We start from the raw sequence: 55,796 nt of genomic DNA, 5'->3' as shown, positions 1-55,796 counted from the left end.
ACTTCGAGACGGTCACCGCACTGTACGATTTTGACCGGGTTCTTCGGCGTCTTGTCATGCGCGGCACTGAGCACGTCGAAGTCGCTCTGCGCGGTAGCTGGGCTTACCAGCTTGCGACGCTCGATCATGGACATAGCTATCTCGATGCGGGTCTCTACCACGAGCGCAAGCAATTCCACGACAATCTAGCGAAGCTTGCAAAGGACGTCGGGGAGTCCAACGAAACGTACATCGATCACTACCGGAAGACTTACCGGGATCCTGCGCTGCCGCCGGTTTGGATGGTGGCTGAAATGATGTCGTTTGGTCAGCTCTCACGCTGGTACTCGAGCCTTGCTGAGCGCTCGCTACGCAATCGGATTGCTGTTCCTCTCGGGTTCACCGAAACGGTGCTGGTGCCTTTTGTCCGACACCTTGTCGACGTTCGGAACATCTGCGCTCACCATGGCCGGCTCTGGAACCGGGGTTTTTTGATTTGCCCGCGGCTACCCAGCAAACCACGGGATCTGCAGCTTTCGCTGGACCACTCGGCAGGTGAACGCCCGCCGGCGAAGCTCTACAACACCATCACGATGATCAACCAGGTGATGCGTACCGTGGCACCGGATTCGCGTTGGGCATCCGACATGAAGGAGCATATTCTCTCCCATCCGAACGGTGATCTGGCAGCCATGGGCTTCCCAGAGGACTGGCTAGGAAAGCCCTTGTGGTCATGACCGATCTGCTCAACTTGCGGCATACCACGGCCCATCCCATTTTCCGCGTGGAGCTTGATCAGGCGGCCTTCAACCATGGCTTCCGCAAGGCCAATGGCATCGCCGACGGGTGGCTTTGGTTCAAATCCGATGAGGGCGTCCCGGGGGAAGTCGCGCTTGCCAGTGGCATCAATTCGGACGGCTCTCCCTGGTTTCTGGCTGTCGAACACGCGGGCGTCGCGGCCAAACTCGCTGTCGAACTGAGCCAAGCGGCGGTCTCGCCTCCCGCACACTTCAAAGGTGCCTTCGCCTTCGAAACTCAAGCGGAGCTTCGGTCAGCCTTGTCCCGAGCTTTCCATCTGGCGCGTAGTCTACCCACATTCCCACTCGCTCAATATGAAGCCGAGATCGCCGGTCTGGGCAACACCGAGGTCGATCGGATCGTTAAGGAACGGGTAGGGCAGGGCTATTTCCGCCGAGCATTGCTGGATTATTGGGGCGGGTGTTGCCCGCTCACTGGCATTGGTGATGAAGCGCTGCTGCGAGCCAGTCATATCGTTGCTTGGGCGGACTGCCGCAGCGACGACGAGCGATTGGATGTCTACAATGGCCTGCTGCTGGCTGCGCACTGGGATGCAGCGTTCGACCGCGGTCTCGTGAGTTTCGAGGACAATGGGCGCGTGCTGGTTAAGCCGACGCTGAGCGAAGCAGCCTTGGCCCTCCTTGCACCCGAACGCGCCCGGCCGCTTCCGCTCGATGACGGACATCGACGTCAGCTTGCGTGGCACCGTGAGCGGTTCGGTTTCATTTCCTAGCGGTATCTCTCGCTTCCGCCGCCTCACCATGCCGGATCGTCCGATACACAGTCGGCCGGGAGACCTTGAAGAGTTTGCCGAGGTCGCTGATCGAGTATTCGCCGGTGGCGTGCATCTTGAGGAGTTCGCGCTGCTGGAGGTCGGAGAGCTTCGGCGGCTTGCCACGAAGCTTGCCCTTGTCCCGGGCGATCCTCATGCCCTCGCGGGTGCGCAGGCGGATGAGGTCGCTCTCGAACTCCGCGAAGGTGGCGAGGATGTTGAAGAACATCCGGCCCATCGGGTCGTTGGGATCGTAGACCTGCTTGCCCAGCGCCAGGCTCACGCCGCGCTTCTCCAGCTCATCGGCGATGGCCCGCGCGTCCGGCACCGACCGGGCAAGGCGATCCAGCTTCGGCACAACCAGCGTTTCCCCGGTGCGTACCGCGGCCAGTGCCTGGGCTAGGCCGGGGCGATCGCGGTTGCGGCCGGTCAAACCGTGGTCGGTGTAGATGCGGTCTTCAGATACCCCGAGCTCGATCAGCGCGCGGCGTTGGGCGGTGAGGTCCTGCTTGTCGGTCGAGCAGCGGGCATATCCGATGAGAGTGTTGGTCATTTGTAACGGATGAGGCCCCTGTGTGAGAAAATAAAGCGTACCAGCTTAATGAGAGAAGCGGCAAGCCGGATTTGCGGAGGGGAGGGGGGGCTGGTCTCTGGTTCCCCAAAAGTGTCCGGTGAACGATCCCTATCGAACGGCAGGCAAAACTTGAAGGCCCCACCCTGAGACCTGCATGCAGGGGTGCGCTTGCATTCATTCAAAACGCAGAGGGAATGCTTCGGCTGACGTGCGTCCTCTCTGCCACCTGCGTGGAGACTAAGGTTGCCCTCAACTGGTGTCGGCGATATCGCGGCTACAGAGTGTTCAAAATTCGGTTGGTAGCCGGTTCGACCGGGCTGTTCACGATACCAATCGTCTGCATCATCACGACCACGGCCCGCTGCCGGATAGGATCGACTTGGAACAGCGTGCTGCCCGCGCCCGCCCAACCCCAAAGACCGGGGTTTGTCCCATCGGGCGCTGCACTTGTATCGTGAAGCGTCACTATGCCGCCGCTAGCCATGCCATGGAAGGGTGGGAAGAAGATGCCTGCGGGTAGCTGATTAGCCATGGCCTGCCTCGCAATGTGGGCGGGTAGCAATTGCTGCTGACCGAATGCTCCATCATTCAGCATGGCCTGAGCAAACCGGGCGAAATCGTCGGCAGATGCTGCAAGCCCGGACCCACCGGCCAGCATCGCCGGCCTGGTGGCCCACTGAGAATCCTGAGGACTGTCGATCAGCTTGGGTGTGGCAAGCGGCTGACCTGTGCTTGGATCGAAACCAATGTAGAGCGCGGAAAGCCGCCTGAGCTGTTCCGGCGAGAGCCAGAAACCGCTGTCGCGCATTCCCAGAGGCTGAAATATTTCCTCCGCTAGGATCTGATCCAGCGTCTTGCCCAGCAGTCGTTCCAGCAGCGCGCCCGCTACGTCGAGACTGACCGAATATCGGATATCAGTCCCGGGCTCAGTGCGAAGCGGCAGGGTGGCCAGGCGCGCCATGTAATTCGTCAGGTCAGGTGCGGGCGGATCGGATGCATCCTGCAATACCCCGCCCGCCATCGGATGAAGCCCGAGCTTGCGATAGGCTTGTTCAAGCGGCTCGTTGCCGGAAATTGTATAGGTAAATCCGGCGGTATGGGTAAGCAGGTGGCGGACCTTTATGGCTTCCTTTGCTGGTCGGGATTCCAGTCCCTTGGCCGGATCGATCAGGACGCGCATTGTCTTGAATTCAGGCAGGACTTCCGAAATCGGCGTGTCGAGCGTCAGCCGTCCGGCTGCGATCTGCTTCATCACGGCGATGCCGACGACCGGTTTGGTCATGGAATAGACCCGCCAGATTGTCTCCGGAGTGACCGCTTCTCCGCCGTCGAATGCCGTGCGGCCGAGCGCTATCCATTCGGGCTCATAGGGACCTGGCCGCACAATGCCGACGATGGCACCGGGGATGCGTCCCGCCGTTATCAGGCCGCCAAGAAGCCCTCTTACGGCTGACGTATCATAGGACGACCGCGCCAACGCCGGTGCAGCGATCATGGCGGTCGAGGCGCCAATGGCGGCGAGTATCTTGCGTCGATCGAGCTGCGGGACATTTACTTCGCGCATCGCAATTGTCCTTCGTGAGGCCGCTCGAGACATCGTCAGCAAGCCGGGATATCTGACGAGAGCGATCTCCGCGCGATCGCTTCACCCATGCGAAGCGTCACGCCCGGGGCAAGGTCGGCGCGCCACGTGACGCGGCCCGGCTCGAACAGCAGGACAACCGTCGAGCCAAGGTAGAACCTGCCCATCTCGTCCCCGACAGCAAAGCGACGCTCTTGACCGGCGAAATCCTCATGCACCGGGGCCTTGGCGTGGGTGCGGAAGGTGCCCGGCCAGACCGTGTCGATCCCAGCCACGATCATGGCCCCCACCATCACGCTGGCGAAGTGCCCGTCCGGCCCGTCGAAGCGGCACGACAGGCGTTCATTGCGGGCAAACAAGCGGTCTACGCCCTCGGCGGTGGCAGTGTTGACCGAGAACAGGTCTCCCGGAATGTAGCGCGTATGAGCCAGCGTGCCGGCGGCGGGCATGTGGACGCGGTGGTAGTCCTTGGGGCTGAGGTAGATGGTGATGAACGCTCCGCCCTCGAACCGCGCCGCCTCTGCCGCCCCGCAGCCGAGCAGTTCGGCCACCGTGTAATCGCGCCCCTTGGCTTGAATGATCCGCCCGGCGGTGATGGGGCCGAGCTGGCTGACTGCACCATCGGCGGGGGAGAGGATGAATTGCGACGCGTCGGCGAGCGGGCGAGCGCCGGGCTTGAGTTCGCGGGTGAAGAAGTCGTTGAAGCTCCTGAAATCCCCGATCCCGCGGGCGGCCTCTGACAGATCGACGCGGTAAGCGGCGGCGAAGCGGCGGATCAGGCGATCCCGCAACCACGGCGTCTCGCTCGCGGCGAGGCGGCCGACAAGGCGCGAGAGGGCGTGCTGCGGGACAAGGTGCTGAAGCGCGATGAATACTGCGGACATGGCGTTGTCAGGCCCGGAACCGGGCGGGGGTGTAGGTCGAAGGTTCAATTCTCGGCGGCAGATCATGCACTTCGGGATCGATCAGATGCGCGGCCAGTGCGGCCGCTCCCGGCGCGGATTGCACGCCGAAGCCGCCTTGCCCAACGAGCCAGAAAAACCCGGGGCAGCCCGGATCATGGCCGATCACCGGCACGCGGTCAGGGCTGAAGGTGCGCAGGCCCGCCCAGGCGCTGGGCTTTCGGCGGATTTCCCAATCGATGAAGCGGCTCATGCGTTCGGCCCCTTCGGCAAGGGCATAGTCGTCAGCAGCGGCATCATGGGGCGCGACATCGGTTTCGTCGGCGGGCGAGAGAATGAAGCGGCCCGCATCGGGCTTGACGTAGAAGGTTTCGAGGGAATCGATCATCATCGGCCAGCGCGTGCTGCCCTCCGGCGCGTCGATCAGGGCAGCGGTGCGCAGTTTGGGAGCAAGGCCGATTGCAGGGACGCCTGCCAGAGTGGCCAGCGCATCGCCCCACGCTCCGGCGGCATTGACCAGCAATGGCGCTTCGAATGTCTGCGCCCCGCAATCGACCTGCCAATTTTCGCCATTGCGGGTGACGCGCTGCACCTCCGCCCGGCACACCAATGTCCCGCCCCGCGCAGCGAACTGGCGCAGGTAGCCCTGATGGAGCGCGTCGACGTCGATATCCTGCCCGCTGGTGTCGATTGCCGTCGCAACCACCGCTTCAGCGCGCAGGAGCGGAAACAACGCCTGCGCCTCGGAGACGGAAAGCGGCTCCAGCGCGCCGCTGCTGCTGGCCATGTTGTCGGCGAGAGCCTTCGCGCCATCCTGTCCCGCGATCATGATCATGCTGCGCGGGGAAAGCACTGGGGTGGGCCAGAACGCCGGATCGAGCGTGCCGAATAGCCGCAGCGCGGCGGCGCTCAGCGGTTGCACCTTCGGTCCGCCATAGGTGAGGTGGAACATCGCCGCCGACCGCCCGGTGGAGTGCATCCCCGGGCGCTCCTCGCGTTCGAGCAGGATCACCTTGCGCGTTCCGGCCAGCGCAGCGGCAAGCGAGGCTCCGGCGATCCCTGCGCCGATCACGATTACATCATAGGTTTCCGTCATGAGAGGATGGTTCCGTGGGGTTGGGGGCGGTGCAGGGCCGGGCGATCGAGCGCGAAGTCCGGCATGGCAGGAGCGTGGTCGCGGATCATGCCAGCGACCATCTCGCCGATGGCGGGTGCGTGCTTGAACCCGTGGCCCGAACAGGCCGAGACGGCGATCACCCGCTCGGCATCGGACAGGCGGTCGACGATGAAATGGCCATCGGGCGTGACGGCATAGCGGCACCCGGCGGCGCGCACAGGCCGCAGGGTGGCGGTAAGGCGGCCTGACAGATGCCGCGCGATCAGTGCTTCGCTTGCGGTAAGTTCGCCCGGGGCCGAGGGATCGGCGGAGGCGTCTTCCTGCGAGGATTGCTCGGTCGCGACCTTGATCTGGCCCGAGGCGCCTACCTGCGGGAAGCCGTAGAACAGATCCTCGGGCCCGCTGCCATGGAGCCAGAGATAGACCGGGCAGAACGCCGGATCGAAGGCTTCGCGCCGAGCGGGGGTGAGCCAGTGGAGCGCTTGCGGGAACAGCCGCACATGCTGGCGCAAGGCGGGAACCAGCGCGGGCAGCCACGGCCCGGCGGTCAGCACCAGAGTGTGCGCCGCGTAGGTGGCGCGGTCGGTGCGAACCGTGACCGCGTCAGTGGTCGCCTCGAAGGAGAGCATGGCCTCTCCGGTGCGGATCGCTGCCCCGGCGTGCCGCGCATCGGCCAGCAAGGCGCTGACTGCGCGTTCGACGAAGACGAAGCCGCCCTCGGGCTCATAATAGCCACGCGCCGTGTCAGGTGGTGCAAAGGCGGGGAAGCGGTCGCGGATCGCGCCTCCGCCGAGTGCCTCGTGGCAGATGCCAGCCCGGCGCGCGACGGCGATTGTGCGGTCGAGGAACCCGCCCATGCCGTGGAGCTCGCCTGCCCCGCCGCTGGTGTCGATGGTGAGGAAGCCGCATTGCACCAGCAGCGGATCGCCATAGGCCGCTTCAAGCTCGCGCCACACGGCATGGCTGCGCTGCACCAGCGGGACATAGACATCGCCTTCGCCCACCCCAAGGCGGGTGGCGCGGGTTTCGCCATGGGTTGAACCATGTGCGTGAGGCGGGGCGTGGCGATCAATGCCCACGACGCTAAGGCCTGCCTGCGCCAAAGCGCGCAGGCAGGCGCTGCCCATCGCGCCGAGGCCGATCACGATCACGTCATGGACTGCGTCCGCCATGTCAGAAATTGGCGATGACGCCGACCGCTTGCGCCTCCGCCGCGCGCAGGATGTGGTCGCAGGCGACCAGGTCTTCGGCGACCATGCCGAGCGATTTGAACAGGGTAATCTCCTGCGGGTCGGTGCGTCCGGCACAGGCCCCGCTCAGCACCCCGCCGATGCTGCCGAGGATATGATCGGGCGTGATCGCGCCAGCCTCCAGCGCGCGGCGCAGATCGCCGCCCAAGGCCAGTGCGCTGTCGCGGAAGTCGACGAACACCCGCGCGCGGACAAGCGTTTCGTGATCGATCTCGGAAGTGGTGGGGATGCTCGACCCGACGACATTGACGTGCTGGCCCGGGCGTAGCCACGCGCCTTCGAAATAGGGTTCCTTGGCGGCGGTGGTAAGGCACAGGATGTCGGCCTTCGCCGCATCCTCAGGCGTGGCGACCGCGCGGACACCTTCGCCCAGATCGTCTGCGAAGGCCTGAGCACGCGCCGGATCGCGGCCCCATACCAGCACTTCACGGACGGGCCGGACGGCGCGGATCGCGGCAACGTGGGTGCGCGCCTGTTCGCCATAGCCGAACACCCCAAGGCTCGCCGCATCGGGATTGGCGAGGGCATCACTCGCCGCTGCCGAGGCCGCCGCGGTGCGGATCGCGGTAACCTCGCGCCCGTCGATCATCGCCATCAGGCAGCCATTGTCGGGATCGAACAGCAGGATCGGGCCCTGATGCGAGCCAAGCTCTGTGCCGAAATTGCCGGGGAACACCGTCATCACCTTGATCCCCAGCCAATCGGGATCGGCAATCACGCCCGGCATCATCGAAAGCAGGCCCTTGCCACTGGGCATCAGCATCGCCTGCCGGATCGGCTGTAATGCCCGGCCCTCCGCTTCGGCGAGGAAGGCACGTCGCATCAGCGGGATGCATTCATCATAGGGTAGCAGGTGGTGCACCAGATCGGCGCTGATGATGCGAAATTCAGGCATTGTAGTCTCTCCGCTCTGCGCCTGCGGGCACATCTCCCATGGCGGCAGGCAGAACCTTGGTCACCAGCGTGACGATCATCCGGCCGGGCTCTTCCATCGCGACCACGTGGGCGGAGTAGGGGAACTCTTCGTAAAGCTTCCACGGCGCGTCGATCTCGGCGAAATAGGCGCGGGTCAGGGTCACCGGGGTCTGCCAGTCGTGCGCGCCGGAAATCATCACCACGGGGCATTCAAACCGCGTGCCGACCGCCTTGCGTGCGCTCCAGTTATCGACCGAGCGGCCGATTTCGAGATGCGGCGTGGCAGGCCCGCCGGTGAAGGGCGGATCGGGCTGGGGCGGGGCTTCGACCAGCGAGGGCGAGGCCATGTGCATCGGCATGATCCGGTCATTCCAGTCGGTGCCCGGCCCCCGGAAATTGTACCAGCTGAAGCCGCGGCGAACCATTTCGGTCTGGACGAAGCCGACCCAGCCGATCCAGCCTGCCTCATCGCTCGCCCGGTCAGGGATCGGACCGAGGGCTTCGAGCTGCACGGCCAGCTCCGTCTCACCCGATGCGCGCGCGTGTTCGAGCAGCAGGCGATGGGTTTCCTCGAAATTGCCGTTCCAGTCGGTGTTCTGGCCGACCGTGATCACGGCATGAAGCAGATTGGGCCGACGATGCGCGATTTCGAGCGCGAGGATGGTTCCCCAGCTCTGCCCCATCACGAACACCTTCCGGTGCCCGAGATAGCCCGCAAGATATTCCGCCAGCTCGATCCCGTCCGCGATGGTCTGGGCAAGGGTGATGGTGCCCTCCAGCCGGGCCCCGTCCACCGCCGAACGCCCGAAGCCGCGCTGGTCCCACTGGACGACGGTGAAATACTCCTCCCATGGGCGCTGGAAGTAGTAGCTGATGTCGGACAGCGCGCCGCCCGGCCCGCCGTGGAGGAACAGCAGCACCGGATTGGCGCGGTCGAGCCCGCGGATGGTGATCCACTGCCGCGCCCCGCCGATCGTGACGTGGCGGGCCTCGTCGATCCCGTTTGGCGAGACGATGCGGCCGATCTCTGCGAACATGTGGCGCATCGCATCGCGGGTGGGATCGGGCGGGGAGGTGGTCTCGGTCATGTCAGGCGGCCTTTGCGGGAAGGTTGGAGGGGGCTTTCCACACCTGCCCGGCGACGCGCTGCCAGTTGCCGCCGAACGCCTTGGCGATGTCCTCGCGGGCATAGCCAAGCGCTGTCAGTTCGGCGGCGATGGCGGGCAGGTCTTCCGGGCCGGCCATGGTCAGCACCCCGGCATAGGCTTCAGGATCAGGGAAGGTGTGGCGCTTGCTTTCGAGCTCGTGGGCGAGCTCAACCTGATCGAACACGTAGTCGAGGCCGATCCCTGCATGATCGATCCCGACCAGCTGGACGACATGATCGATGGCGTGGGCGACGCCCTGCGCTGGGCTGGCATTCTTGCCGAGGAAGAAGCTGATCCCGTTGATCCCGATCACCCCGCCGGTCGCAGCGCAGGCGCGGATCAGATCATCGGGGATGTTGCGCGCGTGCCGGGCGAGCGCGAGCGGGTTCGAGTGCGAGAAGATCACCGGGTTCTCGGCCGCCTCGAACACATCGCGCACCGTGCGATGGCCGGTGTGCGAGCAGCACACCAGCATGCCGACCCGCTTCATCTCGGCCAGCAGTTCGCGGCCATAGGCGGTGAGGCCGGGATCATCGTCATGGCACCCGCCGCCTGCCGCGTTGTTGCGATTATAGGCGACCAGCATCCAGCGCACGCCGATGTCGTAGAGCAGGCCGACCATGCCGTGATCGCCTTCGTCGAGCGGGGCCATGCCTTCGACATCGAAGAAGATGCCGAGCTTGCCCGCCGCGCGTGCCGCAGCGATCTCCTCAAGACTGCCGACCAGCTGGTAGCGATCGCCATGGAGCGCGATCCAGCGCCGGAAACTCGCCGCCATGCGTATGTGGTGGAGCAGCGGGTATGGACCGAAGCCGATATTGACCGAGACCACATCCGCCCCGGCGGCGCGGAAGCGTTCGAGTTCGGGCATGAAGCTCTCGTCCTCCGGGCGCATCGGCAGGCAGGCGTGGTTATCCCACACTAGCATCGTATCGAGCATCGCGCGGGCGGCGGTGATGGCGGCGGGATCGGTCATGCGGGCTCCTTTGCGCCGAGGGGCACGCGCAGCCGCGAGGGGTGCTGCGCATCATGGTGGAGGGTAACGGTGACAGTGCGGGCATCGGCGATGGTCTCGTCGCTGACGGTGCCGCCGCCATTGAAGTTGCGCTGGGTGTGGATCGAATGGTTCGGCCCGATGGTGAGCCGCAGCCGGTGCCCGGCAGCAACTTCGCGCGCGATCCAGAAGAACTGCGCGAAGGTGTAAAGCCGGGGTGCGTTGTCGGTGACGAGGCATGGCGTAGCGATGCCGTTGCCATGTCGTGCGCGCAGCATGTCGCTGGTGAGCAGGATCGCGCGGCCCTCATTGTCGACCTCGTAGATGCGGACGACGAAGTCGGTATCGGGCGTATCTATGGCGAGCCAGGCTTCCAGCACGAACTGCCCGGCAATCTCGACCGGCTCGTCGAAGGGCGCGGTGTGATAGACCAGCTGCGTGCCATTGCGGGCAAAGACCATGCGCGCCTCAGCCGGGTCCTCCTGATCGACCTCCATTTCGATGGCGGCGATGGCGGTGTCGCAAGGGTCGTAGCGATAGCTGTCGGGCGGCCCGTCCGGCGCGGTGTCGGGGGTGAGCCAGCCCGCGGTGAAAAGGTCATGCGCATTGCCTGCCGAGCTGAGCCGGTAATCGGCAATTGCGGCGGTCGCATCCTCGAGCCGGGCGCAATGCCGCCAGCGATCCGCGCCCATCACGTAGTAGGTGACGCGGTCCTTGAGCAGCGCCGGGCGCTCTCCGCCCTCCATCACCCAGGCGAACCATTCGCGGTGCAGCGCATCCATATCGATCACGCTGGCCGCGCCGAAGCTCACCCCGCCGACATTGGCTTGCGGGGTACGGGTGCCGCCATGATCCCACGGGCCGATCAGCAGATAGTGCTGCGCGGTGATGTCAGCCGGGGCGAGCGCCATGTGGCGGCGGTAATAGGCAAGCGCGCCGGGCTGGTCATCGTCATAGCTGCCGGTGATGGTAAGGATCGGCATGGCGATCCCGGCTATCTGCGCATCGCTCGGCATGTAGTCGGCAAAGTCGTGGGCTTCGATCCGGTCGATCCATTCGCCGATCTGCGGCCACTTCCCGCCCACTTCATCCGCGAGGCTGCGGAACGAGACGTCCGCCTCGAACCGCCGCCGCCACAGGTTGCGCCAGAAGCCAAGGTCGGCAAACCAGGTGGATTGCAGCGCCTGCCCGTTCACGAAGGCGAGCCATTGCAGCAGGTATTGGTAGCCGATCCCGTTGCGGGCCGGAAAGTCGATCCCTGCATGGGCGGAAGCCGTGGGCACGATGGTGGCGAGCGCGGGCGGGTGGCCGCTCGCAGTCGCCCATTGGGTGGTGCCGCAATAGGATCCGCCCGCCATCGCGACCTTGCCGTTGCAGAAGGGCTGCGCAGCAATCCATTGGACGATCGTCGGGCCATCGGCCAGCTCCTGCCGGAAGGGATCGAACGCCCCGCCCGAATTGCCGCGTCCGCGCGTGTCCACCGCGATGAAGGTGAGGCCATGCTCGGCAAAGTTCACTCCTCGGGCGAAATAGGTGTCGGCGGTGTAGGGCGAGAGGGTGAAGGCCACCGGCCCCGGCGGCGCATCGGCAGCGGGGCGATACAGGACCGCGCCCAGCTCGACGCCGTCCGGCAGCGGGATGCGCAGGTTGGGCTCGATGTGGATGGTCACGCCGCACGCCGCTCCGCTCCGGCCGGCACTTCGCCGCGGGTCGCCGGGAGCACGTCGTTCACCAGCGACACCACCGAAAGGCCCGGCTGTTCGAGATTGAGCACGTGCGCTGCGTGCGGGAAGGCGATCCACTTCTTCCATGGCGCATCGATGGTGCCAAAGTATTCGAGCGCGAGATCATAGGAGGTCTGCCAGTCGTGCATCCCCTGCATCACGACGATCGGCACCTCGAACCGGGTACCGACATCGCGGCGCGCATCCCACGGCGCGACCGAGGTCATCGCCTCCTTGTGGCGCGCGAACAGCGTCTCGCCGTCCTCGGCCAGGCGGCGGGCATCGGCGGCATAGTTCTCCGGCGCGAGATCGGGCGAGAGGAAGCGCAGCATATCCATGCGCGGGCCCCAGCCATCGCCGTCTCCGCGCAGGTTGTACCAGCTGTTGCGATCGGGGATGGGCAGGCCGAACTTCATCGGCCATTCGGTCAGCGCGGGATCATCCGCTGCAGGGATCGGGCCGACGGCCTTGAGCCGGGCGACTTCAGCGGCATCGCCGCGCTTTTCGGCTTCGGCGAGATACCAGTGATAGACGCGGTCGGCGCTCGCCAGCCAGTTGGCCGAGAGGCCCTGCAGCACCGCCACGTCGAGCAGATCGGGCCGCGCCTTGGCAACCTCAAGCGCCAGCACCGTGCCCCAGCTCTGCCCCACCAGCACCAGCCGCTCGCGCCCGAATTCGGCCAGCAGATGTTCGATCAGAGCAATGGCATCGGCGCGATACTGTGCACGGTTGAGCGTGCCTGCGATCCGCGCCTGATCATCGGGCGAGCCGAAAGACCGGCCGCAGCCGCGCTGGTCCCAGTTGACGACGACGAAGAAATCCTCCCACCCGCGTTGATAGGCCCAGGCGACATCGGAGATGTGCCCGTTCGGCCCGCCGTGAAGGAACAGCAGCAGCGGCGCATCGCGGTCCTGCCCGCGAAGGTGGATGTGCTGGGTAAGGCCGCCGAGTTCGATCATCCGCTGCTCGTCGATCGCGTTCGGCCCGGCAAGGCGGCCCAGATTGGCGAAGACCGTCCGCGCCCGGGCGCGCAGTTCGGCAGCGTCGCTGACAGTGCCAAGCGGTGTGTCGGTCATCTCAGGCATTCTCCTGCTGGTGCGCGGCGGCGTGCATCGCAGCGGCGCGGGCGCGCAGGGCGGGCTTGTCGATCTTGCCGATCGGCAGCAGCGGCAGCGCGGGTTCGATGTGGAAGTGCTTGGGGATCTTGTAGTTGGCGAGCCGTTCGCGGCACCATGCGGCGAGCTCTTCCGGGGTGGCCGCGCCCTCGATGAAACCGACGCCGACTTCGTCCCAGACGGGATCGGCAATGCCGACGACCGCTGCGGCGGTCACATCGGGGTGGGCTTCCAGCACGGTTTCAACCTCGCGCGGGTAGACGTTGTAACCGCCCGACTTGAACATCTCCTTGATCCGCCCGACGAGCCGGTAGGCGCCATCGGGGCGCTGCTCGGCAAGATCGCCGGTGCGGAACCATCCATCAGCGGTGAAGGCGGCGGCGGTTGCCTCCGCGTTGCGCCAATAGCCGAGGCAGTTGAGCGCCGAGCGCGCCTGCACCTCGCCCGCCTCGCCTGCCGGAACGAGGTTGCCCTCGCCATCGGCAAGCCGCACTTCGACCCCGGGGAAGGGATGGCCGACGCTCGCCCCCAGCAATTCGGCATCGCTGCTCGGCGGCAGGACGGTGATCCCCGAGGTGGTCTCGGTCATGCCGTAATTGGTCGCGCGCAGGGGGCAGATCGTGCCAAGCCGTTCGATCACCTCGGGCGCCATCGCTGCGCCCTCCCACACGATCAGCTGCACCGCGGACAGATCGAAGCTCGCGAAGTCAGGCAGGGCGAGCTGCATCTGGAACACGCTCGGCACCGAGGCCCAGAAGGTGATCCCTTCGTCCTGCATGAGCTGCAGCGAATGGCGGGTGTCGAACTGCTCCATGAACACGCAGGTTCCCCCGCCGACCAGTGCCGGGGCGAGAATGTCATTGAGGCAGCCGACGTGATTGATCGGGAAATAGTTGAGCACCCGCAAGGGCGACATCGGCCACACTTCGTTCTGGCCGCGGGCGAAACGCACGATCCCGCCGTGCGAGAGGATCGCTCCCTTTGGTTTGCCGGTCGAGCCCGAGGTGTAGACGAGCACGGCTGGATCGTCTGCGGTGACCCTGGCAATGGCGGCTTCGAGCGCGCCAGCGGAAAGATCATCTCCCCCGGCGATGAACGCGCCGAAGTCACCGGGATGATCGAGCAAGACGGTTTTCGGGGATAGCGAGCCGATCGCTGCGAGATCGGGATGGTCGCGGGCAAGCAGCAAGCGCGGTTCCGCATCGCGCAGGACGTGGGCGAGTTCATCGAAGCGGTAGCGCGGGTTGAGCCCGACCCAGATCGCACCGATCCGGGTGGCGGCAAGATAGGCTGCGAGAAAATCGAGCCCCGGCGGTGCCAGCGTCGCCACCCGCTCGCCCTTTGTCACCCCTGCAGCCAGCATGGCGCGGGCGAGGCTCGCCACCTCGCTGTCGAGCGTGGCGTAGCTCCATCGCGCCGCATCCAGCACCGCAGCCTCCCGCGCGCCATGATGGGCAGCCCACCAGCGCACATGCGCATCAAGCGTCGGAAGCGCCTCGGGGGGCGAGGCGTCAGTCATGGATACCGAGCTCGCGGTCGAAGAATTCGCGGTAGCTGCGCAGCTTGTGCGTGCGGGCCTCGGTTCCGACGATCACGTGGCGCTGGCCGGGATAGAGCACCAGATCGAAGGTTTTGCCCAGCCGTTGCAGTTCGTCGATCAGCTTGATCGCATGTTCGACCATCACGTTATCGTCGGACATTCCGTGCACCAGCATCAACCGGCCCGACAGTCGGGCAAGGCGCGGGATCACGGATGCGGCAGCATAGGCCTCGGCCTCCTCCGCAGGGTGACCCATGAAGCGTTCGGTGTAGTGCGTGTCGTAGTCGCCCCACCAGGCGATCGAGCCGCCGGCAATCCCCGCCCGGATGCGCGAGCGCGGATCGGTCATCAGGCGCAGGGTCATGAACCCGCCATAGGACCAGCCCATCGCCCCGATCCGATCGCCATCGACAAACGGAAGGGAACGCAGGAAGGCGAGCCCTTCCAGCTGATCGGCGAGCTCAGGCTGGCCGAGCCTGCGCGAAATCGGTGCCTCGAAGGCAAGGCCGCGCCCGCAGGCCCCGCGATTGTCGAGCTGGAACAGGACATAGCCGGCATCGAGAAAGGCCCGCTCTTCGGCAGCGCGCCAGGCCTTGCGCACCAGCTGCCGTCCCGGACCGCCATAGACCTGCAGGATCGCCGGGTAGGTCTTGCGCGGATCAAAGCCGGCGGGCTTCAGCAGCACGTAGTCGAGCGCCTGTCCATCCTCGGCGGGGATCTGGCCGAATTCGGGACTGGGCAGGCCGCCGGCAAAGGGCGCGTAGGCGTGGTGTTCGTCCAGCCGATTGGGTTCTAGCGGGCAGACCACCGCGCCATTCCGGTCGTAGATCGCGGCATGGGGAGGCCGCGACGGGCTCGAATGCACAGCCGCATAATGCCGCGTGTCGGGGGCCATGGCGACCGACCACCAACCCTCGGCTGCAGTGATCTTCTCGGATGGGCCATTGCCATCAAGAGACACGCGGTAGAGGTGCCTTTCGGTGACGCCCCTGTGTCCGCTCATGACATAGGCGTGGCCACCCGCCTCATCGACGCCCACCAGTCCGCTCTCGCGATCGCGCGAAGCGACGGGGAAGGGCAGGTTGGTCAATTGCGCAAGGACCGTTCCCTGCCATGCGTGGCGATAGAGCTGGTTGATGCCGGTGCGCTCGGACACCCACAGAAAGCCGCCATCCTGAAGCGGATGGAAGTCGAGGTTGGGATTGACCCACGGCTTGCCCACCTCGCGGAAAATCACCGTCGCGCTGCCAGTCACCGGATTGGCGGCGATGAGGTCGATGCGTCGCTGGTGACGCGACTGGCGCTGGACGAACAGCGTTTGGCCGTCGCGCGACCATGCCACGCGGACGAGATAGAAATCAGGATCATCACCCAGATCGATCCTGACCGGATCCTCTCCATCAAGCGCGGCGACGAACAGGTCGACTCTGGCGTTGGGCGTTCCGGCCTTGGGAAAGGGTTGAGTGACGAAGCGAATGCCGTCGGCCCCAATCTCCATGCGATCACAATCCATGACGCATGTTTCATCGACCCGCGTATAGGCAATCGCCTCGCCGTCAGGGCGCCACCAGAACCCTGTGTCCCGCGCGAATTCCTCCTGTGCCACGAATTCGGCGACCCCGTAGCTTATGCCGGGTTCGGCTGGCGGGGAGATTCGATGAACGAGCGCACCGAAGGCATCAGCCAGCCAGAGCTCTCCTTCCGCGATACAGGCGATGTTGGTTCCTGCCGGAGCAGGTTGAACATCGGTCACGTCGGGCGGGGCGATCTGCGCAAAGTGTCCGTTTCCGATGTCGAGCCGGATCGTGCCGCTGCCCGTGGAGACGAGCAGAAAGCCACCGCAAGCCGTCCATGCGAGCGCGCCGATGCCGCCGGTGAACTGCCGCTGGCGTTCCCTGCGCGCAGCTTCATCGGCCGAAAGCCCGCCGCCGATGCGGGCATCATCGCCCCGCAGCACCATATGCGGTGTTGCGCCTGCCCTTGCCTCGCAAAGCCACAAGTCAAAGCGTCCCGGCGTCTCGGCAGCGGCGCGCTGATAGGCGATCCGGCTGCTGTCCGGCGACCAGGCCAGCTGGCCGACAAGGGCGCCATCCAGGCTCGGGGCTGCAAAGATCCGCTCGAGCGGCAGCGGCGATAGAGAATGCCAAGTGGTCTGTACGGCCGTTGTCATTCGGACCTTCCGCAAGGTTCCGGGCTGGCGAAATGATGCACACCGTCATCAACCCACATGACCAGCCATTCGCCGACAAGCGCCGGCTTGTCCTCGCCGTCGATTTCGACCGTTACACCATAACGCCGCAATTCCCGGTCGGCCCCGCGCGGCTCGTTCCCGATGAGCGTGAAGATGCCGCGCAAGCGTGATCCGACAACAACCGTATTGGTCAGACGCATCCGGTCGAAGCCGTAGTTGAGCGCATAGCCGGTGCGGTCTGTGGTGACGGCATCGTGGAAGAAGTGCGTCAGCAGCGACATGGTAAGGAAGCCGAAGGAGATCGTCTTGCCATGCGGCCCGTGCGCGGCGGCATATTCGGGATCGATGTGCAGGCGGTCGGGATCATTGGTGTTGAGACCGAAGGTGGTGATGCGGTCCTGGTCGATGGTCATCCAGTCCGAAACCGCCTGCTGGCCGCCCTGATGCCAGATGGTGTCGGCAATGCTCCTCGGTTTCACCATATTCCCTCTCCTCCGCCCGTTCCCTTGCCGGGCAATCATAGGAACGAGACGGGGGCTGTCAAACAAAATTGGGACTAGTCCCACTTTTAGGTAATAACGGGTTCAGGTTGCACGAGCGGGCGACACAGCTTAGCGATGGTCGGCATGAATGCGGCCGAAGTACAAATGTCACAGCAGCGGGTGGGCGATGACGCGGCACATCCGCCGCTCAGCTATGCCGAGTATCTGTCGGCGCAGATCTCTCTCGCCAAGCGCAAGGGTGAACGCACCCGCCTGCGCCTCAAGGCCGCCGCCGCGCGGCTGCTGGGTCAGGTTGGCTACCGCGATCTGCGCGTATCCGACATTCACGAGGAAGCCGACGTCTCCAACGCCCTGTTCTACGTCTATTTCAAGAACAAGGAGGAGATTTCGCAGGAAGTGCTCGATGGCTTCCTCGCCTTCCTCGAAGGCTTCCCCGATGGCGAGCGCCCGCCTGCAACCCGCTTCGGATCGATCCGTCATGGCAACTTGCGCTATGCCCAGATGTTCGCGGCCAATGCCGGGCTGATGCGCTGCGTGTTCCAGTTTGCCGACGAATTCCCTGCCTTCGCTGCCAAGTGGCACGCCTGGAACGCGCGCTGGCGCGATCGCACCATCCGCGCGATGCAGCGCAAGCCCGATATCGCGCTGGCCGGGCCGGGCGAGCTTGATGCTGCGGTCATTGCGCTCGGCGCGATGATCGATGCATTCCTGCGCATGGCCTTCATCGAGCGCGAGCCGAGCCTTGCCGGAACCCGCTATGAAAGCGACCCTGCGGCCCTTGCCGAGCTGCTCAGCAAGCTGTGGATCAGAGCCCTCTTTGCCGCCGATCCTGACGATTTATAGAAACTGGGCCTAATATCAGTTTTTGATTGACTCGCACCCCGCCCGCCCGCACCATCGCGGCATCGGGACGGGAGGGATTGCCTTTGTCGATTGGAGGCGCGGAGGGAGCGGCGGAACCTACGCTGGCAGCGCGTCTTGCCGCCCTGTTCGCGCGCTGGGACCGGGCCGATGCACCCGGCCTTGCAGTCGGCATCCGCCATCGCGGCGCGGTGATCTACCGGGCGGCCTTCGGCATGGCGAGCCTTGAAAGCCCGCGCGCGCTGACGCCGGCCTCGCGCATCCGCATCGGATCGACGTCCAAGCACATGACCGCGCTGCTGGCACTGCTGCTGGCAGAGGAGGGCGCATTTTCGCTCGATGTGCCGATCCGCCGCTACCTGCCCGAGCTGGAAGGGGTGGAGGGCGAGGCGACGATCCGCCAGCTGCTCCAGCACCGCGCCGGGGGGCGGTGCTATTTCGACCTCTCGGTGATCGCGCATCTGGATGCCGACAACCCGCCCGGTCGCGCGCTGGCGCTGGCTGCGCGCCAGCAGGGGCGCAATTTCGCCGCCGGCAGCGCGATGATCTACTGCAATTCGGGCTATCACCTTGCCGCCGTGGCGATCGAGCGGGCGGCAGGGGCGAGCTTTGAGGATGAACTCGCCCGCCGCCTCTTCGCCCCGCTGGGGATGCACGACACCGCCAGCGTGCCGAGCGATCATCTGATCCTGCCAGGCGTGGCAACGCTGCATGTGCCTGATCCGGCAGGCGGCGGCTGGCGGCGGGGGATCTTCCCCAACTCCGATGTGCGGGGTGAGGGCGCGGTCATCTCGACCATCGATGATATGCTGGTCTGGACGGCGCACCTCCTTTCGCGTGACCGTTTCGGCAGCCCGGACACCTGGGCGCAGCTGTTCGAGCGCGCGCGCTATGCCGATGGCCATGAGGGGCGCTATGCGCTCGGCCTCACCCACGGCGAGCATCGCGGGCGGGCGCTGTTCCATCATGCGGGCGGGGTGATCGGCGGACTCAGCCAGATGCTGGTGTTCCCCGAAGAGGCGCTTGAAATCGTGATCCTCGCCAATGGCGCGCCCGAGGCTGATCCGGTGGCGCTGGCATTGGCGGCGGCCGATGTGGTGCTGGGTGAGGGTGAGGTTGGGGGCGAAGCGCCTGCACCCCAGCCGGAGTTTCCCGCCGCGCTGGAAGGGCTATGGCAGTCCGAGACAACCGGCATGATCTACAGCATCGCCATGACCGAGGCCGGGCCGCGGCTGGGCGTTGCGGGCGGGCCGCCGGTGGTGCCGTTGCTGCCTGAGGGCACATGCTGGCGCAGCGAAGCGCCGACGCTCTCGCCCCTGATGATCGATCCGGCGGGCCTCGCCGCGCATGGCACCATCGCAATCCGGTTTGGCGGCAAGACCGCGCTTTACCGTCAGCGCCTGCCCGATGCGCGCCCCTCGGCGCTGCCCGCGCGGGTGCTGGCCGCGTGTGATGCCGAGGCCGAAGCGCGCTTCGAGCGGAGGGACGAGGGCGATCTGCTCCACATTTCCGACGCCATCGGCCGCAACACCATGGCGCTAGACTGGCTGGGGGAACGCACCGCGCTTGCCACCTCCACCCGCCCGGGCCTGCCCTTTACTGCCGCGATCCTGATCGATGCCGAAGGCGATGGCTTCCACCTCAACACCGCGAGGACACGATGGCTGAGATTCATCTGAGCACCCCCGGGCCGATGCCTACCGATGCACCCGCACCGGCGCGGCCTTCGCTCGCCTATGCCTGGTACACGCTGGGCGTGCTGGTGGTGGTGACACTGTTCGCCTTCATCGACCGGCAGGTGATCATTCTGCTGGCCGAGCAGATCAAGATCGCCTTCCGGCTATCGGACATGCAACTGGGCTTTCTGCAGGGGACGGCGGTGGCGATGTTCTCGGCAGTGGCGGCCTATCCGCTCGCCTGGGCGGCGGACCGGATCGATCGGCGGCTGGTGCTGGCGGTGTGCATCACTGTCTGGAGCCTCGCGGTGGTCTGCTGCGGCCTCGCGCAAAGCTACACCCAGATCCTGATCGCGACTGCGATGGTCGCCGCGGCCGAGGCGGGGCTGGCGCCAATGACTTTTGCGATCATCCCCGAGCTCTTCCCGCCCGAAAAGCGCCAGCTGGCCAATTCGATCTTCGCGCTGGTTTCAGTGGCGACGGGCTCGATTGCGCTGGCGCTGGGGGGTGCGATGATTGCCGGGGTGGGCGCGGTGCAGCCCTCGCTGCCGCCGGAACTGGCGGGGCTGGAGGTTTGGCGATTGTCCTTCTTCGCGGTCGCCTTGCCTGCGCCCTTCATGATCGCGCTGCTCTACACCGCAAGGCTGGGCGGGCGCGGCAAGACGGCCGAGGAGGAGGCGCAGACGCAGGAGACGGTAGTGCAGGCCGGCTCGCTCAAGGACTTCCTGCTGGGGCGCGGCGCTGCGATGCTGCGGCTTTACGGGGCGCTGGGCATCGCCAATTTCGGCTATCAGGCACTGCTTGCGTGGGTGGTGGTGATCGGCCTGCGCGCCTTTTCCCAGACAGAAGCCGAAGTCGGCGCGGCGATCGGGTTGGCGGCGCTGGTGGCAACCCCGGTCGGCTTTGCCATGAGTCTGTTGCTCACCCGCCTGTTCGCGGAGCGGGTCGGGCCGGCCTTTCCGGTGCGGCTGCTGATGTTCGGTTATCTGGTCTCCGGCCCGGTGCTCGGTCTGCTGTGGCTCGCGCCCTCGGCCGAGGTGTTCTATGCGATCATCTTCGTGGGCTATGCCATCAACATCACGATGGGCATGATCCTGCCGACCGCGATCCAGTCGCTTGCGCCCCCGGCGCTGCGTGCGCGGGCGATTTCGGTGAATTTCGTGGTCAATGTGCTGCTTGCGTCGCTCGCCGCGCCGCTGGTCGGGTTCCTGTCGGACAGCTTCGGTAGCGAGCCACGCGTGATCCTGACGAGCGCGCTGATGATCACTGTGCCCAGCCTGATTGTCGCCGGGCTGGTGCTGCTGACCGCGCAGAAGGCCTTTGCCGAGGCGCTGGCCGAGGCCAGGGCACGGGGCGAGGCGGCCTAGACCGCGATCGCTCCAACCAGCGCGGGCGGGACGAGCCACAGGTGCGTGATCGCCCCCGCCTCGACCCGGTAGATCGCCACCGCATGGCTGCCGTCGGCGTGAATGCGCTCGATATCGACCACGATCGTCCCTGCGCTGAGGCGCTGCGTTATCGTCACGCCGGCGCGGGGCACGCGGGTAAAGGTCGTCGCATAGGCCGCCCTGATCGCGTTGCGCCCCTCGGCAAAGACCCGGCCCGAGGCCAGCTCGGTCAGCACTGCCCCTTCGGCAAAGCAGGCGACAAAGCCGTCCAGATCATGGGCGTTATAGGTTTCGACCTGCCGCTGGATCAGGCGTTCCACTTCATTCATGGTGGGCATCATCCCTCCAGTGCGGCGAACAGATCGGCGACCAGCCGTAACAGCCGGTCGGGCGTCTCAGGGCGGGCCTGGTTGATGGTCGCGGCGATGGTGATGTCGCGGTCGGGCAGGCAGACGCCGACGCAGCCCCAGAAGCCCGCATGGCCCCACCCGAAGCGTGCTCCCACCGGGAACAGCATGAAGGCGTTGGAATGGACGAAGAACGCCTCGGGCGCGCGGGTTGCGGGGCTGATGAGATAGGCCGCCGCCAGCGTGGCGGGCCGGTCGAACACCTCGCCCAGCACCAGCGCGCGGGTGAGCTTTACCAGATCGCCGACCGTGCTGATGAGCCCCCCGCCGCCGAACAGATCGAAGCTAGGATCATGCCCGCTCGCCTCGTCATCGGCCATGTATTGCGCCGCGCGCAGAAGGACCGCGGGTGGGGCGGGCTCGTCCTCCTCCCACCAGGTCGCCGCAAGCCCGAGCGTCTCGTAACCGATCAGCTCTCGCACCGCAGGCCCAAGCCGCTGACCGGCGGCGCGCTCGATAATGTCGCCGAGGATAACGTAGCCCGTGTCGGAATAGCGGAACCACGTCCCCGGCGCTCCCAAGGGCGGCCCGGCGGCAAGCGCCAGCGCGATCTGCTCCTGCCTGCTCCAGCGGCGCTGCGGTTCGGCCATGACGGCGGCGGCATAGCTGGGCTCGGCAACATGATCGCGCAGCCCGCTGGTATGGCCGAGCAGGTGGGCAAGGACGATCCGTTCGGGATCAAACTCCCCGCCGCGCAACTGTCCGGCAATCGCGGGATCGATCATGCCGATGATCGGATCATGCAGGCCAAGCCGCCCCTGCTCGATCAGGCGAAACACCGCGCAGGCGACCACCATCTTGGTGGTGCTGGCGAGGCGGAACGGGGTGTCAGGCGAATGGCCGGTGCTGCCGTCCATCAGCTCGTGCGCGGTTGCGCCCTGCCATGTCAGCCCCAGCCCCGGCGCATGCACCGCCGCCAGCACCCCAGGCACGGCGGGATCGGCGGCGGCTGTGTGGATCGCCTGATCCAGCCGTCCGGCGATCATCCCTGCCGCTCGAACCGGAGGCCCCGGCTGCGCGGCGCGCTGACGCGGAAGCCGGTGATGCGCGCGCCGTCACGCTCGAAATGGATCGCGGCGCTGGGGAGATCGGCACCCGGTTCGGTCACCACGGCAAATTCCTCCGACAGGATGCGGACAGCGCCTTCAACCTGCCCGAACTCGCCGCGCACGGCAATCGGGGCCGGGTGGCCGGGGTTGATGGTCGCCTCGGCGGCCAGATCGATGCTGTGATAACGCCCACCCAGTGCGCTTCCGATCCGGGCGGCGTCGGCATCGGTGATGGTCAGGCGGTGCAGGGTCTGGCGCCGGCCTGATTCGCTGAAGGCGATGGTTTCGGGCGGCTGACCCGGGGCCGGGGCTGCAAGGCTCGCCTTGTCGATCACCAGCGGGCCCAGCGCGGATTCCTCGAAGCCCACCACCAGCCTGTCGCCATGATCGCGCAGGATCGGGAAGGGCGGGGTGCCGATGAAGGAGATCCCCAGCACCTCGCCAACTGCGCCAAAGCCCACCAGCGTGCCATCCGCTCCGCCATAGAAGGCGCCTTCCAGATGGGCGAAATCGCCAGCGCTCGCCAGCGGCGGGAGGGGCGGGCTAAGCTCGCTCTCCAGCAGCGTATCGAGAATGCGCCACACGGTCGGGATCGGCTGAAGCGGCCCGCCATTGCTCAGCATCACGATGTCGAGATCGTGCGCTGGCACATGCATCACCTGCGCTGCCCCGCCGATCACCCCGCCGGCGTGGTGGATCACTTCGACCCCGCGATAGATGTGGCGATGCAGACCCAGCGCATAGATTGCGCGGGTGCCATCGGGCAGCAGCGGCGCATCGGTCATCATCCGCCAGCTTTCCGCGCTCGCCAGCCGGTGCGGGCCCTTCAGCTCCGCCAGCCAGCGCATCAGATCATCGACCGTGGAGACCATCGCCCCTTCGCCGCGAATCTCCTCGGTCGGGAACAGACCGCGCCGCCAGCCGCCACCGGGCAGCGGGACATGGAGCGTGGCAAGGCCCGGAGTGATGACATAATCGCTCGGCTGCGATGCGGTTGCGGTCATGCCCAGCGGCTGGAAGATGCGCCGTTCGAGGAAATCCTCGAACCGCTCGCCCGCCGCCGCGTCGATCACGGCCGAGAGAAGGTGATATCCCGCGTTGCAATAGGTCTGGCCGTTGCCCGGAGCAAAGTTCGCACCTGTCTGGCGGGCGATCATCTGCATCGCCCAGCCATCCCGGATTTTCGCGCCCCCATTGGCAAGGCCTGCCGCATCGAGATGATCGCGGTAGCCGCTGGTGTGGTTCATCAGCTGCCTTGCGCTCGGCATGGCGGGAAAACCCGGGAGACCCGGCACCCAGCGGTCAAGCGGGGCATCGAGATCGAGCTTGCCGTCCTCGGCCAGCAGCAGCGCGGCCATGCAAGCGAACTGCTTGCTCGACGATCCGATCCGCATGCGCGTAGCAGGGGTGTTGGCGACCCCGTGCTCGATGCTCGCCATGCCATAGCCGCGCCGGTAGAGCATCGCGCCCGCCTGCCGGACGGCAATAACGCCGCCCGGCGCGCGGGTGCTGTTTGCGGGCGCGAAAATCGCGTCGAGCTGTTCGGCCGCCGTGCTCAAAAGTCGGCCGTGAGCCTGATGCCGATGGTGCGCGGGCGGATGATCCCCATCGTGCCGACCCCGCCGGTCGCCCCGACCGGGACGAAGTTGGTGATCCCGCGCTCATCCGACAGATTCTTGCCGAACAGTTCGACAGCATACTTGCCCGAGCGCACGCCGATCTGAGCATCGAAGGTCGAGAAGCTCGGCAATTCGATCTTGAACGGGAAGTCGGACACGCGTTCGCCGGTATAGGTCCAGCTGCCCGCGACAAATCCGTCCCAATTGTCCGACAAGGCGGTTTCGTAGTTGAAGCCGATGGTGCTCGTCAGGTCTGCGACATAGGGCAGGTTGTCACCGTCCAGCGCGCCGATGGCGGGTTCGGCGCGGGTGAAGGTCGCATCGGTGTAGGCACCGATCGCGCTCAGCGTCAGGCCGTCGGTGGGACGCAGTTCGAAGCCCCATTCGAAGCCCTTGCTCACCGCTTCGCCGACATTGCCGGTGATGGTGAACTGGTTGCCGCCGACGATGACGCCAGTCAGCACCTGCACATCCGTCCAGTCGATATAGAAAGCCGCGACATTGACTGTCAGCATCTTGTCGAACAGCGAGCCCTTGAAGCCGATTTCGTAGTTCAGCGTGCTGTCGCTGCCGAAGCTATCGGGCAGGGTGGCAGGGGCTCCAGGCACCGGGATCTGCGGCCCGCCGGGACGATAGCCGCGTGCGACGCGGGCGTAGATCATGGCATCGTCATTGATCCGGAAACGCGGTGCGATCTGGAAGGTCGTGGCGGTTTCCGCCGAGGTGCGGGCCGGGCTGACGATAGTCGTGCCGCCCACGGCAAGGCCAGACTGGGTCAGCTGCGAGCGCTGATTGTTGCGCGCGACGCGCAGGCCGAACTCGATATCGAACCGCTCGCCGAAATGCAGTGTCGCATTGGCATAGCCCGCCACGTCCTCGAACTGCGAGGGCAGCGTGTTCGACACGAAGCTGGCGATCGGGGTCAGCAAGGGCTGGGCAAGGACGGTGAAATCCTGAAGGAAATCGACATCTTCCTTGGTGTAGAAGAAGCCCAGCTGCCAATCGAGCCGGGTGCCCGAGGTCTCGCCGCCGACATCCGAAGCGAGCCGCAATTCCTGTGTGAACTTGCCCAGCCCGACCGTGTTGTTGCTGCGCACCGAGGAATTGGGCGCCAATGCATTGGCAAAGGGCTGCACGTCGTTGAGGCTCACCACATCGACCTCGCCGTAGCTGGTGATCGATTGCAGCGTGCCGAAGCCGACATCAAGGTTCATGTTGAGGCTGTAGAGCTGGTACTTGTTGGTCGCGAAGTTGCGGGTGTTGCTGCGGTAGGTGTAGCCGTTAACCAGCCCGAAGGGATTGGCGGGGTTGGTCAGCCCGTTCGCTTCAACCGCGCCGTTCCCGAAGAACTTGCCGTCCTGATAGAGCGCCAGTGCGGTAATCGTCAGACTGTCGGTCGGCTGCAGGAACAGGCTCGCCCGTCCGCCATAGCGCCGCCCGCCATTGATCTCGTCCTCGCCCAGTTGCGGGTTTTCGCCCCAGCCGGGGATGCCGTCGTAAAAGCCGGTGAAGCGGATCGCGGCGTTCTCGCCCAGCGGCAGGTTCATGTAGGCGCGGGCAAAACCGTCGCTGCCACCCTGATCGACCGATGCGCCGCCGACTTCGCCGCCGGCGGCAAAGCCCGACGGGTCGGCCCGGTTGGTGACGTAGCGGATCAGGCCGCCTTCCGAAGTCGCGCCGTAGAGCGTGCCCTGCGGCCCGCGCAGCACTTCGATGCGTTGGAGGTCATAGGCCTGGAAGTCGCTGGCGACGAAGGCCCCGTTGGTGTTCGCGCCCGAAAAGCTGAGCGGTGCATCATCGACCACCGAGGCGACCGTCGCCCCGTCACCCCCGGCATTGAGGCCGCGCAGGATGATGCGGTTGACCCCCGGCGTCGCGCCTTGCTGGAGATTGAGCCCTGCCACCGAGCGGGCAATGTCCTGCAGATCGAGCGCCTGGCGCTGCTCCAGATCTTCCCCGCCGACCACCGAGATACTGCCCGCCACATCGAGTAGGCGTTCCTCACGCTTGTTGGCGGTGACGATGATTTCGTTGCGGTTGGCGGGGTTGGCTTGGTCCCCGTTGTCCGCACTGTCCTGCGCTAGCGCGGCCTGCGGAGCCAAGGCGGTCATTATCGCTGCGGTGCTGCCCAGCAAGGCCACCCGGCGGATCATCTTCCCCTGCATACGTCTTGCACCTCCCCATGCCGGCGCGCACCCCGCGCTTGATTTCGGGCCTTGCGAATCCTGCCCGGAACCCCCAAAAGTAAAACTGAGCCTAATCCCAGTTATGACGCTGTCAAGCCTTTCGATTTGCGGCCGGGTCGCGATCGGGTCTGACGGGGGGCGATACTGACGCTAGAAACGCCGGGCTTCATGGGCCTGAGCAGGGAGACGAGATGAACGAGCCACATGCCAGCCTCATCGCCGATGAGGTCGCGCTGCCTGCGGCGGTGATCCGCAAGCCTGCGCTCGATCACAATCTGGCGTGGATGCAGGCCTTCGCCGATGCCCACGGCCTCAGCCTTGCGCCCCATGGCAAGACCACCATGAGCCCTGAACTGATGTCGCTCCAGATCGCCGCCGGGGCGTGGGGGATGACCGCCGCCCATCCTTTGCATGCGCGGCTCTATGCCGAATGGGAGATCGGGCGGATCATCATCGCCAATCAGGTCGTCGGCCGCCGCAGCCTCGAGACGCTGGCGGGGGTGCTGGCGGATTTTCCGGCAGCAGAGGTCCATTGCCTCGTCGACAGCATCGCCGGGGTCGATGCGCTGGCACAGGCGCTGGAGGGGGCGCCGGGGGCGGGGCGATTGAAGGTGCTGATCGAAATCGGCGATTCCGGCCAGCGCGCAGGCGTGCGCTCGGCGGGAGAGGCGCTCGCCGTCGCCGCCGCTGCCGCCGCCGCACCGGCGCTGCGGCTTGCCGGGGTCGAGATCTTCGAGGGCGTCCATGCCCACAGCGATGCCAGCGGCGCGCACTTGGCCCGCTTTGCCGAGGCGGTGCGCGCGATCGATGCGGCAGGCCTTTTCGAAAGTGACGAGGTGATCGTGTCAGCCGGGGGCTCGCTGTTCTTCGATCAGGCCGCGCGCACCATGCTAGCCGCCGCAAGCACCACCCGGCCGCTCCGTCCGGTGCTCCGCAGCGGCTGCTACCTCACCCACGATCACGGCATGTATGCCGCAGGCTTTGCCGGGATCGCCGCGCGCGGGCTCGTGAACCTCCCCAAAGGCGGGCTCCAGCCTGCGCTGGAAGTCTGGGCGCACATCCAGTCGCGTCCCGAATCCGGGCAGGCCATCGCCGCGCTGGGCAAGCGCCATATCTCCAGCGATGCGGGCCTGCCGGTGCCGCTGTGGCATGTTCGTCCGGGCCGCGACGCTGCGCCGCGGGCGCTGGAAGGCGTCACGACCGAGCGCCTGTTCGATCAGCACGCCTGTCTGATCGTCCCGCCCGCTTGCGACCTTGCCTTTGGCGACTTGATAGGGTTCGGAATCTCGCACCCTTGCACTACCTTCGACAAGTGGCGGCGCCTGCACCTCGTCGATGCGGCATACCGCGTGGTCGGCGGCGTCTCGACCCACTTCGGGATCGCCTGATGGCCCGGCTGTTCATCGCTGCGCTGGTGACCGAAACCAACAGTTTTGCCCCGTTCCCGACCGGCCGCAGCGCCTTCGAGGAGAACGGGATCACGCGCGATGGATCGGCCGCTGATCCTGCCGGTCCGCTCGCGCTGTTCCGCCGCATGGCCGAGGCCGAGGGGCTGGAGGTGATCGAAAGCATCTCGACTTTCGCGCAGCCGGGCGGGCGCGTGGTGGGCGAGGCTTACCGCGGGTTGCGTGACGCCATCCTTGCCGATTGCATCGCCGCCGGGCCGCTCGACATGGTGCTGCTCCAGCTCCACGGGGCGATGATGGCCGAGGACGAGGACGATTGCGAAGGCGATCTGCTTGCCCGGATGCGCAATCTGCTGTCTGACGCCGTGATTGGCGCGGTGCTCGATTGCCATTGTCACCTGACGCCAGCGATGGTGCGTGCGGCGGACTGCCTGATCGCGGTCAAGGAATACCCCCATATCGACTTTGCCGAGCGCGCGGCGGAACTGTTCACGATCTGCAATGCCGCGCGGCAAAGCAAAATGCGGCCTGTGCCGGCGCTGGTCGATACCGGGATGATCGGCATCTACCCGACCTTCGCCGGGCCAATGCGCGCTCTGGTTGATGGCCTGCACGAAATCGAGCAACGCACGGGCATCCTCTCTGCCACCATTGCTCACGGCTTTCCCTGGGGCGACACCGCCGATACCGGCACGCGGGTGCTGTGCTATGCCGATGGCGATGCCGAGGCTGCCGCTGCGACCGCGCAGGAAATCGCTGCCAGCCTGATCGCCGCGCGCGAAAGCCTACGGCCCGATTACCCGGACATCGCCACCTCGCTGGACAGAGCTGCCGCGCTTGAGGGCCCGGTGGTTCTTGCCGATCATGCCGACAATCCGGGCGGCGGCGCGCCGGGGGACAGCACGTTCTTCCTTGCTGCCGTGCTGGAACGGGGGCTGCGCAATGTCGCCATTGCCAGCTTCCACGATCCCGCCGTGGTCCGCATCGCCGACGATGCAGGGGTGGGCGCGCGCATTGCTGTGCGGCTTGGCGGCAAGACCGGGCCGACTTCGGGCGATCCGCTCGACCTCGAGGTCGAAGTGATGGCCATCACCCGCGATCTCGCCCAGATGGCGATCGACGTGCCCTATTCGATGGGCTCGGCCGTCTGGCTGCGCCATGCCGGGGTTGATATCGTGGTTTGTGCCAAGCGCGCCGGTGTGTTCGCCACATCGATCTTCGAGGATCTCGGCATCCGCCTTGCCGAGCGGCACATCGTCATCGTCAAGTCGAGCAGCCATCACGAGGCCGCCTACAATCCGATCGCGCGCCATACCTGGAAAGTCGCTACGCCCGGCGCGCTGGATCTCGACTTCACCCGCCTCGCGTATCAACGGCGCGCGCGCGATTTTCATCCGCTTGTCGATCCGCCGCCGCCTGCGCAGCTGATCGACCTTGCATGACGCGCCGATATCCGACAGCGCGGGTTTGCCACGGAGCTTTTTCTCATGTCTGACGCTGCCCTCACGCCGCCGGATACTTCCACCGAGACCGGGCATATCGCCTTGCTGGAAGTAATCGAGCAGCGGCTGCGCTGGCTGTCCTCGTGGACGGTGCACAACGCTAACAATATCCGCGAGAAGCGTGACGGGCTGAAGGTCGGCGGGCATCAGGCGTCGTGCGCCTCGATGACGGCGATCATGACCGCGCTCTATTTCTATGCGCTCCGGCCGAAGGACAAGGTGGCGGTCAAGCCCCATGCGGGGCCGGTGCTGCACGCGATCCACTACCTGCTCGGCGAACAGACCCGCGAGAAGCTCGAAGCGTTCCGCGGGCTTGGCGGCGTGCAGTCCTATCCGAGCCGCACAAAGGACACTGTCCGCGTCGACTTCTCGACCGGCTCTGTCGGTCTCGGGGTGGCGGTGACCGCGTTCAGCAGCCTGGTGCAGGATTACCTCGTCGCCCACGGCCAGCTTGCCGAAAGCGACACCGGCCGGATGATCGCGCTGATGGGCGATGCCGAGCTCGACGAGGGCAACATCTACGAATGCCTGATCGAGGGCTACAAGCACGATCTCAGGAACTGCTGGTGGATCGTCGATTACAACCGCCAGTCCCTCGACGCGACCACCGCCGACCGGATGTTCCGCCGCTTCGACGACATCTTCGAGACCTGCGGCTGGCGGGTGGTGACGCTGAAGCACGGCAGGCTCCAGCGAGAGGCCTTCAAGCGTCCGGGAGGCAAGGCGCTCGAAGACTGGATCGAGAGCTGCCCCAACGCCGACTTCGCGGTGCTGACCTATCTCGGCGGCGCCGCGTGGCGTGAACGGCTGGAGCGAGATTTGGCGGGCGTTCGGGGCATTGCGGAGCTGCTTGCCGATCATGACGATGCAAGCCTCGCCCGGCTGATGACCAACCTTGGCGGGCATTGCCTTGAAACCCTGACGCAGGCCTTCGACAGCGTGACCGACGACCGTCCCACGCTTTTCATCGCCTACACCGTCAAGGGTTATGGTCTGCCGCTGGCGGGGCACAAGGACAACCATTCCGGCATGATGAACACCGCCCAGATCGAAGGTCTGCGCGATGAACTCGGCATCGAACCGGGGCAGGAGTGGGACAATTGGGCGGGCCTCGGCGACAACCTTGCCGCACGGCTGGAGGCGCTGGTCAAGGACAGTCTGATCGCCCGAAAAGCGGCAGAGCACCGCGCGTCAGCCGTGCCCGTCCCCGCCTTGCCTGTGCCGGAAGGGGCGGTGCAATCGACGCAGGCCGCCTTCGGCAAGGTACTCTATGATCTCGCCAAGTCGGACGAACCTCTTGCCGACCGCATTGTCACCACTGCGCCGGACGTGACCCAGACAACCAATCTCGGCGCCTTCGTCAACCAGCGCGGGCTGTTCCGGCGGCAGGAACTGGCGGACGTGTTCCAGAAGGCGAAGATCCCCTCGGCACAGAAGTGGATCGCGCACACCGCGGGCCAGCACATCGAACTGGGGATTGCCGAGAACAACTTCTTCCTCGCGATGACCTCGCTGGGCCTTGCTGCGCCGCATTTCGGCACGCGGCTGCTGCCGGTGGGGACGGTCTATGATCCCTTCATCTCGCGCGGGCTCGATGCGCTCAATTACGGCTGCTATCAGGACGCGCGCTTCCTGCTGGTGGGCACGCCTTCGGGCATTACGCTGGCAGGCGAGGGCGGGGCGCATCAATCGATCAACACCCCGCTGATCGGCATGGGCCAGCCGGGCCTCGAAAGCTTCGAGCCTGCCTTTGCCGACGAGGTCGCGTTGCTGATGCAATGGGCCTTCGCGCATATGCAGGCGGACGGCGGCAGCAGCGTCTATCTGCGCCTCACCACTCGCCAGATCGAACAGCAGGCGCGCGGTGACGACGCATGGCAGGCGGGCGCGCTGGCAGGAGCCTATTGGCTGCGCGAGCCCGCGCCGGGGGCCAAGGCCGCCATCGCCTATAGCGGTGCAGTCGCGCCCGAGGCGCTGGCGGCGTGGGAGCAATTGCAGGACGACCTGCCCGGCCTTGGCCTGCTTGCGGTGACCTCGCCCGACCGCTTGCACCGCGACTGGTCGGCGGCCCGCGCCGCGCGCTGGAACGGCGGGGAGCGTCAGCCCAGCCATATTGAGAGCCTGCTCGGCCAGCTTGCCCCCGACGCCGGCCTCGTCACCGTGCTCGACGGCTCGCCCGCCGCGCTGTCATGGCTCGGCGGGGTGCGCGGGCAGCGGGTCAGCCCGCTCGGCACCGACCGTTTCGGCCAGGCCGGCGATCTCCCCGATCTCTACCGCACCTATCGCCTCGATGCGGAAGCCATATTTGATGCGATGGCCGAACTGTTCCTAGTCTAGGTCGTTTTGCACGATCGAACTGCTGTCAGTCGCGCTTTTCATATAATGTATTTGGCCTGCCAAACGGCATGAAGTCGCTAGGTGCAAACGGCACTCTCCGGCTTCTCCTAGCGCATCGGTGCTGGTTTGGAGCTTTTTGGCTTCTAAAGTGGCGGTGCGTGGGTTGTCAGAATGACGGGAGCGGAGGGATGGCTTCTTCGCTCTTTTCAGCGGTTGAAGGAACTGAGTAGAAGGCGTCAGGGAGCTTCGATATTGGTGGACAAACCTAGATGGCAAGCGATCAAAATCAGGGGGTAGATTTGAGGGTAAGATAAAAGTCAGATAATTTTTAGAATATAAAAATCAATGGTTTGCTATGTCAAATTGAATCCCACCCTCTCCGCCAATTGCCTCTGAAAAAATTGAGCTTTTCCGCTTTTGTGGGACGTGTTCCCCAATCTGCTCCCCGATGGCGCAGCCGCTTGCCGGATCAACCGACGCGCAATATGCCGGGGTGAGATTTGGAGGAGCGCAAGCATGGCCCCGCCATCATGGCCCGACCAGCATACAGCGATCGACTACGCACTCTACCTTGTGGGCCTGACGGACGATCGCGCCGACGTGCGCGCCTTCTATCGCGAGACGTTTGACGGGCACCCAGACCGGTTCGTGACCTATGACGATTTGCGTAAGCGGGGGACGCCGCTCGACAAAGCATCCTTGGCAGCGCTTGGTCTGAGCCCGAGAGTGAAGCTTGCGGCCGAGTTCTTCGCCACCCTGAATGAACGTGGCCGCGCAGACCCCATAGACGCAGCTTGTAAGATCGGGCTCGCCATCAGCGCCGCGCTATGCAGCATCCGCGACCTGCGAAGGATGGCTGGGGCAGGTATCAAGGCCGCAGTGTTGCGACCCTCTGCGCTGGCTGTTGGCCCTTGCGAACGTGCAGGCCGGGTCGGTGGGCGCGTGATAGCTCTGGATGCAACGCAGGTCTTGCCACTGCCCGAATGCGACCGGCCTGGGGAATGCGCGTGCATCTATCAGGCGAGGTTCGAGAATTGATCTCGCCAGTGTCACCCTGCCCTGCTGCTCACCTCGGCAAACCGAAATAGTGTGAGCCCAAACCCGGCAATAGCCGCAGCCCAAACCGCCTCGCCCAATTGGCGCAGCGCCTCTTTCACGCATTCCGCCCTTTGATCGGCTTGGAGCCCATTCTTCTCGATCGCTGTCGCCAGCGCTTCCGCCTGCTCTCTTCGCGCTCTTTCAGTTACGGCCCTTTCAGTTCCTGACACGTCCCACGCGCTCGGCAGCCAATGCGCGGGGGAGTTGCCAGAGAGACGGAAGATATCGGGTTTCATGGCCCCGGATGCAGTGGCAGCCGCACGGGCCAACATGGCACCGAACCCGAAGCCCGCACCGAGGCGATGCGGGCAGTCACCCGGCTGCGGATCGATGCGCATGATCTTTGGCTGGCCGACTGATCCTGAGGCAGCGTAGACCGTGACAAAGCTGCGCTGAGCGGCTAACGCGCTTGTCGTCATGAGCTCCCTTCGCGCCCTGATCCGTGACCACGCCCGGCTGACGCTGGTGCTGCTGGCGCTTGCGCTGGCGGTGAAGGCTGTGGTGCCGGCGGGGTTCATGCTCTCGGCGGACGGTGACCGGTTCCTGACGGTGACGATCTGCTCGGATGCGAGCGGGACGCCCAAGCAGATGCAGATCGCCATTCCGGGCAAGCAGGACACGGGCGGCGATCATGCCGATGCGGCCGCCAAGGCGACGCATTGCGCGTTCTCGGGCCTCGGCCATTCAGCGCTCGGCGGGGCCGATCCGCTGCTGCTGGCGGCCGCGATCGCCTTTATCCTGCTGATCGGGCTTGCCCCGCTCCCCGCGCTTCCCCGGCGCGAACTTCCCTTCCTCCGGCCGCAATTGCGCGGGCCGCCGCTCTCCGCCTGACACGCTGAACCCCTTGTGTCGGTAAGCCCGGCTGTGCGCCCTTGCGGCGCGGCGGGCTGTCGGAGCTTTTTCCCATGTATGCCATTGAGAGCTGCCCCTCAGGGCAGCCGGACGCGGGGCATCCCGCGCAGTGCGCCGAGCAAGGCGGGCTGATCCTGCACTTGCAGGAGAACCGTTCGCACCTGTCGCAGGATGCGCGCGTCACCTTCACCGTGCTGATCGCCGTGTTCATGGCGATGGCGATCCTGCCTGCGCTACGCGGGCAGTGGCTGGTGCCCGCCTATGCGATCGGCACCATGGCGCTGCTGGTCGGCGTGCTCGATTGGCACCGCCACACACAGCCCGCTGCCGAGTGGCTGGCGCTCGATAAGGGCCGGCTGCTGTGGCGTAGCCTTGCGCACGAGACCATCGAATGGCCGCTCGCCGCCACGCGCTTCGTGATCGATGATTCGGTGCCTGCGCACCTGCGGCTGTTCCTCGAACACCGCACCCGCCGCATCGAGATTGCCACCTGCCTCGGTCTCGATGAGCGCCGCACGGTTGCCGATCTCATCACCCGTGAAATTGCTGCCGCCCGTCGGGGCGCATCTTCCCTTTCTCTTTAATCCTTGGAGACTTTGCCATGATCCGTAATTGCCTTGCCGCCGCTCTGCTCGGCTCTGCGGTCCTCCTTGCGGGCTGCAACGCCGCGCCCGAGGCCGAAGCTCCCGCCGCCACCGAAACCGCCGCCAGCAGCATTGCCGTCACCGACCCCTGGTCGCGCGCGACGGCCGAGGGCCAGAACGCGGGCGGGGCCTTCATGACCATCGCCAATACCGGCACCGCCGCCGACCGGCTGACCGGCGGCAGCACGCCGGTGGCCGGGCGGGTCGAGATCCACACGATGACGATGGAGGGCGATGTGATGAAGATGCGCCAGCTCGAAGACGGGCTGGAAGTGCCCGCAGGCGGCACTGTGACGCTCAAGCCCGGAAGCTTCCACGTCATGCTGATGGATCTGAAACAGCCGCTGAAGGCGGGCGACAGGGTGCCGCTCACCCTGACCTTCGCGGGCGCGGGCGCACTGGAGACCCAGCTCGAGGTTCGCCCTGCTGGCGCGATGCCCGCGATGGATCACGGCACGCACGGGAAGGACAAGCCCCATGGCTGATCCCTTCCCCGAACTGGAGGAGGACGTCTCGCCGCAGCGGCAGGCCGAGGGGCTGAAGACCCTGCGCCTTGCCCTGTGGGGCGTGGTGTTGCTGGTAGTGAGCATCGGCCTTGTCGCCATGTTCGCCCCCGACCGCACCCCGCCCGCGAGCGATCAGGCGGCCTATGCCGACCTGATCGGCGGCCCTTTCGCCCTGACCGCCCCCGATGGCTCGCGGGTGACCGACCAGACCCTGAAGGGCACCCCCTTCGCGATCTTCTTTGGCTTCACCCGCTGCCCCGATGTCTGCCCGACCACGCTCTCGCGCATGGCAAGCTTGCGCAAACAGCTGGGCAAGGACGGCGACAAGTTCCGGATCGTCTTCGTCTCGGTCGATCCCGGCTATGACAGCCCGGAAGACATCGGCCGCTATGTCGCGCTGTTCGGCACCCCGATCCTCGGCCTCACCGGCACCGACCAGGAGGTCGACGCGGCGGTGAAGGCCTACCGCGCCTTCTACCAGAAGGTGCCCACGACCGGCGGCGACTACACCATCGACCATACCGCCAGCGTCTACCTGATGGACGCATCGGGCAAGCTCCAGTCGATCATCGCCTACGACGAAACCAATCCCAGCGCCCTCGCCAAGCTCAAGCGGCTGGTGGGCTGAACCCCTCCAAACCAAGGACACGACGATAATGAACCGCATCTCTCTTGCCGCCCTGTTTGCGGCCACCGCACTCGCCACGCCTGCTTTCGCGCAGGAACAGGCCCCCGAAGCCGAACCCGAAACCGGCGGCTGGACCCCGGGCAATATCACCGTCACCGGTTCCCGTGGCAGCTACACCGCCGACGAAGCCAGCGTCACCCGCACCCCCGTCCCGCTGATCGAGGTGCCGCAATCGATCCAGGTCATCACCGCCGAACTGATCAAGGATCAGGAACTGGTCACGCTCGACGAGGCGCTGCGCAACGTTTCGGGCGTGGTGCCCTCGCTCCCCTCCGAGATCGTGCTGGTGAACCCGATCGTGCGCGGGTTCGAAGCCGAGATCTTCACCGATGGCCTGATCGGCTATGGCGACACCGCGGTGATCGATCCGGGCAGCCTGTGGAATGTCGAACGGATCGAAGTCGCCAAGGGGCCGACCTCCACGCTGTTCGGCGGCGGGATCGGCTCGCCGGTGGGCGGGCTCATCAACCTCGTCTCCAAGACGGCCAACGGGACGAGCTTTCTCGACACCCGTGTGCGCGCAGGCAGCTTCAAGACCTATTCCATCGCCGCCGATGCGGGCGTGGCGCTGACCGACAGCCTTTCGGCCCGCGTGGTGACCGAATACCAGTCGTCCGACGACAATATCGAGGTGGTCGATATCGAGCGTCTGCTTATCGCCCCGTCGGTGCGCTTTGCCCCGTCCGAGAACACCGAGATCGTCGGCCGCTTCACCTATACCCGCATCGCCCAGCTCGAATATGCGGGCCTTCCGGCGATCTTCGTGGACGACCCGCGCGTCGATCCCGAACGCTTCACCGGCGCCACCAATGCGCCCGAGACCGAAGTGGAGAACCTCACCGCGCAGCTCGAATGGACCCAGCGTCTCGGTGAAGGCCTCACCTTCAACCTGCGCGGCCGCCGCTACGAGAACGACTTCCGCGAATTCGCCACCTCGCCCTTCCTCGCCTTCTTCCCCTGCGGTGCGGCCTCGGGGCTGAACGCCACCTCCTGCCCGCAGATCCGCGCGCAATTGCCCGCCTCGATTGACGAATGGACGGTCGACGGCTCGCTCACGGCGGAGTTCACCACCGGCGCCATCGAGCACGTCGTGCTCGGCGGGGTGCAGTGGGACCGGGCAGATTACGACGCGGCGATCGGCTTCGACCTCTTCAACGTCGAGGCCTTCGACTATGCCGATCCGGCGTCCGACTTCGATTTCTTCCCCGTGCCCGCGCTGTCCGGCTTCAACACCAACCGTTACGAGACGCTGGCCGCCTATGTGCAGGACCAGTTGACCATCGCTGACCGCCTGCATGTGCTCGCCTCGCTGCGCTATTCGCGGCTGGGCCTGACCGAGTTCGTCGGCGGAGCGGGCAATGACGAGGTCTATCACGAATGGGACCCGCGCGTCGGCCTTACCTTCGACGTCACCGATGGCGTCAGCCTGTTCGCGGGCTATGCCACCGGATCGCGCCTGTCGATCTTCTTCAACGGTACCACCAGCCCCGTGCCCGAACGCTCGGAAAGCTGGGAGGGCGGGGTCAAGTTCGCGCTTGGCGACACCGGCCTGTCGGGCACCATCGCCGCCTTCCGGCTCGACCGGACGAACGTGCCGACGCCCGATCCCGGCACCTTCTTCACCTCGATCCAGACCGGCGCACAGCGCAGCGAGGGGATCGAGGCGGACTTTATCTACGAGCCTTCGCCCGCCTTCTCGCTGCTGGCGAGCTATGGCTACAGCGATGCCCGCGTCACCGCCGATACGGTGATCCCGGTCGGCAGCCGCCTGCCGCGCGTGGCCGACCATCGCGGGCGGATCGCGGCGCGCTATCGCTTCCTTGACGGGGGCATGAAGGGGCTGGAACTCGGCGCAGGGCTGACCGCGGCCAGCGACAGCGTGATCGCGCTTCCCAACGGGGCCGAGGTCGATGGCTATGTCGTCGCCGATGCGCAGGCGAGCTACACCATCGACGGGATGCGCGTCGGGCTCAGGATCGATAACCTGTTCGGTGCCGATTACTTCGTACCCTACCAGTATTTCGCGCAAGACGTTGTGCGTCCGGGCAACCCGCGCTCGGCCTTCGTTACGCTCGGCTTCGAACTTTGAGAGGAGACAGACCCATGACCCTTGACAGACGCGCCCTGCTGGGCGGCATGACGGGGGCGGCGATGCTGGCCCCCTTCCTCGCTATCGAGCGGGCGATGGCGCAAACGGCGGGGGACCACACCCCCGCCGCCGGATCGCCCAGCCTCGAAGAACAGCAGGCGATGGCCGCGCAGCACGACACGACGATGCAGGATCTGTTCGGCGAGAACCTGTTCAAAAACGAACAGATCGCGATGCTGCTCTACCCCGGCTTCACCGCGCTTGATCTGGTCGGCCCGCATTACTTCTTCGCCTGCCTGTTCGGCGCGAAGGTGCATCTGGTGACGACCGGGCCTGATCTCGCCCCGGTCGCCTCGGACCTCGGCCTCGCCATTTCGCCGACGGTGACGCTGGAGGACACCCCCGCCGATCTCGACGTGCTGTTCTTTCCGGGCGGCACCACCGGCACGATGGACGTGATGAAGTCAGAGCGGGTGATGGCCTGGGTGAAAGACCGCGCCTCGCGCGCCAAGCACATCACCAGCGTGTGCACCGGCTCGATGATCCTCGGCAAGGCGGGGCTGCTCAAGGGCAAGCGCGCAACCTCGCACTGGGCGACCTTCCCGGTGCTGGAAGATTTCGGCGCGATTCCGACAGACGAGCGGGTGGTCAAGGACGGCAACATCCTGACCGGTGCAGGCGTTTCGGCAGGCCTCGATTTCGCCATCGCTCTGACCGAGCAACTGCGCGGCCGCGACTATGCCGAGGCGCTGGTGCTGCAGGCCGAATACGCGCCCGAGCCGCCGATTGTGGCTGGTTCGATGACCACCGTCTCGGCCCCGGTCGGCCACATGATGACCCAGATGTTCGCCCCCGTCGCAGAGCAATTCCGGGCGCTGGCGAAGGGCTAAGTGTTAAGTCGTGAGGGCCGGGCTCTACACTGGCGCCCGGCTCCGCCTACGATGTGGGAGACCGCCATCCCGGTCCTCACGCGCGCCTGACCATGAGCGCGGTCAGGACCTGTTCCCGAAAGTCGCTCGGCGGCTTTTGACGGAAACGTAGGATGGTAATTGCGATATGCAGCGCCCTAGATTTTCTATGGCTTCATACAGCTGAAACAAGATTGTTTTGCTCAATTATGTCGACGACGTTCGGGGGCACATATGGGGGCGGGAATCTGCAGATTTGGGGGCACAGCAGCGAAACACGGTGGAAGCTCGCAACAGCCCCAAACTTGCGATCCAATGGCCCCCTGTGGGTTCGAATCCGAACGGTTCCGACGTCAGGTTTGATGAAATCATCGAACGAGGCCAATCCTAGAAGTTCAGACCGACTTTCAATATCTTACCCTTGGTGGCCCACAACGCGCTGCTTCACGGCAGGCGCGCAAACGATCTGAGATTTGGATCCCAATCGGTTTGTCATGGCCATGTCCGAAAAAGTGATTTGTCTGAATCTTACCAAAATCCCAATCAGGCCCCGGCGCCAAGCGCCTTCCCGGCAGTGGGGTTGGTGATTATACATATTGGATCGGTTTACGACTTTCTGTGCTTTTGGTGCCTGATCGCCAAGCGGCAACTTGCGCTTGGGCTGGAGCTGGTGGCGACGCCGGGGTTTTCGGTCCATCACTATTCCGTCGATCACGATCGCGGTCGATGCCCCGATCCCAACGTTGAAGACCTGATGCCGATCCCTTCGGATATCCCTTTCGGTCAAAAGGCGCTGGTGGCCCAGATCGGGTCGCATGCTGAGGCCAAACTGGTGGCCCTAAAGTAGGTTCTTCGAGGAAGCCTTGCCAAGCGGCATTTGTCCGGACAAATTGCGGCGCTGAGTCACAATAGGAGCAACCATGTTGCATACGTCTAGCCAAGTCCGGCGCTTGCTCATCCTTGCCTGCACCGCGCCAGCGCTGCTGGCAACCGCGCCTGTCCTGTCCGAGAGCGTAGCCGCGCCCGCAGCCACCGCCGCCAGTCCTCACAGCCGCGCGTCTGCTCCTGAAGAGTTCCGGATGTGGGTCGATGCACGCGCGGGGACCGGCGATCCGGTGCACTGGGTCTCCGAAGGAGGGGTCTACGAATACCCCACCGGGAAGAAGCTGTTCGGCATGATCGGGTTCGATTCCAGCCGGGTGTTCTGGCCCGAAAGGCCCGGCGATCCGGTGGTGCATCTGACCCGCAAGACCTATGCCTATACCGACCCCGAAACAGGCGAGATTTTGACGGAGTACAACGGCCAGAAGGTCGAGCCGATCGCCTATCCGTACCAGATGATCACCTATCGCTACGAGAACGGGCGCATCTATGGCGACGTCGAACAGGGTGTCGCGCCGTCGGTGCAGAAGATTACGGCAAAGACGGGGATGACCTGGCGCTGGATGGGCAAGGACACGCTTGCCATCACCGCGCCGGTGTTCCTCGATTTCCCGCTCCCCAATGGCAATCGCTACGAAGCCTGGGAAAACTACGACTTCTTCATTCACCGTGGTGGCACCAATGCCGAGCCGCACCAGATGGCATGGCAGCGTTATGGGGCGCTCCCGCCCTTTGCGGGCAAGGGGCAGGCGATCTATCATCTGCTGTCATGGCGCGTGGAGAGCAATGCCGATCTGCCTGCCAGGTTGCGCGAATGGGCGGCGAAGGAAAAGCCGATGTGGCTCAATCCGCCGCGTGATCTGGAGGAAATTCGCGCACTCCAGCAGGGCCAAGCCGTGCAAGGCTGGGCGCGCTGACTGTGCACGACATCGTGCCCGTCGTATGATCCAGATCAAAGACCCTTGCGGGGAAGCTTGACAAACCCGCGTTCCGCGTGAAATTTGTCCGGACAACTTTCCGGCTTTGCTCAGAGGAGCTGCCCATGGCCAATGATCTACCCCCGCCTTACACCGCGATGAGTCGCCATCCGATGATGCCGCGGGTCTCCCATGATGAGGCGGCTCGGTTCAATTTCCTGACGCACTTCAATCGCTATCTGTCCGGGACTGTCGGTGCAGGCAATCGGCTCGCCTATGAGAAGCGGGTACTGCCTGCCTTCCGGGCCGAACATGGCCGCGATCCGGAGCATCGCTATGAAATCCGCGATGCGATGAATGAGGATTCCTGGCACAGGATGTGGTCGGCGCTGAAGCGCAATTCGATGGAGATGCGGCAGCACAACGGACGGCAGGTCGTGCTGCGCCAGCTTGACGAGCTCGACGCGATGGCGCGCCAGTTCAACGAACATTCCGGGATGCTCGCGCTCGATCCGGCCATCGAACAGCCGGATTATCAGACCTGTGTCGATATCCACTGCCAGCCGGGCGGCTATCACGGCGGCGAGCGCGAGGGCGACGTCACGGTCGGCGCGAATTACGATGTCGGCCTGTTCGCCACCACCGGCGGCGCGCTCGGCGGGCTCAATGATGGCGGCGGGCAGGCGGTGGTCGGCTGGATCAAGGCCGAGCGGCCCGACTGGAAGCCACGCCGCATCCTCGATATCGGCTGCACTATTGGTCACAATGCCGTGCCGATCGCGCAGGCTTTCCCCGATGCCGAGGTCATTGCCATCGATACCGCTGCGGCATCGCTGCGCTACGGCGCAGCCCGCGCGGCGGCACTGGGGGTGACCAACATCCGCTTCGTGCAAGCCTCGGGCGAGGATCTGTCGCGCTGGACGGACGGGCATTTCGACTGGGTGCAGACCACAATGTTCCTGCACGAGCTTTCGGCCAAGGCGATGCCGCGCATCCTCGCAGAGGCCAACCGCGTGCTCGCTCCGGGCGGGCTGATCCTGCATATCGAACAGCCGCAATATTCCGACGAAATGCCGCTGTTCGAGCAGTTCATGCGCGACTGGGATGCGTTCAACAACAACGAACCGTTCTGGTCGGCGATGCACGGGCAGGATCTGAAGGAAGTCATGGCAAAGGCCGGATTCCCGCAGGACAGTCAGTTCGTCGCCGGGGTGCGCGCGGTGGTCGATCCGGCGATCTTCCCGCCATCGCCCGACGCGGGAGAGGAGGATTACGGCCGCGCCGCGATCTGGAACGCCTATGGCGCGTGGAAGCCGCTGGCCAAGGCGCAAGCGGCATGAGTGGGGAACTCGATTGGGTCGCGCTCTCGGGCCGCCGCGCCAAAGGCAAGCGTCCCGCGTTCTTCGACGAACCGGCCCTCGACCGGCTCTATTCCACAGTCTTCGCGCTCGCCGCCGAAGTCTCGGCGCTGCGCGAGCGGCAGGATACGATCGAACGCCTGCTCGATGCCAAAGGCACGCTGAGGCGCGAGGATATCGAGGCCTACGCACCTGACCGGCGGGCCGGCGAGGAGCGGGGGCTGGCAACGCGGGCCTATATCGCGCGGATCATGCGCGGCTTTCAGCAGGAGGTCGAGGCGATGGAGGCGCATGATCCGCCGATCATGGACATCGTCGAAAAGCTGACGCGCGAATAGGGACAAGCGGCGCGGACGGGGCGCCGCCAACAGGGGGTCAAAAGCGACAATGGAATTTCTCGCGAGCAACGAACTCGCCATCCTCAGATGGGTCCACATCCTTTCGATGGTATATTGGCTGGGGGGTGAGTGGGGCGTGTTCCAGACCAGCTACCACGTTACCAACCCGGCCCTGTCGCTCGAAGAGCGGCGGCGGCACATGGAAACCGCCTACCGCATCGACATCCTCGCGCGCACCGGGATCGTGCTGCTGCTCCCGCTGGGGCTGCACATGGGCAAGATCTACGGTTTCGTTCCGCTGCTCGAAGGCGTGGGCGTGTGGTGGATGTGGCTGTTCTTTGCCGTGTGGCTCGGCATGACCTGGACCGCTTTCATCAAGCGCGAGACCGATCTCGGCATTGCCGTCACCCGCACCGAGGAACTCCTGCGCTATCCGCTGATCCTCGCACTGTTTGCGGCGGCAGCGATGGCCTTTGCCGATAGCGGCCCGATCACCTCAGGGTCGACCAATCTGTGGTATCCTTCCAAGATGGGGCTCTATGCCTTCGCGCTGTGCATCGGGCTGTTCCTGCGCCTCGTGATGCGGCGCTGGACCGAGCGGTTCCGGATCCTTGCCATGGGACCGAATGCCGAACAGGAAGCCGCGCTCGCCCGCGAGATCGCGCTCGCGCGGGTGGCGGCCTATATCTACTGGATCACCATCGCCTCGGTCTGTTTCCTCGGCGCGGTGAAGCCGTTCTGAGGGAGCGCCTGCAATGCCCGCCTACATGATCGTCACCGCCGCCATCCGCGACCGCGAGGCCTTTATCGCAGGCTACGGTGCGGCGGCGGCGGCGCTGATTCCGAAGTTCGGTGGCGAATACCTGTTGCGCGGGCCGGGCGCCGAATGCCTCGAAGGCGCCTTCGGGGATGGTGCGAGCATGGTGATCTCCAAATGGCCCGACCGCGCTGCGGCCAGGGCCTTCTGGAACAGCCCCGACTATGCCGAGGCCAAGAAGCTGCGCGAAGGCCTCGCCGATGTTCAGGTATTGCTGATCGACGGGCCTGATCTCATTCTAGGATCTGGTTGAGCTCGATCAGGATCCCGTCGGGGTCGAAGAAATTGCAGCCCATCACCCGGATGTCCGGCCCGCCGTTCCGGCCCGGATAGGTCTGGAGCCGCGCTTCGGCGGTGAAGGTGACACCTGGCACCTGCTTGGCGCGCGCGCAGCGGCCCGGGACATCGTCGGTGTTGAGCACCAGCACGACGTCGCCCGGCCCCATGCGCTTGGGGTAATCGCTTGCCGGGATCGCCGGATCGACCCACTCCATCAGTCCGATCCAGCCGACCCAGGGATCATTGGCATTGAGCAGCACCAGACGCGCGGTTGCCCCCGGTTCGCCCGCCGGGAGCGCGACGCCGGAGGTCTGCACCGTGGTATCGTAATTGACCTGAAGCCCGATCACGTCGCGGTACAGCGCGAGCGACTTCTCCATATCGCGCACGATGATCGTCGCGCGTCGGACGTCGGTCGGCAGGCGTTCCTTGGGGGTTGCGACACCCGGTGACGCTGTTGGGGCCGCAGCGGCGGTGCGCGGGGTACTGGTGCCGATATTGACGGCGCATCCCGCCAGCAACGCGGCCATTCCCGCCAGTGCGATCATCCTCATGCGCTCTCTCCCACCGCGCCGCCTGCAATCAGGGCGGCGATTGTCTGTTCGTCGTAACCCATCCCTTCGAGCACAGCCCGCGCATCACGTCCCGGCTTTGGCAGGTGCTGGGGCGCACCGATCCGCGCGCCACCCATCTCCAGCGGAATGGTCGGCAGGCGCACCCCGGTGCCGTTGTCGAGGGTGACGTCCTCCAGCCCGCCGTGTTGGAGGTGGGGATCGTCGAACAGGTCTTCGGGCTTGCCGATGGGCGCGAAGGGCAGGCCCGAGCCATCGAGCTTGGCGATCACCTCGGCGCGGGTCATGGTGGCGACGAGGGCGCGGATTTCGGGGATGATGCGGTCGCGCGCGGCGACGCGGGCGTTGTTTTCGCGCAAGGTCTCGTCGGCCCACAAGGCATCGAGCGCGAACAGGCGGCAGAACTTCTCCCACAGCGCATCGGTGACGACGCCGATGAACACCGGCTCGTCCTTCGTCTCGAACACGTCGTAGATCGCCCAGGCCGAGACCCGCGCTGGCATCGGCGCGGCAGGGCTGCCGGTGACGGCGAACTGCGCCATGTGCTGGCCGACGAGGTAGGTGGTGGTCTCGAACAGGCTGGCGGTGACCTTCTGTCCGCGGCCCGTGCGGTGGCGTTCCTCGAGCGCGGCGAGCACGCCGATCACCCCGAACATCCCGCCCGTAACATCGATCACGCTCGCGCCCGCGCGCAAGGGGCGTCCCGGCGGGCCGGTCATGTAGGCGAGCCCGCCCATCATCTGCGCGACCTCGTCCAGCGCGGTGCGCTGTTCGTAGGGGCCGGGCAGGAATCCCTTTTCCGAGCAATAGACGAGGCGCGGGTTGGCGGCGGCGCAGCTGTCGTAATCGAGCCCGAGCCGGTCGAGCGCGCCGGGGCGGAAGTTCTCGACCAGCACATCGGCGCGCGCGACCAGATCCTTCGCCACGGCGATGCCGTCCCCGGACTTGAGATCGAGGCAGATCGACTGCTTGCCGCGATTATACATCGGGAAGTAGCCCGCGCCCGAGCCCCTGAGGCGGCGGGTGTTGTCGCCGCCGATGGGTTCGATCCGCACCACCTCGGCACCGAGCCCGGCGAGGATATGGCCGACCACCGGGCCCATCACCATGTGGGTGAACTCGACGACGCGGATTCCGGCGAGCGGGGAGGGGGCGCTCATGCGGCGATCCTCTGCGCGTAGTCTTTCATCGGCCCCGCATCCGGAGTGAAGCCGTAGAGCGGCTCGCCCGGCAGGGCTTCGGCGAGGATGGTGCGCACTTCGAGCAGCTTCTCAAGGTCAATGCCGGTCTTGAGACCCATGCTGTTCAGCATCAGCACGAGGTCTTCGGTGACAAGGTTGCCCGAAGCCCCCGGCGCGAAGGGACAGCCGCCGAGCCCGCCGAGCGAGGCATCGAAGGTGGTGATCCCTTCCTCCAGCCCCGCCACGACATTGGCAAGGCCGAGCCCGCGCGTGTTGTGGAGGTGCAGCGTCGTTATCTTCTCCGCCCCCACCGCCGCGCGCACCTTCCTGACCAGCCGCCGCACCTGCGCCGGGTCGGCATAGCCGGTGGTGTCCGAGAGCGAGAATTCCTGCGCCCCTGCCTCGACCGCCTTCTCGGCGAGGCGCACCACGGCATCTTCGCTCACCGCGCCTTCGATGGTGCAGCCGAACGCGGTCGACAGGCCGACCGCGAAGTGGATGCCGTGTTCACGCGCGATTGCTGCCGCTGCGGCGATCTCGGCCAGCATCGCGGGGTGATCCTTGCGCACGTTCTTGAGCGAGTGCGTCTCGCTCATCGAGAAGGGGATGCTCATCGCGTGCACCCCGGCCTCGGCAGCGCGGGCGGCGCCTTTGGCATTGGGCACCAGCGCGACGACGTTGAGCCCTGCGATCCCCCGCGCGAAGGCGACCAGTTCGGCGGTGTCGGCCATCTGCGGGAGCAGGCTCGGCGGCACGAAGCTGCCCACCTCGATCTCGCGCACGCCCGCCGCTGCCTCGGCCGCGATCCACCGCTTCTTGGCTTCAAGCGGCATGATGCGGCTGATCGACTGCAACCCGTCGCGCGGGCCGACTTCGGAGACGAGGATGTCGGTCATGTGGCGTTCTCCAGATAGGCCCAGGGCCTTGCCTGCCGGTCGCTTGCGAGCCATTGCAGGATGGCGGGCTTCTGCTTGAGGGTGAGGTCGATGGCGTCCAGACCCTCGGCCAGCATCGTCTTGGCTTCAGGATCGATGGCAAAATGCCAGGTCTCGCCGCCCGCGTTGACGGTTTGCGTGGGCAGGTCGATTGTCACCATCTGCCACACGAGGCCGCGCACGACGGCCTCGGGCAGTTCCACGGGAAGCAGGCCGTTGCGGATGCAATTGCCCTTGAAGATCGGGGCGAAGGAGGGGGCGATGATCGCCTCGATCCCGAACTCGGCCAGCGCCCAGACGGCGTGCTCGCGGCTCGATCCGCACCCGAAATTCCTTCCCGCCAGCAGCAGGCGGGTGCCGATGGCGTCGCGTTGGTTGAGCACGAAACCGGGATCGCGAATGCGCGCCGCCGCGTCGGTGTAGCGCCACGGCGCGAACAGGCCCTCGGCCAGCCCCGTGCGTCCGGTGGTCTTCATCTCGCGGCTGGGGATGATGGTATCGGTGTCGATATTGTCGCGCAGCAGCGGCACGCCGGGGCTGGTGATGGAAGAGAACGGCGTCATGCGCGCGCCTCCCCGGCGGCGAGGAGGCGCGGATCGGCGATGGCTCCGGCAATCGCGCTCGCCACAACGGTTTCTGGCGAGGCGATGTGAGTGCGGATGCCCGGGCCTTGCCGGCCTTCGAAATTGCGGTTGGTGCTGGAGATGACGCGCGAGCCCTCGGGGAAGCCCTCGCCGCCCGCGTAGAAGCACAGCGAGCAGCCACTCATGCGCCATTCGAACCCGGCGTCTGTAAAGATGCGGTCGAGCCCCTCGGCCTCGGCCTGGCGCTTGACCGCGAGCGAGCCGGGGACGACCAGCGCCTTCCTGATCGAAGGGGCGATGCGGCGGCCCTTGAGCAATGCGGCAGCGCGGCGCAGATCGGAGATGCGGCTGTTGGTGCAGCTCCCGATGAAGGCTGCATCGATCGGCGTTCCGGCCAGCGGCGCTCCGGGGGCAAGGCCGATATAGTGATGCGCGCGCTCGGGCCCCTGCGGCACGGCGGCGGTGACGGGTATGGTATGTTCTGGACTGGTGCCCCAGCTCACCATCGGTGCGATGGCGGCGGCGTCGATCACGATCTCGCGTTCGAACGCCGCGTCGGGATCGGAGCGCAATGTTGCCCAGTAGCGATCATCGAAGGCTTCCGGCGCGTAAGGCCGACCGGCGAGGTAGGCGAAGGTCTTTGCGTCCGGCGCGATGATGCCGGTCATGGCGCTGAACTCGGTCGCCATGTTGCACAGCGTCATGCGCCCTTCCATGTCGAGCGCGTTCACCGCTTCCCCGGCGAACTCCACCGCATGGCCCGCCCCGCCGCCCGCGCCGTGCGCCGCGATCAGGGCCAGCGCCATGTCTTTTGCTGTTACGCCGGGCGCGAGTTGGCCGGTGAAGGTCACGCGCATCGTCTGGGGGCGCTCCATCCTCAGCGTGCCGGTGACCATCGCGTGCTCAGCCTCGCTGCTGCCGATGCCCCACGCGAGCGCCCCGAAGGCACCCTGGGTGCAGGTATGGCTGTCGGGCGCAACCAGCGTCAGGCCGGGCAGGACGATGCCCTGTTCGGGCGAGATCACATGGATGATCCCCTGATCGCGGTCGTTGACGTCGAACAGCGTGATACCCGCCGCGCGCACCGCCGCGCGGGTCTCGGTGATGAATCCCTCGCCGCCGGGCATGAGTGTGCCGTCGCCGCGGCCCGGGCGGGTGTCGACGATATGGTCCATCACCGCGAAGACCCGCGTCGGATCGAGCACGCCGCGCCCGGTTTCCGCCATCCGCCTGAGCGCCGCCGCGCCGGTGCGCTCGTGCAGGAACACACGGTCTATCGCGATCAGGTGTGCGCCGCCCGCCGTGTCGGCGATACGGTGCGCGTCCCAGATCTTGGCGAACAGGGTGTGTCCCATCGGAGCCGCGTCAGCCTTTTGCCTTCATCTCGGCATCGATCGCGCGCCAATCCCGGGTCACAAACCTCTCCTGGATCGCCGTGCGGGTTTCCAGCATCCCGTTCCTGATCCAGTGCCACGTCCGGCAGCGATGCTGGCCGCAATCGGAAATCTGGATCTGCTCGTAGAGGTAGAGCGACGGGTCGCCGGTGCGCTGCCAGTAGAGCATCATCGTGCGGTTGTATTCGTCGAGCGGCACTTCCGCAGCCCAGCCCTGAATCAGCTCGTTGTCCCACCAGATCCGCCCGTCGCGATAGGTCGCGGGGAAATCGCGCACCTCGGTGCGGCCGTCGGGCCAGCGATAGTGGTTGGTCTGGTGATAGGGCACCTCCGGGTCGCCGGTGATGCGGCACAAGAGGCGGCTGGCGTGCTCGTCGATCTTCTCGTTCGCCGCGTTGAAATAGGAATAGGTGCCGTCCCATACCCCCTCGTGGCGGGCGAGCAGCGGCATGGCCTTGGCGAAGTCGTTCATCGGGTCTCTCCGTTGATGTGGACGAGTGTATCATGCCAGCGGCGCGCGGAAGATCCGGCAACGATCAGTGCGCGTGCGCGGCGCTGGAGCGCGCCCGGATCGAGCACGCCCGGATCAAGCGGGATCGCATGAGCGGCGTTTGCTTCATACCACGGCGCGAAGAAGGCCTGCGCCCGGGCGACCTGCCATGCACGCTGGAGATAGTTGCCGAAGCGATCGGGCGCGAGATCGGGATAGAGCAGCGCGGGATCGCCTTGCGGGGGCGGGGGCCACAGGATCGCCTCGGCCCCGAGCGCCAAGGCGGCTTCCTCGACTGCGGCGCGCGGATGTTCGAAGTCGTCCGACAGTCCGTGCCCCGGCGCGTCGATCACGAGGGTGCCGGCTTCGGGGTCGACCAATTCGCACCCCGGCGCGTGAAGCACGAGGCGGTCGGCGCCGGGCGTGCCTTTCCAATGAATCAGCCCGCCCTCGACGGGCACCCAGCCTTCCCCGGCATCCTCGACCAGCGGCGGGCAGGGCGCTTCGCCGCTGTGCTCCCTCAGGAAGGCGAGGCTGGCGGCCTGATGCTCGGCCGGGGTGGCGAGCTTGTGCGCCTCCCAGCCTGCGGGCATCGGCCCGAGCCGGTCGATATGCGCCTGCAAGGGATCGCCGTCATAGGCGCTGATGAGGCAGGGCGGCACTGGCGCTTCGGGCGGCGGAATATCGCGCGGCGCGCGCAAGACAGCGCCATACCCCGCCTGATATGCATTGCCCGCTTCGAGCATCTCCATCACGGCCTGCGCCACCCGCGCAACATCGGCATGGGCGACCGACAGCCGCGCTTCCTCGCGCGTGTCGAACCACGGGAAGACCCAGCTTTGTTCCAGCATCCGGTTCCACAGCCAGGCCAGATGCTCGCCATAGGGGGTGGGGTGGAATTCGGGGAGGTAGCGCTCCCCGAAGAGACGCATCTCCGCTTCGCTCCAGATCGCATATCCGCCAACGGCGAGGCAGCGGAACCGCTGCGGATGGCGCTTGATCGCCGTGACCAGAATGATCCCGCCCGAATGGAAGCCATAGGCCGGACAGGCCTCAATCCCGAGCGCGTCTATCGTTTCGACCAGCGCATCGGCAAAGTCTGCGATCTCCGGGGTGCCGGGCAGCGGATCGGATTGGCCAAAGCCCGGAGTATCCGGCGCAATGCAGGTGAAATGCGCGCCCCATTGGCGCATCAGCGGCTCGTATTCCACCGAGGAGCGCGGGCTCTGGTGCACCATCAGCAACACCGGCCCGAGCCCGCAGCGGCGATAATGCACCCGCCGCCCGCTTCCGGGAATGGTCAGGATGTGCCGCATGATCATGGCGTCAAAGTTGTCCGGACAAATTTCACTCGACAAGCCTCTACGCGCGTTTATTGTCCCCTGTCAAAGCGGAATCTAACACCCAGGGAGCTGCGCGCGAAATGGTGGAACTTATCGGCACGAAGATGATCGCGGACGGCAAGACCGCGCGCCAGTTGTTCGAGGAGGTGATGGCCAATCCCGCCCGCCGCAAGTTCGGGTTTGGCAGCAAGCTTGCTGTAATCAATGTCGATGTGCAGCAGGCCTACACCCGCCTCGATATGTTCAAGACCGCCTATGAAACCGATCCGCGCCAGATTGAACATATCAACACCATCAGCCGTCTGGCGCGCGAACGCGGGATGCCGGTGATCTGGAGCCGCGTCGCATACAAGGCCGATGCGGGCGATGCGGGCGTGTGGGGCACGCGCACCGATACCGAGGACAGCCTCCAGAACATCAAGTACGACAGCGAACGCCACGCCTATGATCCGCGCTGCGAAATCGGTCCGGACGATCTCGAATTTACCAAGCGCATGCCCAGCGCCTTCTTTGAAACGCCGCTGGTAAGCTACCTCACCTTCCACCGCGTCGATACCGTGGTGGTGACCGGCGGCAGCACGTCGGGCTGCGTGCGGGCGACGGCGGTCGATGCGCTCAGCCATGGCTATCGCACCATCGTCCCGATCGAGACCTGCGCTGACAAGCACGAAAGCTATCACTTCGCCAACCTGACCGATCTCCAGCTGAAATATGCCGATGTCGAGCCCGTCCAGGCGGTGATCGACTGGCTGGAGGCGCGCTGACCATGCGGGAGGGTGCGAGCGATCCGGGGCTCTACGATTACCATCCCTACAACGCGCGGCGGAAGATCGTGTGGCCGGGGGGCAAGTCGGTCGCGGTATGGGTCGCGCCCAATCTTGAATATTACGAGATCGACCCGCCCGCGCACCCCAAGCGCAAGGCTTGGGCCCGCCCGCATCCCGATGTGGTCGGATTTGCGCACCGCGATCATTCCAACCGGGTGAGCCACTGGCGCATGGCCGAGGTGATGAGCCGCCACGGCTTTCCCGGCTCGGTCAGTCTCTCGGTCGCGCTATGCCAGCACCATCCCGAGGTGGTCGCCGATGCCACCGCGCGCGGGTGGGAGTTCTTTAGTCACGGCATCTATAACACGCGCTATTCCTATGAAATGACGGAGGAACAGGAGCGCGCGATCATCGAGGATTCGATTGCCACGGTGCGCGCCGCCACCGGGCAGACGATCCGCGGCTGGCTCGCCCCGGCACTGACCCACACGCCGCGCACGCTCGATCTGATTGCGGAATATGGCCTCGATTACACCTGCGATCTCTATCACGACGATCAGGTGCAGGAGGTGAAGGTGGCAAAGGGCCGGCTCGCCTCGATCCCCTATAGCCTTGAGGTCAACGACCACTACGGCTTCTTCGTCTACAACATGAGCGGGCGCGAATATGCCGAGACGCTGATCCGTCAGTTCGAGCGGCTGGCGGCCGAGGGCGAGCGGTCGGGGACGGTGATGTGCATTCCCTTGCACGCCTATCTGATCGGCCAGCCGCACCGCATCGGGCCGTTTGAGGAAGCGCTGCGCCACATCGCTGCCGATGGCCGCGCCTGGATCGCGCGGGCGGGCGAGATTGTGGATGCGTGGAGGGCGCAGCAATGAGCGTTCTGCCCGACAGCTACCTCGAATATCAGCGCCGCCGCGAGGGTTACGATCACGACCTCTATCAATGGTCGAACATGCACGCCCGTCCGCCTGTGCAATGGCCGCAAGGCTCCGTCGCGGTGTGGCTCTGCGTCAGCCTCGAATGGTTCCCGATTATCCCGGGAGGCCCGTTCACTGCACCCGGCCACATGGTCACCGCCTATCCCGACTACCGCCACTACACCGCCCGCGATTACGGCAACCGGGTCGGCGCTTGGCGCTTTCTCGAGGCCTTCGAGAAGGCCGGGGTGAAGGCCAGCTTTGCCGCCAATGCCGCGATTGCCGAACGCTATCCCGAACTGGTCGCGGCGGTGATCGACGGGGGGCACGAGATCATCGCCCATTCGACCGACATGAACGGCACCATCGATTCCACTCTCGCACCCGAAGCCGAAGCCGCCTTGGTGGCCGAGGCGATGGAGCGGATCAAACGGGCCAGCGGCGTGCGGCCGACCGGATGGCTTTCCATCGCCCGTCAGCAGAGCTTCCACACCCTCGAGATCCTCAAGGATGCGGGGTTAAGTTACTGCTGTGACTGGGTAAATGATGAAATGTCCTATCGCTTCGCCAATGGTCTCATCAACCTGCCGCTCAACCATGAACTGTCCGACCGGCAGATCATCACCGTCCAGCAGAAGAGCGCCGACAGCTGGGCCGAGAGTATGCGCGATGCCTTTGACTGGCTGGCCCGCGAGGCGGCGGAGCAGGGCAGCGGGCGGATGCTGCCGATCCACCTGACACCCTATATCATGGGCCTGCCTTACCGCATCGGCGCGCTCGAATGCCTGCTCGCCGATCTCGCCGCGCGGCCCGAGGCGTGGTTTGCGCGCGGGGACGAGGTGATCGCGGCGTGGGAGACGGGGCGATGAAGGCGCGCAATCCCCGCAGCGGGATCGAGGACTATGCCTACTCGCCCAGCAGCCGCGCCGATATCGCCGCCGAAGCCGCACGGCTGCGCGCAATGCAGTCGGGCTGGGAGGCGCTCGGGCCCGATGGTCGCGCGGGCGTCCTCCTGCGTCTTGCCGATGCGCTCGAGGCTGACGCTGGCGCGATTGCCGCGGCGCTGGCGGTCGATACCGGACGGCAGACAATCGCCGCGATCGAAGTGCAGGGCTTCATCGCCAATATCCGCCGCTGGGCAAAGCGCGGGCCGGAGCTGTTCGCTGGGCTGGAGCGCGGGCCGAAGCCCTCGCTGACGCCGGGGATCGAGCTGCTGACCGGCTACAGCGCGTTCCCGCTCTTCGGGGCGATCGCGCCGTGGAACTTTCCGGTGGTGCTCAGTCATATAGACGCGGTGCCTGCGCTGATGGCGGGATCGGCAGCGCTGGTGAAGCCGTCCGAAGTCACGCCGCGCTTTGTCGCGCCGATGCGCGCGGTGCTGGCGCAGGTGCCCGAATTGCCGTTTGCCTATGTGATGGGCGGGGCGGAGGTTGGCCAAGCGATGATCGAGGAGGTCGACTATGTCTGCTTTACCGGCTCGACTGTGACCGGGCGCAAGGTCGCCGAGGCGGCGGCGCGGCGGCTGATCCCGGCCAATCTCGAACTCGGTGGCAAGGATCCGATGATCGTTACCGCCAGCACCGAGCCTGAATGGGCCGCGCGCGTCGCGCTGCGTGCCTCGATCGTCGCCACCGGGCAGGCGTGCCAATCGATCGAGCGGATCTATGTTGCGCGCGCGATTGCCGAGCCGTTCCTCGCCGCGCTGGTTGCGGGCGCCGAGGCTGTGCGCCTGACCCATCCCGATCCGGCGAGCGGGCACCTTGGTCCCTTCATCTTCCCCGATCAGGCCGACAAGGTGCAGGCCCAGATCGACGCCGCCGTGGCAGACGGCGCACGGGTGCTCGCCGGCGGAACGGTCGAGCGGCTCGAGGGAGGTGCCTATCTCCGGCCGACGATACTGGTCGACGTCACACCCGCCATGGCGGTGATGCGCGAGGAGACCTTCGGCCCGGTGCTGCCGGTGACGGTGTTCGACAGCATCGACGAAGCCATCGCGCTCGCCAATGACAGCGCCTATGGCCTGTCGGCGGCGGTGCTCGCCGGTTCGCTGGAAGAGGCTGCCGCGCTTGCTCCGCTGCTCGATGTCGGCGCGGTTTCGCTGCAGGATGGGGCGCTGACCAGCATGGTCGGCGATGCCACCAACCTGTCGCGCAAGGGCTCGGGCCTCGGGCCGAGCCGGATGGGGGACAGCGGCCTCACCCGCTTTCTGCGCGAACAAGCGCTGATCCGCCAGACCGGCACGGCGCTGACGATCGATGCCTATGCCGAAAGGGGCGGATCGTGATGCGCGCCTGGGAGATCGGGCCGCGCAATTGCGGCAGCCGGGGCATCGACGGCTTGCGGCTCGCCGGGCGCGCGGAGCCTCAGCCGGGGCCGGGCGAGGTGCTGGTGCGGGTGATCGCCGCCGGGCTCAACTACCGCGATCTGATGGTGCTGCGCGGGCAATATGGAGCGGCCCTGCCCGAAACTCGCGTGCCGCTGTCGGATGGCGTGGGCGAGGTGATCGCGCTGGGTGAGGGGGTAACGGACCTGGCGCCGGGAGACCGTGTCATTGCCCCGCATTTCCTGACCTGGCGCGATGACGCTGGTTATTCGCCCGCGGTGTTCGCTGCCGACATGGGAGTGAGCGCCGACGGTTGGCTGGCCGAGCGCATCGTGCTGCCCGCGGCGGCGGCGTTGCGAGTGCCCGCGAGCGTCGCCGACCTGACTGCCGCCAGCCTCGCTGTCGTCGGCGCGACGGTGTGGCACGCCATGGTCGCATTCGGCGGGGCGGGGGCGGGCAGCCTCGTGCTGGCGCAGGGCACCGGTGGGGTTTCGGTCTTCGCGCTGCTGCTGGCCAAGGCGATGGGGGCGCAATTCGCGATCACCTCGTCGAGCGACGAAAAGCTGGAGCGCGCGCGCGCTCTGGGAGCGGACTTCACGGTCAATTACCGCTCCCGCCCGGACTGGAGCGCCGCGCTGCTCGAGGCGACCGGCGGGCGCGGCGCGGATGTGGTGGTCGACACCCTCGGCTTTTCCGCACTGGGCGAGACCATCGCTGCCTGCGCGCCCAACGCACGGATCGGCACGATTGGGGCGCTCGCGGGGTCGCCGCAGGACGTCGCCAGCGCCAGCCAAGGCGTGCTGATTGGCAAGAACATCGCGATCAAGGGCATCGCCAGCGGCAGCCGCGCCATGCTCGAAGCCGCGTTGGGGGTGGTGGCAGAGCAGGGTATCGCGATCCCGGTCGATCACGAGTTTGCCTTCGCCGATGCGCCCGCCGCCTTTGCCTGCCTCGATAGCGGCGGGCATTTCGGCAAGGTGGTGATCCTGCTCTAGCGGGTAAGTTCGACCAGTTCGTAGCGGTTCATCATGTAACCGTCGATCGCGCCATAGACGAACACCGAATCCGCGTCCGCCGTCACCCACATGTCGTAATCGGGGTGGGTCTTGCCGCCCATGCCCTCGCCGCTGTCGTCGACGAAACGGAAGTGGCGGCAGGCGAAGGTGCCGGCGGCGACCGACTTTTCCGCCTCGCCGACATATTCGAGCGTGATGAACACCTCGGCGAGCTGCGGCGGGGTGGCACCGCGGTGATCGGGCGAGGGCAGGAACACCCTGAGGCGGCGTTTGTGCGGCCCCTTGCTCACGTCCATGATCCGCGTCAGGAAGCCGTCGCCCGCAATCGGGTGCGTGCCGAAGCCATCAAACGCGCCGACATCCTCGCGCAGTTCCGAATTGCGCCCGATGGCCGGGCCGTAACTCTCGCAGGACAGCGTCCCGGCCGCGGCATCGTGGCGCATCCAGCCCGAGCCGAGGAATTCGTCGCCCACCGTCAGATGCACCAGCAGGTTGTGCGGCACCATGCCCGGGCCGATGTGATAGGTGACATTGCGCAGCACCGTGGGATCGGGCTCCTCGATCTCGCACTGCGCGCTCATCACCACCGAACCGTCGGCGTGGTGCGAGAAGTTGAACCACTCGCGCCCGCGCTCGCGCCCCTGCCATTCGGGCTTCACCGAGGTGTAGTTGATCCGCCCCCTGACGTTGCGGTGCTGCATCAGATCACTCCTGCCTTGACGAGCCGTTCGATCACTTCGCCTTGCGCGCGTTGGAAGTGGTCGCGGTCTGGGATGACGGGCTTGCCGCTCTCCATCATGCCGTCCGGGCCGCGGAACGGCGCAGCGGCTGCGGCATAGCCTTCTGCGAAAAGCGCCGGGCGCTGTCGGGCGAGGTAGTTGGTCATTGCCGGGGTGCGGCGCGCTTCGCGCAAGGCTGCAAGATCAAGCGCGGCAAAGGCGGTGAAGGTCTCTCCGTCGCCCGACTGCGCCACAATGCGCCCCTTCCAGTCGACCACCTGGCTGTTGCCGTCGGCGCTGGCAAGCGGCATCGCCGTGCCGGAAATTCCCGCCGTATTGGCCGAGACGACATAGGCGAGGTTCTCGAAGGCGCGGGCCTGCTTGGCGATGTCCTTGTGGGTGGCGAGCGGTGAGCCGATCTCGGACGAGGAATGGCAGAACACCTCCGCCCCGCGCAGCGCCAACGCACGGGCGATTTCGGGATAGAGGATCTCCTCGCTGGCAATGCAGGCGAGGTTGCCGATGGCCGTGCGTGCGACGGGGAAGACGCCTTCAAGGCCATATTTGTCGAGATAGGCCTCCCACACATCGTGCGGGGACGGCGCAAACATCGACAGCAGACGTCGATACCGCAACACCAC

Annotated in this window: 53 protein-coding genes (2 of these 53 only partly in view); 27 read left to right on the top strand and 26 right to left on the bottom strand. The window is 65.9% G+C overall.

The genetic code is table 11. The features are described from left to right. Together PS060_RS00970 and PS060_RS00965 are read left to right on the top strand one after the other, a co-directional pair. Nucleotides 1-716, top strand: partial view of an Abi family protein gene (locus PS060_RS00970; RefSeq protein ID WP_273984878.1) — the 3' portion only. The gene continues 199 nt to the left of window position 1, outside the view; 716 of the gene's 915 nt are visible here — the last part of the coding sequence; its start codon lies beyond the left edge, outside the window; the stop codon is at nt 714-716. Beyond that, nucleotides 713-1,510 carry an HNH endonuclease gene (locus tag PS060_RS00965; protein WP_273984877.1) on the top strand — a complete coding sequence of 266 codons (798 nt, stop codon included), beginning with the start codon at nt 713-715 and terminating at the stop codon, nt 1,508-1,510. Before PS060_RS00970 ends, PS060_RS00965 begins: the two co-directional genes overlap by 4 nt. Here the strand turns inward: PS060_RS00965 and PS060_RS00960 are convergent. The 13 genes from PS060_RS00960 to PS060_RS00900 all read right to left on the bottom strand — a co-directional run bounded on the left by PS060_RS00960 (nt 1,500) and on the right by PS060_RS00900 (nt 17,083). Then, nucleotides 1,500-2,102: a recombinase family protein gene (locus PS060_RS00960; protein ID WP_273984876.1), complete on the bottom strand. Its 603-nt coding sequence runs from the start codon at nt 2,100-2,102 to the stop codon at nt 1,500-1,502. The genes PS060_RS00965 and PS060_RS00960 overlap by 11 nt on opposite strands. A 295-nt stretch (nt 2,103-2,397) precedes the next feature. Then, nucleotides 2,398-3,687 carry a serine hydrolase domain-containing protein gene (locus PS060_RS00955; RefSeq protein ID WP_273984875.1) on the bottom strand — a complete coding sequence of 430 codons (1,290 nt, stop codon included), beginning with the start codon at nt 3,685-3,687 and terminating at the stop codon, nt 2,398-2,400. A 35-nt stretch (nt 3,688-3,722) separates the two neighbouring features. Further along, nucleotides 3,723-4,589 carry an archaetidylserine decarboxylase gene (gene asd / locus PS060_RS00950; protein WP_273984874.1) on the bottom strand — a complete coding sequence of 289 codons (867 nt, stop codon included), beginning with the start codon at nt 4,587-4,589 and terminating at the stop codon, nt 3,723-3,725. Nucleotides 4,590-4,596: 7 nt separating this feature from the next. Then, the gene (locus PS060_RS00945; protein ID WP_273984873.1) at nt 4,597-5,703 is read right to left on the bottom strand and encodes an NAD(P)/FAD-dependent oxidoreductase; all 1,107 of its coding nucleotides are present in this window, start codon (nt 5,701-5,703) and stop codon (nt 4,597-4,599) included. After that, nucleotides 5,700-6,896 carry an N-methyl-L-tryptophan oxidase gene (gene solA / locus PS060_RS00940; RefSeq protein WP_273984872.1) on the bottom strand — a complete coding sequence of 399 codons (1,197 nt, stop codon included), beginning with the start codon at nt 6,894-6,896 and terminating at the stop codon, nt 5,700-5,702. The genes PS060_RS00945 and solA overlap by 4 nt, the downstream gene beginning before the upstream one ends. Nucleotide 6,897: 1 nt before the next feature. Then, on the bottom strand, nt 6,898-7,869 hold the full coding sequence (locus PS060_RS00935) for an ornithine cyclodeaminase family protein (RefSeq protein ID WP_273984871.1): 972 nt from the start codon (nt 7,867-7,869) through the stop codon (nt 6,898-6,900). Then, nucleotides 7,862-8,977: an alpha/beta hydrolase gene (locus tag PS060_RS00930; protein ID WP_273984870.1), complete on the bottom strand. Its 1,116-nt coding sequence runs from the start codon at nt 8,975-8,977 to the stop codon at nt 7,862-7,864. The genes PS060_RS00935 and PS060_RS00930 overlap by 8 nt, the downstream gene beginning before the upstream one ends. Nucleotide 8,978: 1 nt before the next feature. Further along, the gene (locus PS060_RS00925) at nt 8,979-10,013 is read right to left on the bottom strand and encodes a dipeptidase (RefSeq protein ID WP_273984869.1); all 1,035 of its coding nucleotides are present in this window, start codon (nt 10,011-10,013) and stop codon (nt 8,979-8,981) included. Further along, complete coding sequence (locus PS060_RS00920) at nt 10,010-11,701, bottom strand: CocE/NonD family hydrolase (RefSeq protein ID WP_273984868.1); 1,692 nt, start codon at nt 11,699-11,701, stop codon at nt 10,010-10,012. Before PS060_RS00920 ends, PS060_RS00925 begins: the two co-directional genes overlap by 4 nt. Continuing rightward, the gene (locus tag PS060_RS00915; RefSeq protein WP_273984867.1) at nt 11,698-12,831 is read right to left on the bottom strand and encodes an alpha/beta hydrolase; all 1,134 of its coding nucleotides are present in this window, start codon (nt 12,829-12,831) and stop codon (nt 11,698-11,700) included. Before PS060_RS00915 ends, PS060_RS00920 begins: the two co-directional genes overlap by 4 nt. 1 nt (nt 12,832) lies before the next feature. Beyond that, nucleotides 12,833-14,389, bottom strand: coding sequence for a class I adenylate-forming enzyme family protein (locus PS060_RS00910; protein WP_273984866.1), 1,557 nt, complete (start codon nt 14,387-14,389; stop codon nt 12,833-12,835). Then, nucleotides 14,382-16,580, bottom strand: a complete 2,199-nt coding sequence (locus PS060_RS00905) for a S9 family peptidase (protein ID WP_273984865.1) — start codon at nt 16,578-16,580, stop codon at nt 14,382-14,384. The genes PS060_RS00910 and PS060_RS00905 overlap by 8 nt, the downstream gene beginning before the upstream one ends. Beyond that, a complete protein-coding gene (locus tag PS060_RS00900) occupies nt 16,577-17,083 on the bottom strand; it encodes a MaoC/PaaZ C-terminal domain-containing protein (RefSeq protein ID WP_273984864.1) in 507 nt (168 codons plus the stop codon). The genes PS060_RS00905 and PS060_RS00900 overlap by 4 nt, the downstream gene beginning before the upstream one ends. 165 nt (nt 17,084-17,248) lie before the next feature. Here PS060_RS00900 and PS060_RS00895 point away from each other — a divergent pair, with 165 nt between their 5' ends. The 3 genes from PS060_RS00895 to PS060_RS00885 are packed head-to-tail and all read left to right on the top strand — an operon-like array spanning nt 17,249 to nt 21,008. After that, complete coding sequence (locus PS060_RS00895) at nt 17,249-17,947, top strand: TetR/AcrR family transcriptional regulator (RefSeq protein WP_273984863.1); 699 nt, start codon at nt 17,249-17,251, stop codon at nt 17,945-17,947. A 26-nt stretch (nt 17,948-17,973) separates the two neighbouring features. Continuing rightward, the gene (locus PS060_RS00890; protein WP_273984862.1) at nt 17,974-19,644 is read left to right on the top strand and encodes a serine hydrolase domain-containing protein; all 1,671 of its coding nucleotides are present in this window, start codon (nt 17,974-17,976) and stop codon (nt 19,642-19,644) included. Then, nucleotides 19,626-21,008 (top strand): MFS transporter, encoded by a 1,383-nt coding sequence (locus tag PS060_RS00885; RefSeq protein WP_273984861.1) that lies wholly within the window; start codon nt 19,626-19,628, stop codon nt 21,006-21,008. Before PS060_RS00890 ends, PS060_RS00885 begins: the two co-directional genes overlap by 19 nt. Here the strand turns inward: PS060_RS00885 and PS060_RS00880 are convergent. From PS060_RS00880 to PS060_RS00865, 4 genes are read right to left on the bottom strand one after another with little or no spacing between them, the layout of a single operon-like run. Further along, nucleotides 21,005-21,358 (bottom strand): nuclear transport factor 2 family protein, encoded by a 354-nt coding sequence (locus PS060_RS00880; RefSeq protein ID WP_273984860.1) that lies wholly within the window; start codon nt 21,356-21,358, stop codon nt 21,005-21,007. The two genes, PS060_RS00885 and PS060_RS00880, sit on opposite strands and share 4 nt — an antisense overlap. An 8-nt stretch (nt 21,359-21,366) precedes the next feature. Beyond that, nucleotides 21,367-22,422: a serine hydrolase domain-containing protein gene (locus tag PS060_RS00875; RefSeq protein WP_273984859.1), complete on the bottom strand. Its 1,056-nt coding sequence runs from the start codon at nt 22,420-22,422 to the stop codon at nt 21,367-21,369. Further along, nucleotides 22,419-24,044 (bottom strand): serine hydrolase domain-containing protein, encoded by a 1,626-nt coding sequence (locus PS060_RS00870; RefSeq protein WP_273984858.1) that lies wholly within the window; start codon nt 24,042-24,044, stop codon nt 22,419-22,421. Before PS060_RS00870 ends, PS060_RS00875 begins: the two co-directional genes overlap by 4 nt. Further along, nucleotides 24,041-26,269 (bottom strand): TonB-dependent receptor, encoded by a 2,229-nt coding sequence (locus tag PS060_RS00865; protein WP_273984857.1) that lies wholly within the window; start codon nt 26,267-26,269, stop codon nt 24,041-24,043. The genes PS060_RS00870 and PS060_RS00865 overlap by 4 nt, the downstream gene beginning before the upstream one ends. A 212-nt stretch (nt 26,270-26,481) precedes the next feature. Here PS060_RS00865 and PS060_RS00860 point away from each other — a divergent pair, with 212 nt between their 5' ends. The 17 genes from PS060_RS00860 to PS060_RS00780 all read left to right on the top strand — a co-directional run bounded on the left by PS060_RS00860 (nt 26,482) and on the right by PS060_RS00780 (nt 42,885). Further along, entirely contained in the window at nt 26,482-27,678 is a 1,197-nt protein-coding gene (locus PS060_RS00860) for an alanine racemase (RefSeq protein WP_273984856.1), read from the top strand. Further along, complete coding sequence (locus tag PS060_RS00855; RefSeq protein WP_273984855.1) at nt 27,678-29,138, top strand: M81 family metallopeptidase; 1,461 nt, start codon at nt 27,678-27,680, stop codon at nt 29,136-29,138. Before PS060_RS00860 ends, PS060_RS00855 begins: the two co-directional genes overlap by 1 nt. A 45-nt stretch (nt 29,139-29,183) precedes the next feature. Next, the gene (locus tag PS060_RS00850) at nt 29,184-31,535 is read left to right on the top strand and encodes a transketolase (protein WP_273984854.1); all 2,352 of its coding nucleotides are present in this window, start codon (nt 29,184-29,186) and stop codon (nt 31,533-31,535) included. A 516-nt stretch (nt 31,536-32,051) separates the two neighbouring features. Beyond that, nucleotides 32,052-32,573: a hypothetical protein gene (locus tag PS060_RS00845; protein ID WP_273984853.1), complete on the top strand. Its 522-nt coding sequence runs from the start codon at nt 32,052-32,054 to the stop codon at nt 32,571-32,573. Between the two features lie 251 nt (nt 32,574-32,824). Further along, a complete protein-coding gene (locus PS060_RS00840; RefSeq protein ID WP_273984852.1) occupies nt 32,825-32,992 on the top strand; it encodes a hypothetical protein in 168 nt (55 codons plus the stop codon). Between the two features lie 58 nt (nt 32,993-33,050). Continuing rightward, nucleotides 33,051-33,464: a DUF2946 family protein gene (locus tag PS060_RS00835; RefSeq protein WP_273984851.1), complete on the top strand. Its 414-nt coding sequence runs from the start codon at nt 33,051-33,053 to the stop codon at nt 33,462-33,464. 74 nt (nt 33,465-33,538) lie between these two features. After that, entirely contained in the window at nt 33,539-34,069 is a 531-nt protein-coding gene (locus PS060_RS00830) for a DUF2244 domain-containing protein (protein ID WP_273984850.1), read from the top strand. Nucleotides 34,070-34,086: 17 nt separating this feature from the next. Continuing rightward, nucleotides 34,087-34,614 (top strand): copper chaperone PCu(A)C, encoded by a 528-nt coding sequence (locus tag PS060_RS00825; RefSeq protein ID WP_273984849.1) that lies wholly within the window; start codon nt 34,087-34,089, stop codon nt 34,612-34,614. Next, nucleotides 34,607-35,263 (top strand): SCO family protein, encoded by a 657-nt coding sequence (locus PS060_RS00820; protein WP_273984848.1) that lies wholly within the window; start codon nt 34,607-34,609, stop codon nt 35,261-35,263. Before PS060_RS00825 ends, PS060_RS00820 begins: the two co-directional genes overlap by 8 nt. A 28-nt stretch (nt 35,264-35,291) precedes the next feature. Next, entirely contained in the window at nt 35,292-37,412 is a 2,121-nt protein-coding gene (locus tag PS060_RS00815; RefSeq protein WP_273984847.1) for a TonB-dependent siderophore receptor, read from the top strand. Between the two features lie 14 nt (nt 37,413-37,426). After that, nucleotides 37,427-38,302 (top strand): DJ-1/PfpI family protein, encoded by an 876-nt coding sequence (locus PS060_RS00810; protein ID WP_273984846.1) that lies wholly within the window; start codon nt 37,427-37,429, stop codon nt 38,300-38,302. Nucleotides 38,303-38,744: 442 nt separating this feature from the next. Then, nucleotides 38,745-39,167, top strand: coding sequence for a hypothetical protein (locus tag PS060_RS00805; protein WP_273984845.1), 423 nt, complete (start codon nt 38,745-38,747; stop codon nt 39,165-39,167). A 73-nt stretch (nt 39,168-39,240) separates the two neighbouring features. After that, nucleotides 39,241-40,119 carry a DUF1838 family protein gene (locus PS060_RS00800; protein WP_273984844.1) on the top strand — a complete coding sequence of 293 codons (879 nt, stop codon included), beginning with the start codon at nt 39,241-39,243 and terminating at the stop codon, nt 40,117-40,119. A gap of 125 nt (nt 40,120-40,244) precedes the next feature. Further along, nucleotides 40,245-41,459 (top strand): class I SAM-dependent methyltransferase, encoded by a 1,215-nt coding sequence (locus PS060_RS00795; protein WP_273984843.1) that lies wholly within the window; start codon nt 40,245-40,247, stop codon nt 41,457-41,459. Next, on the top strand, nt 41,456-41,815 hold the full coding sequence (locus PS060_RS00790; RefSeq protein WP_273984842.1) for a hypothetical protein: 360 nt from the start codon (nt 41,456-41,458) through the stop codon (nt 41,813-41,815). The genes PS060_RS00795 and PS060_RS00790 overlap by 4 nt, the downstream gene beginning before the upstream one ends. Before the next feature lie 49 nt (nt 41,816-41,864). Further along, nucleotides 41,865-42,557: a hypothetical protein gene (locus tag PS060_RS00785; protein ID WP_273984841.1), complete on the top strand. Its 693-nt coding sequence runs from the start codon at nt 41,865-41,867 to the stop codon at nt 42,555-42,557. A gap of 13 nt (nt 42,558-42,570) precedes the next feature. After that, nucleotides 42,571-42,885 (top strand): DUF1330 domain-containing protein, encoded by a 315-nt coding sequence (locus PS060_RS00780; protein ID WP_273984840.1) that lies wholly within the window; start codon nt 42,571-42,573, stop codon nt 42,883-42,885. Here the strand turns inward: PS060_RS00780 and PS060_RS00775 are convergent. Genes PS060_RS00775 through PS060_RS00745 form a run of 7 tightly spaced genes read right to left on the bottom strand, consistent with a single transcriptional unit; the run spans nt 42,866 to nt 49,389 of the window. Continuing rightward, on the bottom strand, nt 42,866-43,465 hold the full coding sequence (locus PS060_RS00775) for a VOC family protein (RefSeq protein ID WP_273984839.1): 600 nt from the start codon (nt 43,463-43,465) through the stop codon (nt 42,866-42,868). The genes PS060_RS00780 and PS060_RS00775 overlap by 20 nt on opposite strands. Next, on the bottom strand, nt 43,462-44,643 hold the full coding sequence (locus PS060_RS00770; protein WP_273984838.1) for a CaiB/BaiF CoA transferase family protein: 1,182 nt from the start codon (nt 44,641-44,643) through the stop codon (nt 43,462-43,464). Before PS060_RS00770 ends, PS060_RS00775 begins: the two co-directional genes overlap by 4 nt. Further along, entirely contained in the window at nt 44,640-45,560 is a 921-nt protein-coding gene (locus PS060_RS00765; protein WP_273984837.1) for a hydroxymethylglutaryl-CoA lyase, read from the bottom strand. The genes PS060_RS00770 and PS060_RS00765 overlap by 4 nt, the downstream gene beginning before the upstream one ends. Next, nucleotides 45,557-46,162: a 3-isopropylmalate dehydratase small subunit gene (gene leuD / locus PS060_RS00760; RefSeq protein ID WP_273984836.1), complete on the bottom strand. Its 606-nt coding sequence runs from the start codon at nt 46,160-46,162 to the stop codon at nt 45,557-45,559. The genes PS060_RS00765 and leuD overlap by 4 nt, the downstream gene beginning before the upstream one ends. Further along, nucleotides 46,159-47,538 (bottom strand): 3-isopropylmalate dehydratase large subunit, encoded by a 1,380-nt coding sequence (locus tag PS060_RS00755; protein ID WP_273984835.1) that lies wholly within the window; start codon nt 47,536-47,538, stop codon nt 46,159-46,161. Before PS060_RS00755 ends, leuD begins: the two co-directional genes overlap by 4 nt. A gap of 10 nt (nt 47,539-47,548) precedes the next feature. Continuing rightward, a complete protein-coding gene (locus tag PS060_RS00750; RefSeq protein ID WP_273984834.1) occupies nt 47,549-48,049 on the bottom strand; it encodes a DUF3598 domain-containing protein in 501 nt (166 codons plus the stop codon). Further along, the gene (locus PS060_RS00745; protein ID WP_273984833.1) at nt 48,046-49,389 is read right to left on the bottom strand and encodes an alpha/beta fold hydrolase; all 1,344 of its coding nucleotides are present in this window, start codon (nt 49,387-49,389) and stop codon (nt 48,046-48,048) included. The genes PS060_RS00750 and PS060_RS00745 overlap by 4 nt, the downstream gene beginning before the upstream one ends. A 104-nt stretch (nt 49,390-49,493) precedes the next feature. Here PS060_RS00745 and PS060_RS00740 point away from each other — a divergent pair, with 104 nt between their 5' ends. The 5 genes from PS060_RS00740 to PS060_RS00720 are packed head-to-tail and all read left to right on the top strand — an operon-like array spanning nt 49,494 to nt 54,415. Then, nucleotides 49,494-50,174: an isochorismatase family protein gene (locus tag PS060_RS00740; protein ID WP_273986973.1), complete on the top strand. Its 681-nt coding sequence runs from the start codon at nt 49,494-49,496 to the stop codon at nt 50,172-50,174. 2 nt (nt 50,175-50,176) lie between these two features. Next, nucleotides 50,177-51,055 (top strand): polysaccharide deacetylase family protein, encoded by an 879-nt coding sequence (locus PS060_RS00735; protein ID WP_273984832.1) that lies wholly within the window; start codon nt 50,177-50,179, stop codon nt 51,053-51,055. Next, nucleotides 51,052-51,966, top strand: a complete 915-nt coding sequence (locus tag PS060_RS00730; protein WP_273984831.1) for a polysaccharide deacetylase family protein — start codon at nt 51,052-51,054, stop codon at nt 51,964-51,966. Before PS060_RS00735 ends, PS060_RS00730 begins: the two co-directional genes overlap by 4 nt. After that, nucleotides 51,963-53,381, top strand: coding sequence for an aldehyde dehydrogenase family protein (locus tag PS060_RS00725; protein WP_273984830.1), 1,419 nt, complete (start codon nt 51,963-51,965; stop codon nt 53,379-53,381). The genes PS060_RS00730 and PS060_RS00725 overlap by 4 nt, the downstream gene beginning before the upstream one ends. After that, nucleotides 53,381-54,415, top strand: coding sequence for a zinc-dependent alcohol dehydrogenase family protein (locus PS060_RS00720; RefSeq protein WP_273986971.1), 1,035 nt, complete (start codon nt 53,381-53,383; stop codon nt 54,413-54,415). The genes PS060_RS00725 and PS060_RS00720 overlap by 1 nt, the downstream gene beginning before the upstream one ends. Here PS060_RS00720 and PS060_RS00715 read toward each other — a convergent pair. Both PS060_RS00715 and PS060_RS00710 read right to left on the bottom strand, forming a co-directional pair. Then, nucleotides 54,412-55,137 (bottom strand): hypothetical protein, encoded by a 726-nt coding sequence (locus tag PS060_RS00715; protein WP_273984829.1) that lies wholly within the window; start codon nt 55,135-55,137, stop codon nt 54,412-54,414. The two genes, PS060_RS00720 and PS060_RS00715, sit on opposite strands and share 4 nt — an antisense overlap. Then, a protein-coding gene (locus PS060_RS00710; protein WP_273984828.1) for a nitrilase-related carbon-nitrogen hydrolase crosses the window boundary here: on the bottom strand, nt 55,137-55,796 show its 3' portion. The gene runs 402 nt beyond the window's last position; the window shows 660 of its 1,062 coding nt (coding positions 403-1,062); its start codon lies beyond the right edge, outside the window — the gene reads right to left on this strand; the stop codon is at nt 55,137-55,139. Before PS060_RS00710 ends, PS060_RS00715 begins: the two co-directional genes overlap by 1 nt.

It is taken from the genome of Erythrobacter sp. BLCC-B19, from assembly GCF_028621955.1.
Lineage (GTDB): Bacteria > Pseudomonadota > Alphaproteobacteria > Sphingomonadales > Sphingomonadaceae > Erythrobacter.
The sequence above is the reverse complement of the archived record's forward strand: the minus strand, read 5'-3'. Positions and strand labels throughout refer to the sequence as shown.

What these genes read in the sequence shown, in the direction of transcription:
- asd (WP_273984874.1), bottom strand. Translation starts at nt 4,589, where the DNA reads ATGTCCGCAGTATTCATCGCGCTTCAGCACCTTGTCCCGCAGCACGCC.
- PS060_RS00865 (WP_273984857.1), bottom strand. Translation starts at nt 26,269, where the DNA reads ATGCAGGGGAAGATGATCCGCCGGGTGGCCTTGCTGGGCAGCACCGCA.
- PS060_RS00825 (WP_273984849.1), top strand. Translation starts at nt 34,087, where the DNA reads ATGATCCGTAATTGCCTTGCCGCCGCTCTGCTCGGCTCTGCGGTCCTC.
- PS060_RS00800 (WP_273984844.1), top strand. Translation starts at nt 39,241, where the DNA reads ATGTTGCATACGTCTAGCCAAGTCCGGCGCTTGCTCATCCTTGCCTGC.
- PS060_RS00875 (WP_273984859.1), bottom strand. Translation starts at nt 22,422, where the DNA reads ATGATCGCCGGACGGCTGGATCAGGCGATCCACACAGCCGCCGCCGAT.
- solA (WP_273984872.1), bottom strand. Translation starts at nt 6,896, where the DNA reads ATGGCGGACGCAGTCCATGACGTGATCGTGATCGGCCTCGGCGCGATG.
- PS060_RS00960 (WP_273984876.1), bottom strand. Translation starts at nt 2,102, where the DNA reads ATGACCAACACTCTCATCGGATATGCCCGCTGCTCGACCGACAAGCAG.
- PS060_RS00720 (WP_273986971.1), top strand. Translation starts at nt 53,381, where the DNA reads ATGCGCGCCTGGGAGATCGGGCCGCGCAATTGCGGCAGCCGGGGCATC.
- PS060_RS00925 (WP_273984869.1), bottom strand. Translation starts at nt 10,013, where the DNA reads ATGACCGATCCCGCCGCCATCACCGCCGCCCGCGCGATGCTCGATACG.
- PS060_RS00880 (WP_273984860.1), bottom strand. Translation starts at nt 21,358, where the DNA reads ATGAATGAAGTGGAACGCCTGATCCAGCGGCAGGTCGAAACCTATAAC.
- PS060_RS00860 (WP_273984856.1), top strand. Translation starts at nt 26,482, where the DNA reads ATGAACGAGCCACATGCCAGCCTCATCGCCGATGAGGTCGCGCTGCCT.
- PS060_RS00770 (WP_273984838.1), bottom strand. Translation starts at nt 44,643, where the DNA reads ATGAGCGCCCCCTCCCCGCTCGCCGGAATCCGCGTCGTCGAGTTCACC.
- PS060_RS00790 (WP_273984842.1), top strand. Translation starts at nt 41,456, where the DNA reads ATGAGTGGGGAACTCGATTGGGTCGCGCTCTCGGGCCGCCGCGCCAAA.
- PS060_RS00735 (WP_273984832.1), top strand. Translation starts at nt 50,177, where the DNA reads ATGCGGGAGGGTGCGAGCGATCCGGGGCTCTACGATTACCATCCCTAC.
- PS060_RS00785 (WP_273984841.1), top strand. Translation starts at nt 41,865, where the DNA reads ATGGAATTTCTCGCGAGCAACGAACTCGCCATCCTCAGATGGGTCCAC.
- leuD (WP_273984836.1), bottom strand. Translation starts at nt 46,162, where the DNA reads ATGACGCCGTTCTCTTCCATCACCAGCCCCGGCGTGCCGCTGCTGCGC.
- PS060_RS00775 (WP_273984839.1), bottom strand. Translation starts at nt 43,465, where the DNA reads ATGAGGATGATCGCACTGGCGGGAATGGCCGCGTTGCTGGCGGGATGC.
- PS060_RS00750 (WP_273984834.1), bottom strand. Translation starts at nt 48,049, where the DNA reads ATGAACGACTTCGCCAAGGCCATGCCGCTGCTCGCCCGCCACGAGGGG.
- PS060_RS00885 (WP_273984861.1), top strand. Translation starts at nt 19,626, where the DNA reads ATGGCTGAGATTCATCTGAGCACCCCCGGGCCGATGCCTACCGATGCA.
- PS060_RS00725 (WP_273984830.1), top strand. Translation starts at nt 51,963, where the DNA reads ATGAAGGCGCGCAATCCCCGCAGCGGGATCGAGGACTATGCCTACTCG.
- PS060_RS00780 (WP_273984840.1), top strand. Translation starts at nt 42,571, where the DNA reads ATGCCCGCCTACATGATCGTCACCGCCGCCATCCGCGACCGCGAGGCC.
- PS060_RS00905 (WP_273984865.1), bottom strand. Translation starts at nt 16,580, where the DNA reads ATGACAACGGCCGTACAGACCACTTGGCATTCTCTATCGCCGCTGCCG.
- PS060_RS00935 (WP_273984871.1), bottom strand. Translation starts at nt 7,869, where the DNA reads ATGCCTGAATTTCGCATCATCAGCGCCGATCTGGTGCACCACCTGCTA.
- PS060_RS00955 (WP_273984875.1), bottom strand. Translation starts at nt 3,687, where the DNA reads ATGCGCGAAGTAAATGTCCCGCAGCTCGATCGACGCAAGATACTCGCC.
- PS060_RS00835 (WP_273984851.1), top strand. Translation starts at nt 33,051, where the DNA reads ATGAGCTCCCTTCGCGCCCTGATCCGTGACCACGCCCGGCTGACGCTG.
- PS060_RS00845 (WP_273984853.1), top strand. Translation starts at nt 32,052, where the DNA reads ATGGCCCCGCCATCATGGCCCGACCAGCATACAGCGATCGACTACGCA.
- PS060_RS00965 (WP_273984877.1), top strand. Translation starts at nt 713, where the DNA reads ATGACCGATCTGCTCAACTTGCGGCATACCACGGCCCATCCCATTTTC.
- PS060_RS00820 (WP_273984848.1), top strand. Translation starts at nt 34,607, where the DNA reads ATGGCTGATCCCTTCCCCGAACTGGAGGAGGACGTCTCGCCGCAGCGG.
- PS060_RS00930 (WP_273984870.1), bottom strand. Translation starts at nt 8,977, where the DNA reads ATGACCGAGACCACCTCCCCGCCCGATCCCACCCGCGATGCGATGCGC.
- PS060_RS00945 (WP_273984873.1), bottom strand. Translation starts at nt 5,703, where the DNA reads ATGACGGAAACCTATGATGTAATCGTGATCGGCGCAGGGATCGCCGGA.
- PS060_RS00830 (WP_273984850.1), top strand. Translation starts at nt 33,539, where the DNA reads ATGTATGCCATTGAGAGCTGCCCCTCAGGGCAGCCGGACGCGGGGCAT.
- PS060_RS00795 (WP_273984843.1), top strand. Translation starts at nt 40,245, where the DNA reads ATGGCCAATGATCTACCCCCGCCTTACACCGCGATGAGTCGCCATCCG.
- PS060_RS00715 (WP_273984829.1), bottom strand. Translation starts at nt 55,137, where the DNA reads ATGCAGCACCGCAACGTCAGGGGGCGGATCAACTACACCTCGGTGAAG.
- PS060_RS00915 (WP_273984867.1), bottom strand. Translation starts at nt 12,831, where the DNA reads ATGACCGACACACCGCTTGGCACTGTCAGCGACGCTGCCGAACTGCGC.
- PS060_RS00745 (WP_273984833.1), bottom strand. Translation starts at nt 49,389, where the DNA reads ATGATCATGCGGCACATCCTGACCATTCCCGGAAGCGGGCGGCGGGTG.
- PS060_RS00910 (WP_273984866.1), bottom strand. Translation starts at nt 14,389, where the DNA reads ATGACTGACGCCTCGCCCCCCGAGGCGCTTCCGACGCTTGATGCGCAT.
- PS060_RS00895 (WP_273984863.1), top strand. Translation starts at nt 17,249, where the DNA reads ATGTCACAGCAGCGGGTGGGCGATGACGCGGCACATCCGCCGCTCAGC.
- PS060_RS00730 (WP_273984831.1), top strand. Translation starts at nt 51,052, where the DNA reads ATGAGCGTTCTGCCCGACAGCTACCTCGAATATCAGCGCCGCCGCGAG.
- PS060_RS00840 (WP_273984852.1), top strand. Translation starts at nt 32,825, where the DNA reads ATGCGCGGGGGAGTTGCCAGAGAGACGGAAGATATCGGGTTTCATGGC.
- PS060_RS00815 (WP_273984847.1), top strand. Translation starts at nt 35,292, where the DNA reads ATGAACCGCATCTCTCTTGCCGCCCTGTTTGCGGCCACCGCACTCGCC.
- PS060_RS00900 (WP_273984864.1), bottom strand. Translation starts at nt 17,083, where the DNA reads ATGGTGAAACCGAGGAGCATTGCCGACACCATCTGGCATCAGGGCGGC.
- PS060_RS00765 (WP_273984837.1), bottom strand. Translation starts at nt 45,560, where the DNA reads ATGACCGACATCCTCGTCTCCGAAGTCGGCCCGCGCGACGGGTTGCAG.
- PS060_RS00855 (WP_273984855.1), top strand. Translation starts at nt 27,678, where the DNA reads ATGGCCCGGCTGTTCATCGCTGCGCTGGTGACCGAAACCAACAGTTTT.
- PS060_RS00755 (WP_273984835.1), bottom strand. Translation starts at nt 47,538, where the DNA reads ATGGGACACACCCTGTTCGCCAAGATCTGGGACGCGCACCGTATCGCC.
- PS060_RS00810 (WP_273984846.1), top strand. Translation starts at nt 37,427, where the DNA reads ATGACCCTTGACAGACGCGCCCTGCTGGGCGGCATGACGGGGGCGGCG.
- PS060_RS00850 (WP_273984854.1), top strand. Translation starts at nt 29,184, where the DNA reads ATGTCTGACGCTGCCCTCACGCCGCCGGATACTTCCACCGAGACCGGG.